This window comes from Lentzea sp. NPDC102401 (genome assembly GCF_044765805.1).
In the GTDB taxonomy this organism is placed as follows: domain Bacteria; phylum Actinomycetota; class Actinomycetes; order Mycobacteriales; family Pseudonocardiaceae; genus Lentzea; species Lentzea sokolovensis.
This window is the reverse complement of record NZ_JBIWKS010000003.1, coordinates 450338-506648: the sequence shown is the minus strand read 5'-3', so window position 1 is coordinate 506648 and position 56311 is coordinate 450338. Positions and strand designations below refer to the sequence as shown.

The window sequence follows — 56311 nt, the reverse complement described above, 5'->3', positions numbered from 1 at the left end:
AGCTTCGCGAGCTCGACCCACGCTTCCAACTGCTCGGTCGACGGGTCGTCCGGCAGTTCGACCCGCACGGAACGCATGTGCTGCTCGAACTGCGGGTCCAGCTCGTAGGGCCCGAACACCTCCTCGAAGAAGTCGTCGAGGATCCGCTGGCGCTCCTCGTCCGACATGCGTGCCAACTCGTTCATCAGTTCCATCTCCCCTCCCTTGGCGACGGCGCGCAGGACGGCACGGCGCAGCCGCAACGTCCTCATCTGCGCGTCGATCGCATCCGCATGGGTGCGCGCCACGTCGGTCATCGAGACCTCGCGGGCGAGAATCCGCCCGGCGGTCGGCAGATCCACACCCAGGTCACGAAGGGTGCGGACGAGCTTGAGCTTGGCGACCGCCTCACCGTCGTACGTCCGGTAGCCGCCGACCGTTCTGGAGGTGGGCGGGATGAGGCCCTGGTCGGAGTAGAACCGGATCGTCCTGACGGTGAGGCCGGTCAACCTGGCCAGCTCGCCGATCTGGTAGCGCGTCACGGGGACAACTGTGCAGTCTCCAGTGACTGGAGAGTCAAACGGCATTAACCGATCGAGTTCCAGAACGAGCAGTTGTGCCTGGTCAGACCGTTGACCTGGCCGATGTGGCCGAGCGAGTACTCCTGGACGTAGCCGGCGCGGTAGGTCGCCCAGCCCGGGTTGCCGGTACGGGCGAACGTCGTCCAGTCGCGGATCATCGTCGACGCCAGCCGCTGCTGGGCCGGGTCCAGGTCGAACATCGGGATGTCGAAGAAGTAGGCGAGGTCGAACGAGTGCGCGGCACCGGCCGGGAAGCCTGCGGGGAACATGTCCTTGAACCACCCCGTCGGCGCGGTGCGGTCGGCGAACTCGTAGGCGTAGGTCGGCGTGTAGCGCGAGAGCAGCTTGTCGTCGGTGAGTTGGTTGCAAGCCCACACGCCGTCGGTGAGCACAGCGCCGTAAGCAAGACGCGCGGAGTCACCGGCGGGGTACTCGGCAGCGATCGTGGTGGCTTTCGGGCCGTACGCCTGCTCCAGCAAACCGTTGTAGTCGAACGGTTCCGGCACCGTCGCGGACGTCAGCCTGCCCTCGTCCCGGTTGTTGCCCCAGATCACCGGCACGCGGTTGAAGCGACCGGCGCGCAACGCGTCGACGGGGTTCACCGGCAGCACCCGGTTGCCGGTCACAACGGGCGTCGCGCCGCGGTCGATGGCGGTGAAAGCACTGGCGGGCAACGAACGCAGGCACGCCACGTCCGAGCAACCGAGCTGCGCGGACAACGCCACCGCGTCGTTCTGCGCCGTGGACTTCGAGATCCAGGGAGCACTGGCCGGCTTGCCGTGAATCACGCCGTTGGCACCCCACGTCGTGGAGCAGCCGCCGCTCTGCGCGATGGCCTTCTGGAACAGCCCGCGCGACAGCGGTGACGTCACGTGCGCGCACACGTCGAACGCGCCGCCCGACTCACCGAAAACCGTGACGTTGCGCGGATCCCCGCCGAACGCGGCGGCGTTGCGCTGCACCCACTTCAGCGCGGCCTGCTGGTCCTCGATGCCGTACGCGCCCGAGTCGGGCAGGCTCGGGTGCCCGAAGAAACCGAAGAAACCCAGGCGGTAGTTGATGGTCACGACCACCACGTCGCCCTGCACGGCCAACCTGCTCGTGCCGAACCCCGCACCGGACAGGTAGCTGTTGCCGCCACCGTGGATCCACACCATGACCGGCTTGCGCCCGTGCCGCGAAGGCGTGGTGACGTTGAGGTAAAGGCAGTCCTCGTTGGTGCTCGGCGAACCGGCGCCGGCCGCCTGAGCACAGGCAGGGCCGGGTTGACTGGCGTCACGAGGAGTCGTCCACGGCGTCACCGGTTGCGGCGAACGCCATCGCAGCTCACCGACCGGCGGCGCCGCGTACGGAATTCCCTGGTACTGCTGGTGATCAGCGAGAACGGTGCCGCGCACCGGTCCGGAGTCGGTCCGCACCAGGCCGGTGTCGGCGGCCTGTGCCACCCCGGTCAGGCCCAGCAGCAGCCCCGCGCTGATCAGCAAAGACAGTCGCTTGCGCATTTCGCGTGTCCCCTCAGAAGAAGCTTTGACACACCTGCGTCGATCGAAGGGTCCGCCGATCGACATCCGCGGACCCTCCACATACCGAGCCGCCCATGAGGCACGATCACCTGCGTGGGGGCGATCACCTGGCAGTACCCGGCGGCGGGGGCGCTGGCCGTGGTGTGGCTGTTGTTGCTGGTCCGGCGCCTGGACCCACCGTTTCGCCAACGGCAGCGGACCAGCCAGAACGCCCAGGTCCCCGTCTGGGTGTCGATCATCGGCTGGCTCTTGATCGCGGCTCTCGTCGCCGCGGCAGCAGGCGGTGGACTGTTGTGGCTGCTGGGCTGGCCACAACTGCCGAAGCAGGCGGCGTTCAGCACTACCGAGATGCTCGACCTGTTGAAGATCGGGCTAGCGGTCGTCGCCGGATTCGGCGGTGTCGTCGCGCTCGCCGTGAATTACCGCAAGCAACGCGTTACGGAAGCCGCGCACGCGCACAGCCTGAACCAGGAGGAACGCGAGCGCACCAAGTTGTTCAACGAACGCTTCAAAGTCGCGGCCGAACTGCTCGGCAATGACGAGGTCCGTTTGCGGATCGCTGGAGTGTCTGCAATGGCAGGCCTCGCTGACGACTGGGAAACCCAGCGGCAAATGTGCGTGGACACGCTGATTGACACCTTGAAACTACCGAAGGACGACCACGACGCCGAGGTGGCCAACAAGATCTTTCGAGCCCTGCGCGACCGACTCGGAACGCCTCTGCGCGTAGGCCTGTGGTCACCACTGAACTTCGACTTCAGCGGCCTGAAGTTCGACGAGGCGGACTTCAGCGAACGCACGTTTGAAGGCGAAGTGATCTTCGACGGCGCCGAGTTCACCGGGCAGCACACGTCGTTCGAACGCACTGCGTTCCGCAATCTTCTGAGCTGCCACGGCACCAGGTTCACTGGCACCACCGCGAACTTTAGTGACGCACTCTTCACCAAGGACGCGCAGTTCGTCGGCTGCTCAGCGGACGACTCCACTCTCGATTTCCGGCGAGCTGAACTCAAAGGTCGCGCGCTGTACTTCTACCGAAGTGAACTCAAGCGAACTCAGTTGATCTGGCGCGACACCACCCTGAACACAGGAGCTGTCAGGATTGAACGCTGCGAGGTCACCGACTGCGTCCTCGACTTCGGGGACGTGCGAGGAGCCACCGCAGAACGACGATCACTCGGCTTTCTCTTCATTGACATGTCAAAACTGACACGATGTCTGGTGCTGCTGGAACCGCTTGATGCCGAGTACCAGCGGGTGTGGATCCGAGACAGCCCGCTGGAAGAAGTCGACCTCTTGACGGGCGAGGACGATGCACCGCCGCCCTGGTTGAAGATCCGTGGTGGGGAGCAGGAAGAGCTCCCCACCACGTGAACAACAACCTCAGTAGGTCATCGCGATGCCCGGCTCTGCCAGCAGAGCGCCGACGTCGGCCAGGAACTGCGAACCCTGCTGGCCGTCGACCACGCGGTGGTCGAACGACAGCGCGAGCTGGCAGATCTTGCGGATCTTGATCTCGCCGTCGACCACCCACGGCATGTCGCGGATCGCGCCGAGGGCGAGGATCGCGGACTCGCCGGGGTTGAGGATCGGCGTGCCGGTGTCGACGCCGAAGACGCCGACGTTGGTGATCGTGATGGTGCCGTTCATCATGTCGGCCGGCGACGTCTTGCCGTCACGGGCGACCGTGGCGAGCTCGTCGAGCGCCACCGCGAGTTCCTTCAACGACATGCGGTCGGCGTCGCGGACCTTCGGCACCACCAGGCCGCGCGGCGTGGCGGCCGCGATGCCCAGGTGGACGTAGTCCTTGTAGACGATCTCGTTCGCCGCCGCGTCCCACGTCGCGTTGACGTCCGGCGTGCGACGGGCCGCGAGGATGATCGCCTTGGCGCAGAACGCCAGCGGCGTCAGCTTCACGCCGCGGAACTCCGGCGCGTTCTTCAGGCGCGCGCGCAGTTCCATCATCGGCGTCACGTCGACCGTCAGGAACTCGGTGACGTGCGGCGCGGTGAACGCGCTGTCCACCATCGCCTGCGCGGTCGCCTTGCGGACGCCCTTGATCGGCACCCGGCGCTCGCGCGAGCCGTTGTCCACGTAGGACGTTGCCGGAGCGGCGGCGACCGGGGCTGCCACCGCGGTTTCGACGTCCTCCCGCGTGATCACGCCGTTCGGGCCGGAGCCCGTGAGCGCGTGCAGGTCGACGCCGAGGTCCTTGGCCAGCTTGCGCACCGGCGGCTTGGCCAGCGGCACGTACCCGCCCGGCGTCTGCACGGGAGCGGCGACCACGACCGGAGCCGGGGGCGCCACAACCGGAGCAGGAGCGGGAGCGGGCGGGGTCACGACCGCCGCGGCCGGAGCAGCGGCGGGCGCGTCCTTGCGGGCACGGCGCTTCGCGGCGCCGGACTTCGGGCCGTAGCCGACGAGCGTCGCGATGCGCCCGCCCGGCATCTCCTCGCCGATCTTGCCGGACGAGGTGCCGTTCGCCTCCGCCGCAACGGGAGCGGGAGCGGCCGCGCCACCGGGGTCGGTGTCGATCGTGATGATCGGGACGCCGACCTCGACGGTCTGACCGGGCTCCGCGAGGAGCTCGGTCACGACGCCCGCCCACGGGCAGGGCAGCTCGACGGCGGCCTTGGCCGTCTCGATCTCGACGATGATCTGGTTGACCGTGACGGTGTCACCCGGCTTCACGTGCCAGGTGAGGATGTCGGCCTCGGTCAGCCCCTCTGCCGTGTCGGGCAGGGGGAACTGCTTGAACTGCGGCATTTCCGGTTGTCCCCTTACCAGGCGAGAGAGCGGTCGACGGCGTGCAGCACCCGGTCGAGGTCGGGGAGGAACTCCTCCTCGAGCTTCGAGGGCGGGTACGGGGTGTCGAAACCGGTCACCCGCAGCACCGGTGCCTGCAAGGAGTAGAAGCACTCCTGCTGGACCTTGGCTGCAATCTCGCTGCTGATCGAGGACTCGGACGGCGCCTCGGACACGACGATCAGACGGCCGGTGCGGCGCACCGAGTCGTAGACCGGCGCGAGGTCCAGCGGCGACAGCGTGCGCAGGTCGATGACCTCCAGCGACGTGCCGTCCTCCGCTGCCGCGTTGGCCGCGTCGAGCGAGGTGCGGACCATCGGGCCGTACGCGACCAGCGTCGCGTCCGTGCCGGAGCGCAGCACCCGCGACTCGAACAGCTTGCCGGGCTGGGCCGTGGTGTCGACCTCGCCCTTCTCGTAGTAACGACGCTTGGGCTCGAAGAACAGCACCGGGTCGTCGCTGTCGATCGCCTGCTGGATCATCCAGTACGCGTCGGCCGGGTTCGAGCACGAGACGACCTTGAGGCCGGCGGTGTGCGCGAAGTACGACTCCGGCGACTCCGAGTGGTGCTCGACCGCACCGATGCCGCCGCCGAACGGCACGCGGATCACGATGGGCAGCTTGATCTTGCCCTGGGTGCGGTAGTGCAGCTTCGCGACCTGCGACACGATCTGGTCGAAGCCGGGGAAGATGAAGCCGTCGAACTGGATCTCGCACACCGGGCGGTAGCCGCGGATCGCGAGGCCGACGGCGGTGCCGATGATGCCGGACTCCGCGAGCGGCGTGTCGAGCACGCGCTGCTCACCGAAGTCCTTCTGCAGGCCGTCGGTGATTCGGAAGACACCGCCGAGCTTGCCGATGTCCTCGCCCATCATGATGACCTTGGGGTTGGCCTCCATGGCCGCCCGCAGGCCCATGTTCAGAGCTTTGGAGATGGTGAGCGTCTGCACCGGGGAAGCCGGGGCAGCGGCCGTGGAACGGTCCATGGTCGGAGCAGCCATCAGTGCTCACCTCCAGCAAAACCCGAGACGTAGTCGAGGAATTCGTCGCGCTGCGCGTCGAGGACGGGGCTGCCCTCCGCGTACACGTTGCTGAAGATCCGTTCAGCGGGCGGATCGGGCATGTTCGTGCAGAACTCCCGCAGTTCCTCGCCCAGCTTGTCGGCGTCGGCCTCGACGCTGTCGAAGAAGTCGTGGTCGGCCCACTGCTGGCGGACCAGGTAGACCTTCACGCGCTCGATCGGGTCCTTGAGCTTCCACATCTCCAGCTCGTCCGACAGGCGGTAGCGCGTCGGGTCGTCGGAGGTGGTGTGCGCGTCCATCCGGTAGGTGAACGCCTCGATCAGGATCGGGCCGTTGCCGTGACGGCACTCGTCCAGCGCCCACTTCGTCACGGCGAGCGTCGCGAGGACGTCGTTGCCGTCGACGCGGATGCCGGGGAAGCCGTAGCCGCGGGCGCGCTGGTACAGCGGCAGGCGCGACTGGCGCTCGGTGGGCTCGGAGATGGCCCACTGGTTGTTCTGGCAGAAGAAGACGAGCGGCGCGTCGTAGACCGCGGCCCACACGAAGCCCTCGTGCACGTCACCCTGGCTGGTCGCGCCGTCGCCGAAGAAGCACATGGTGGCTTCGCCCTCGTCGTCACCGACCTTGCCGTCGAACTTCTGGCCCATCGCGTACCCGGCCGCGTTGAGGACCTGGTTGCCGATGACGATCGTGTACGGGTGGAAGCGCTTCTCGACGGGGTCCCAGGTGCCCTGGTCCGTGCCGCGGAAGATACCGAGCAGCTCGGTCGGGTTGATCCCGCGCGTCCACGCGATGCCGTGCTCGCGGTAGCTCGGGAACGCCATGTCCGTCTGACGCATCGCGCGGCCGGCGCCGATCTGGGCCGCCTCCTGGCCGAGCAGCGGCACCCAGATGCCGAGCTGGCCCTTGCGCTGCAACGCGTTCGCTTCGCGGTCGACCCGGCGGATCAGGACCATGTCGCGGTACAGACCGCGCAGTTCCTCCGCCGAGATGTCGATGTCGAAGTCGGGGTGCTGGACCCGCTCACCCTCCGGGGTGAGGAGCTGCACCAGGTCGGCGCCGCCCTCGTCGGTCGCTCGCAAGCCTGCGATCACCTGCTCCGCTGTCGGTTTTGCGGCAGTGGCGGCCGGCGCTGCATCCGGCTCAGGGTGCGTCCATTGCTCAGGGGACGACATGCGCCTTCTCCTCTGTCTACTCCGACCGCCTGATCGCTCGTGACGACCTCGTGCGGCGACGTCGGCGGTCGCCGCCAACCCTGTGGGGCCGGAGGCAGCCGTCGACGGTGACGGTGGCTTACGACCACATCCTGACACGGCCTCACCCGAGTTGGTGAGACCCGTCCCACTTCGTAACACACGAGTCAACGTTCTGATCAGCGACAACAGTCGGAGGTTCGACCTTTTGTCCTCCGACTAGGCCGTCCGACTACCGGACGCCGCTGTCCCGGTTACCGATCGTTAACTTAGCTGCGGGCCTCAGGTGAAGAGCCTAAGCACGCGAGCAGAGGCGGAGTCGTGACAGGATCGAGAGGTGGACCGCTCAGTTGTGACCAGCACCGTCAGGACGCTCTGGGACGACGACATCGTCCCGAGCCTGTCTCAGCTCGTCGCCGTACCGGCGATCTCGCCCGCGTTCGATCCCGCCTGGGAAGAGCACGGCGAACTGGCCGCCGCGATCGAGCACGTGCGCCTCTGGATCGACTCCCGGAACCTTCCTGGAGCGACCCTCGAAGTCGTCCAACTGGCGGGACGCACGCCGCTTCTCGTGGTCGACGTGCCCGCGTCCGGTAACTCGGGCGACGACACGGTGTTGCTCTACGGACACCTCGACAAGCAGCCCCCGGTGGGCGGCTGGGGTGAAGGGCTCGGGCCGTGGACCCCGGTTCTGCGTGACGGACGTCTCTACGGACGCGGCGCGGCCGATGACGGCTATTCCGGATATGCCGCGATTGCCGCTATCGAGGCCGTGCGCGCCGCGGGTGGTTCGCACGCCCGTTGCGTCGTGCTGCTGGAGACCGGCGAGGAGTCGGGTTCGCCCGATCTGCCCGCCTACCTGGAGCACCTCTCCTCACAGCTGGGTCGCGTGTCGCTCGTCGTCTGCCTGGACTCCGGCGGCTCTGACTACGACCGCATGTGGCTGACCACGTCGCTGCGCGGGTTGGTGCAGGTCACGGCCACCGTGCGGGTGCTGGACGGTGGACTGCACTCGGGTATGGCGTCGGGCATCGTGCCGTCGTCGTTCCGCATCGCCCGCGCGTTGCTGGACCGGATCGAGAACTCGGAGACCGGTGAGATCCTCGTGCCGGAGATGCACGTCGAGATCCCGGCCGGGCGGCTGGCCGAGGTCCGCGAGGCCGTGGAGGCCGCGCCGGGTGCGCTGTGGGGTGCGGTGCCGCGCGTCGGCGACCTGGAGCCCGTGTCGTCCGACGAGGTCGAACTGGCCCTGAACTCGGGGTGGCGGCCGACCCTGTCCGTCACCGGTGCCGAGGGTCTGCCGTTGCCTGACGACGCCGGCAACGTGCTGCGGCCGTTCACCTCGCTGGTGCTGTCGTTCCGCCTGCCCCCGACGGCCTCGGCCGCCGCGGCGCTGGAGGCGGTGCGCGAGAAGCTCACCACCGACGTGCCGTACAACGCGACCGTGGAGCTCTCCCGGGTCGAGTCGGCCGACGGCTGGAACGCGCCCGAGCTGGCCCCCTGGCTGTCCGCGGTCCTGGACGAGGCGGGCAAGGAGATCTTCGGCGCGCCGTGGCGGACCGTGTCGCTGGGCGGCTCGATCCCGTTCATGGGGCTGCTGCACGAGGCGTACCCCGAGGCCCAGTTCGTGGTGACGGGCGTGATCGGTCCGGACTCGAACTGTCACGTGCCGGACGAGTGGCTGCACCTGGCGCACGCGGCTCGGGTCACCGAGGCGATCGCGCTGGTGCTCGACTCGCACTCAAAGCAGGCCTGACCCGTCTTTTAGTGAGGAATCACTCAGACAAGACCTGGACCCCACCAGCCGTCCTACCAGGTGTCCCACACTGGGGCGATGGGCGAACAAGCGGAACGGGCGCGTCTCGCGGAGTCGGACACACCGACTTCGCCGTGGCGGCTGTGGGGGCCGTACCTCTCGGGTCGCCAGTGGGGCACGGTCCGCGAGGACTACTCGCCCGAGGGTGACGCGTGGGCGTCGTTCCCGTTCGACCACGCCCGTGCGCGCGCCTACCGGTGGGGCGAGGACGGCATCGCCGGCATCTGCGACGTGCACGGGTTCATGAACTTCGCGATCGCCCTGTGGAACGGCAAGGACCCGATCCTCAAGGAGCGGTACTTCGGCCTCACCAACGACGAGGGCAACCACGGCGAGGACGTCAAGGAGCACTGGTGGGTGACCGACGGGACGCCCACCCACTCCTGGATGCAGGTGGTCTACCGGTATCCGCAGCGCGAGTTCCCCTACGGCCAGTTGCGGGAGATGGCGCGCAACGCCGGCCGGGAGAACCGCGAGCCTGAACTGAGCGACACCGGGGTGCTCGACGAGAACCGGTTCTTCGACGTCCAGGTCACCTACGCGAAGGCCGACACGGACGACATCTGCGTCGAGATCAGCGCCACCAACCACGGGCCGGAGGACGCGCCGCTGCACCTGTTGCCGCAGCTGTGGTTCCGCAACACGTGGGCGTGGGGGCGGGACCAACGGCCGTGTCAGCTCGTTGCGAGCACCACCACCGGACGCAAGGTCACGGCTGACCACGGCAACCTCGGCCGGTACACGCTGCACCTGGACGACTCGCCGTCGATGCTCATGACGGACAACGAGAGCAACGAGATGTCGCTCTTCGGGGCCGAGCGCAACCCGTCGCCGTGGGCCAAGGACGGCATCTGCAACTACGTGGTGCACGGCAGCACGTCCACGTGTCAGGTCGTGGGACCGGACGACCCTGGTGCGTCCGGCACGAAGTTCGCGGCCTGGTACTCGTTCGATCCGGTGGAGCCGGGCGAGACGGTGACGATCCGCGTCCGGCTCGTCGGCGGCGACGGGCACCTGGACCCGTTCGGACCGAGCTTCGAAGAGACCATGAGCGCCCGCAAGCTCGAAGCCGACGAGTTCCACGACGCCATCGCGCCGGACACGAGCCCCGAGGAGAAGCACGTGCTGCGGCGCGCGCTCGCGGGTCTCATGTGGACGAAGCAGCACTACCGGTTCCGCACGCGTGACTGGCTGGACGGCGACCCGACCAAGCCCGAGGCGCCGTCGAGCCGAAGAACGCCCGAGGCGCGCAACGTGCACTGGCGGCATCTCGACGTCGCCGACGTGATCTCGATGCCGGACGAGTGGGAGTACCCGTGGTTCGCGGCGTGGGACCTCGCGTTCCACACGATCCCGTTCACCCTGGTCGATCCCGCGTTCGCGAAGGAACAGCTGCTGCTGTTCTGCCGTGAGTGGATGATGCACCCGAACGGCCAGATTCCCGCCTACGAGTGGGAGTTCGGCGACGTCAACCCGCCGGTGCACGCGTGGGCGGCGTTGCAGGTCTACCGCGCGGACGGCAGCAGGGACCGCGGGTTCCTCGCCAAGATCTTCCACAAGCTGCTGCTCAACTTCTCCTGGTGGGTCAACCGCAAGGACGCCGACGGCAGCTACCTGTTCGAGGGCGGGTTCCTCGGCATGGACAACATCGGGCCGGTCAACAGGTCCGAGCCGATACTGGGCGCGTGGCGGCTGGAGCAGTCCGACGCCACGTCGTGGATGGCCGCGTACAGCCTGCACCTCATGCAGATCGCGCTGGAGCTGGCACGCGACGACGAGTCCTATGAGGACGTCGCGACGAAGTTCATCGAACACTTCCTGTCGATCGCGGAGGCGTTCACGCACTTCGGGTCGAACGGACGCGGAATCTGGCACGACGAGGACGGTTTCTGCTACGACCGCGTCTCGCGACGCCACCCGGACGGTCACGTCGAGTCCGAGCCGGTGCGCGTGCGGTCGATGGTCGGCCTGATCCCGTTGCTCGCGTCGGCCGTTCTCGAACCGTGGGTGCTCAGCGACCTGCACGGGTTCACCAGTCGACTGGAGCACCTGCTCAAGCGCCGGCCGGAGCTGCGGCAGTTCATCACGTTCCACTACGAGCGCGGCGCGTTCGTGTCGTTGCTGGACGAGAGCAAGCTCAAGCGCGTCCTGCACCGGATGCTCGACGAGCAGGAGTTCCTGTCGCCGCACGGCATCCGGAGTCTGAGTGCCGCCCACCGCGAGGGCCTCGAGGTCAACGTCGCCGGCCAGGACCACCGCATGGGGTACGAGCCCGGCGAGTCGCACACGCCGATGTTCGGCGGCAACTCGAACTGGCGCGGCCCGGTCTGGCTGCCCACCAACGCGCTGCTGGTGGAGGCGCTTCGCACCGTCTGCGCGTTCCACGACGGCATGTTCCAGGTCGAGATGCCGACGCACTCCGGCCGCTGGGTGACCGCGGGCCAGGTCGCGGACGAGCTCTCCGACCGGCTCGTCGGCCTGTTCCTGCCCGACCACGACGGGCGCAGACCCTCGGACGGCAAGCGGATCGAGGCCTCCGAGTCACCCCTTTGGCGCAGGCACGTCACCTTCAGCGAGTACTTCGACGGGGACACGGGTGAGGGCCTCGGGGCCACGCACCAGACCGGCTGGACCGCGCTGGTGGCGGGTCTGCTGACCGAAAGAACACGCTGACCAGCACCGTCGTGATCAAATCCTGATCAAGGACACGCTCGCGGATGGTTATCATTCGTGCGCAATACGTGAAGACGTTGTGTGATCTGGGCCAAATCGCGCAAGATTCTGTGCCCGACAGACTGATTTGACGCAAGAACATTGCAAGGCAGTGGCCTGTAACACCCACGTGCTGTCCACCGCGTCACCCGAGTGGCAGGATCCCGTTCACTCGTCCGCGACAGTTACGAGGAGTGACGCAGTGGCTCGTCGATCCAGGCACGTGCTCGCCCTGCTGCCCGCAGCGGCCCTAGCGCTGACCGCGCTCGCCGGTTGCGCGACGAGCACCAACAGCGGTGGTGGCACCACCGACGGTGGTATCAAGCTTGTCAAGGAAGGCAAGCTCGTCACCTGCACCCATCTGTCCTACAAGCCGTTCCAGTACACCGACGGCGACAAGACGGTCGGCTTCGACGTCGATCTGGTCGACCTGATCGCCGACGAACTGAAGGTCAAGCAGGAGATCTTCGACACCCAGTTCGAGACGATCACGTCCGGCGCGAGCTTCAACGCGAACCAGTGCGACGTCGCCGCGGCCGGCATGACGATCAAGGAAGAGCGCAAGCAGGCGATCGACTTCTCCGACCCGTACTTCGACGCCACGCAGGCGCTGCTGGTCAAGAAGGACTCGCCGATCAAGGCGCTGGCGGACCTCAAGGGCAAGAAGATCGGTGTCCAGCAGGACACGACCGGTGAGATCTACGCGAACGACAACAAGGCCGCCAACGGCTACGAGGTCATCCAGTTCGAGGACCTCCCGCTGATGGAGACCGCCGTGCGCACCGGCGCCGTCGATGCCGCGATCAACGACAACGGCGTGCTCTTCGACTACGCCAAGGAGTTCCCGGACACCACGGTCTCCGCCGAGTTCAACACGAACGAGCAGTACGGCATCGGCGTCAAGAAGGGCAACACCGCGCTGTTGACCAAGGTCAACGAGGTGCTGAAGAAGGCCAAGGAAAGCGGCAAGTACGACGAGATCTACGAGAAGTGGTTCGGCAAGAAGCCGGAGAAGAAGTAGCTCTCCAACGACGGGGCGGCGGATGACGCCGCCCCGTTCGTGTCCGAACCGAAGCCGCTAGGAGTCACACCATGGCGCTGTCCAAGCGCAAGCGGGCCGAATACTTCCGGTACTCGCAGTACACGCTGCTCGTCGTCGTCGCCCTGGTGATCGCGTTCCTCGCCGACTGGGAACAGATCCGCACGGCGTTCTTCAACTTCAAGACGATGGGGGAGATGTTCCCCAACGTCATCACCATCGCGTTGAAGAACACCCTCATCTACACGGCGCTCGGATTCGCGTTCGGTCTCGCGCTGGGCCTGGTGCTCGCGCTGATGAAGCTCTCGTCGATCGCGCCGTACCGCTGGATCGCGACCGTCTACATCGAGTTCTTCCGCGGCATCCCGGCACTGCTGGTGTTCATCGGTCTCGCGTTCGGTGTGCCGCTCGCGTTCCAGATCCAGTTCGACATCTACTCCACGGTCATGCTGGCGCTCGGCATCGTCGGTGCCGCCTACATGGCCGAGACCATCCGCGCCGGCATCCAGGCCGTGCCCAAGGGGCAGGTCGAGGCCGCGCGCTCGCTGGGCATGTCGCAGGGTCGCGCGATGATCACCATCGTGATCCCGCAGGCCTTCCGGATCATCCTGCCGCCGCTGACCAACGAGCTGATCCTGCTGACCAAGGACTCCTCGCTGATCTACATCATCGGACTGGCCCGCGACCAGTACGAGCTGACGAAGTTCGGGCGGGAGACGCTGAGCCGCAGCCCGTCGCTCACCCCGATCCTCGTCGTCGGTCTGTGCTACCTGATCATCACGTTGCCTCTCGGGTACCTGTCGAGGTACCTGGAGCGCCGCTCCGGCGGAAAGAAGGTGTCCGTCCTGTGAGCGACATTTCCGTTGAGATCACCGGGCTGAAGAAGTCGTTCGGCTCGTTGGACGTCCTCAAGGGCATCGACGTCACGGTCAACCGCGGTGACGTGGTCTGCATCATCGGCCCGTCCGGCTCCGGCAAGTCGACGTTGCTGCGCTGCGTGAACCTGCTGGAGGAGCCGAACGGCGGCAAGATCGTCGTCAACGGCGCCGAGCTGACCGACCAGGACGTCGACATCGACCTGGCACGCACGAAGATCGGCATGGTCTTCCAGTCGTTCAACCTGTTCGCGCACCTGAACGTCCTGGCCAACCTCACCGTCGCGCAGCGCAAGGTGCTCAAGCGCGGCGAGAAGGAGGCGCAGGAGATCGCCCTGCGCAACCTGGACCGGGTGGGTCTGAAGGAAAAGGCCAACGCGATGCCCGCGCAGCTCTCGGGTGGCCAGCAACAACGTGTGGCGATCGCCCGCGCGCTGTCGATGGACCCCGAGGTCATGCTGTTCGACGAGCCGACCTCGGCGCTCGACCCCGAGCTCGTCGGTGACGTGCTGGGCGTGATGCGCCAGCTCGCCGACGAGGGCATGACGATGCTGGTCGTGACGCATGAGATGCAGTTCGCCCGCGAGGTCGCCGACAAGGTGATCTTCATGGACGGCGGCTACATCGTCGAGGAGGGCCCGGCGGCCGAGGTGATCGGCAACCCGCAGGAGGCGCGCACTCAGGAGTTCCTGGCCCGCGTGCTCGACCCGACGCACCACGGCCCGCGCGACCCGGCCTAGCCTGGTCTGGTGGCGAGGGGGAAAGTCGCCGCGGCGGACGTGCTGCGGGGGCTGTTGGGGGAGAACGAGAACTCCGGTGGTGGCGGGTGGAGGTTGCCGCGGCGCAGGCCGAGCACCCCACCCGTCATCCACGTGGTGGACCGGGTGGTCACCGGCGTGCTCGACCTGCGCGCGGTCGACGTGCCCTACCTGCTGGAGTTCGAGCGCTGCCAGTTCGAGGCGGCGCCGGACCTGCGGCAGGCGAACCTGGCCGGCATCTCGTTCACCGACTGCGACCTGCCCGGTCTTGAGGCGCGCAACCTCCACAGCGGCAACGACGTCTCGTTGCTCGGCTGCCGCGTCACCGGGCTCACCGACCTGACCGATGCCGAGATCGCGGGCTCGGTCCTGTTGCGGGACACCAGGTTCAGCCTTCCCGGCGGACTGTGCCTGCACGGCGACCGGTTGACGATCGCCGGCGCGCTGCTCGGGTTCGGCATCCACACCGAGGGCGAGATCCGGCTGGCGGGTTCGCGCATCGGCGGCAACGTCAACCTCGGCAGCTCCGTGCTGGAGAACGCCGACGGCTTCACGTTGAACGGCAACGGCATGCAGGTCGGCGGCAACTTCCTCGGCGCGTTCACCTCGCACGGCGTGGTGTTCCTGTCCAACTCCCGGATCAGCTCCACGTTGTCGCTGAGCGGCGCGATGCTCTCGCGCGGTTCCGACTTCGCCGACAGCAGCGACCCGCACGACGACCCTTCGGCGACGCTGATCCTCGACCGCGTCGACGTCTCCGGCGACCTGGAGCTCGACCGCGGCTTCACCAGCCAGGGCACCATCCGCGCGGTGAACGCGAAGATCGGCGGCACGTTGTCGCTGGCAGACGCCGTCATCGACGCCGTCTCGCCGCCCGCCGTCGGCACCGACCCGACCGGCTCGGGCCGCGCACTGCACGTCGACGGCGCGGAGATCGGCGGCGACGTCGTCGGCCGTGGTGTGAAGATCAAGGGCCAGCTGCGCATGGTCGACACGCACGTGCGCGGCAGCATCACGATCGAACGGGCCACTGTGGACAATCCGGCCGCGGATGCCGTGCTGGCCAACCGTTGCCAGATCGGCAGCAACTTCGTCGTGCGCGAGTCGGAGGTCTCCGGCGGCCTGGAACTGCGCGGCATCACCGTCGGCGCGAACCTCGACCTGCGCGGCAGCCGGTTGATCAAGCCGGGCAAGTACCGGCACCAGCCGCGCGAGAAGCCGTCGCTCGACATCGGCGGCGCCACGATCGGCCGCGACCTCATCTGCGCGCGTGGCGACAAGGAGTTCGTCGCACATGGCGGCGTGCGCTGCCGTCGCGCGGTGATCGGGCGCATGGCGAACTTCAACGGCGGAGTGCTCGGTTACAAGCTCGACAGCCACGCGTTGAACGCCATGGGCATGCAGGTGCAGGAGCTGATGCTCAACGTCGTGTCACCGCCCAAGGGCCTGGTGACGCTGCGGCAGGCGCGTTGCACGTCGTTGGACGACAACGAGAACTTCTGGAACACCACCGGTTTCATCGACCTCGACGACTTCCGCTACGACTCTCTCGCGTACCCGATCGACCTGCGCGACGACGACCAGGTGCAGCAGCGGTTGCGCTGGCTGCGGCAGGCGATGCGGCGCAGCTACCACCCGCGCCCGTACGACCAGTTCGCCGAGATGCTGACCGCGGCCGGCAACGAGGAGCACGCCTCGACCGTGCTGATCGAGAAGCAACGCCTGCGGTACAAGGCCGTTGCCGAGGGCATGCGGTTCTTCGGCCCGTTGGTGCTGCTGTGGAGCTTCCTGCAGCGGTCGATGGTCGGCTACGGCTACCGCCCGGCGCGCGCCCTGGGGTGGCTGATCGCGGCATGGGTCGTCGGCAGCATCTGGTTCCAGGTCAAGGGACCGCTGATCGAGATCAACGACGACGACCACCTGCCGTGGAACGCGTGGCTCTACACGATCGACCTGGTGGTGCCGATCGTCGACTTCGGCAACAAGAACCGCTGGCAGACGCCGGGAGCGTCGCAGTGGATCGCGTCCGGGCTGATCGTGATGGGCTGGGTGCTGGCGACGACCGTGGCGGCCGGTCTGACCCGGATGCTGAAGCGGTAGAACTCCACCATCGGGGTATTTCGCCTCGTGGTGAACGGTGGTGCGATCTTGTGGTGATCGCCGCCGAGTCCACCGAGCTGTTCGTCGGGCCTCGGACCGCGCTGCTGCAGGTGGTGCGGCTGACCTCGCCCGCGGTGGCGGGGCCGGTGCACGCGCACGTGTCCGGGCCCGGCCTGCACTCGCCGCGGCACGGCGGATCGCTGGTGCTGGGACCGTTCGGCTACGAGCTCGGCGTCGACGTCTCGGCGCATCAGCCGGGCGCCGTGGTGCCCGCTCAAGCCGTGATGCGGTCCGCCGCCGGCGAGGAAACGTGCACGTTCTCGCTGGTCGTGGGCTCGCCGGGGTGGACAGTGCACCTCGTCGGGCACGTCGCGGGCGACGCGCCGTTCGCTGCTCTTCGCGCCCATCTGGACCTGGCGCTGACCGATCCCGCCTACCGGTTCGCCGTGACGTCGGTGGAGTTGCTGCAGCCGTACTGGGACACGTTCCCGCAGCACCGTTCGCTGCTGTTGCGGCTGATCTCCGAGGGGCGGGTCGAGGTCGTCGGGTCCGAGTCCAATGTGGTCGGTGTGGCGCCGGTGCTCTCGTCGCTGCCGTCCGGTCTGCCGCTGACGGCCTCGTCGCTGGGCGAGGCCGAGCGGTCGGTCTACTCGGCGTTCCTGGAACTGCGGTCCGGTGTTTCCGCTCCGCACGTGATGCTGCCGGTCGGTGGCGCTCGGGATGCGCCGAATCCGTGGGTTACTGCTGTCCACCACGACTGGAGCGCGCGCTACACGTGGCCGCGGATCGTATGCTCGTTGCCGCGTGACTACTACGTGCGCGGGTCTGCGCCCGTGCCACCTGCTTCGGCGGACGACTCTCCTGCTGCCGTGTTCGCCCGGCTGACCGGATTGCCCTTTCCGCACGCCGCACTGGAGCGTGCTGCCCTCGCACACCCTCGCGAGGCCTTCGACCTGCGGTCCGAGGTCGTGTCGCGTTCTCTGGCCGCGTTGACGTCCACTGTGGACTCCTTGGTCACCGTCTGGAATCCGTTGTCCTCTCCCTGCACCGACATCGTGTCCGTGCATCTGCCGTCTGCTTTGAACGTGCACGTGGAGCTCGACGGTGTGGTGCTGCCGACGTTGGTCGACGGTGTGACCGTGACGTTCTTGGCGCGCGATGTGCCCGCACGCGGGTGTTGCACGTACGAGTTGGTCGAGGACGACGTCGACCATGGCTGGAAGCGCGGCTACGGCAACGAGATCGCCTCCACTCACTACGTCCTGTCGTACGACCCGGTCGCTTCTCTCGTCGCCGTGGACGGATCTGCTCAGGAGACGCCCCGTCTGATCGGTCCTGTCAGCGTCTGGCACAGCGAGGTCGGCGAGAAGATGGTCGGGTCCACGACCTTCACGCTGTGGAACGACGTCGATCACCTGGGTCCTTCCTCGTTGTTCGGCGTGCTGGGGTCTCCTGGGACGCCGCCGTCGGTTGGGCCGCTGGGCCCTGTCTCACCTGCCGTGACGCCGGTGTTCGCGCGCTACTGGCTGCACGAGCCCGCGCCGTTGGGCGGCCTGCCCGCGAACGTCCGGCTCGAAGTGCTCGGCCCGACGCGGCTGCGGGTGGTGGCCGTGTCGGACGGCCCGGCGTTCTCGGGCGTCGTCCGCCTCTCGCTGCCCAACGGCTGGTCGGCGTCGTGGGACTCGCTGCCGGTGTCGCTTCCGGCAGGCGGTCACGTCTTGGCCGAAGTGGACCTGGTGCCGCCGCGCACGCCCGGCTGCCACCCGGTGCGCGTCACGCTGGAGGGGCTGCCGTTCGAGGTCTACGACATCGCGCTGCTGACGGTTCCCGAATGGGACGACGACCCCGTCGAGGTCCTGTGGGTGGCCTCGGCACCGTCGGTCGTGTCGGTCGGACCAGGGGAAACGTCGTCGCTTCAGGTGGTCGTGGCCTCCGGCGCGCTCGGCGACCTGCCGGTGCAGGCCCGTCTGCTGTCGCCGCGTGAGTCGTGGGACTTCGCCGGCCCGTTCTGCGTGGGCGGCCTGCTCCCCGCTCAAGGCCGTCTGCCGCTCGAGTTCACCGTCGCGGCGCCGCCCTGGGCCACGCCGGGCACCTGGTCCGCCGTGGTCCGCGTGACCGCCGGCGAGTTGGTCAGGACCACTGCGCCCATCCGCCTCGAAGTGGCTGGTTAAGCTGCGTCACCGTGACTGATCTGGTGCTGGCACTGGACTTCGGCGGCACCAAGATCGCCGCCGCCCTGGTGGACCCCCGCGGCTCGGTGGTGCGCTCCTCGCGCGTGCCGACGCCGTCCGAGAACCCTTGGGACGCCGTCGTTTCGGTGATCTCGTCGGTCGTTCAGGACGCGGCTGTCGCCAGCGTCGGCATCGCCTCGGCCGGCCCCTTGGACGCAGTCGCCGGCACCGTCTCGCCGATCAACGTGCCGTCGTGGCAGGAGTTCCCGCTGCGGTCGTCGGTGGCGTCGCTGTTCCCCGGCGTTCCGGTGGAACTCGCGGGCGACGGCGTGTGCATGGCGCTGGGCGAGCACTGGCGCGGTGCCGGCCAGGGCAGCACGTTCATGATCGGCCTGGTCGTGTCCACCGGCGTCGGCGGTGGGCTGGTGCTGGACGGACGGCCGTTCGGCGGCCGCACCGGCAACGCGGGACACATCGGCCACATCGTCGTGGAGCCCGACGGCGATCCCTGCACGTGCGGCGGCCGCGGCTGCGCGGAGACCGTCGCGGGCGGCCCGCGCATGGTCGACTGGGCGCGCCGCAAGGGCTGGCAGGCACCGGACGGCGCCGACGCCGCCCTGCTGGCCGCCGCCGCGATGTCCGGCGAGGAGATCCCGCTGGAGGCGTTCGAACGCGCCGGCCGGGCCGTCGGGATGGCGATCGCCGGTGCGGCCGCGGTGTGCGACCTGGAGCTGGCGGTCATCGGGGGCGGAGTGGCGCAGGCGGGGGAGCTGCTGTTCGAGCCGGTGCGACGGACGTTGAAGACGCATGCCGGGCTGTCGTACCTGGCCGGGCTCGAGGTGCGGCAGGCGGAGCTGGGCGGCGAGGCCGGACTGGTGGGCGCCGCCGCGCTGGTCCGTCAGACCGCCTGACGGGTGTGCCGCAGCGGCGACTCCACGCGGCCCACCGCGACGCCGGCCGCCTCCAGGGCCGCACGAACCGTGCGAGCGATCTCCACCGCGCCTGGCGTGTCTCCGTGCACGCAGAGGGAATCGGCCTGGATCCGCACCGGACGACCGGAGACGCTGCGAACCCACCCCTCCGTCGCCAGCTGCACGCACCGGGCCGCGATCTCGGCCGGATCGCGCAGCACGGCTCCCGGCTCGCCGCGCGGCACCAGGGTTCCGGACGCCGTGTAGGCGCGATCGGCGAACGCCTCGTGCCACACCCGTAGTCCGGCGACCGAGGCCCGCTTCAGCCAGACCGCGCCCGGTGGGCCGAGGACGGCGAGCGTCGGGTCGAACAGCCGGACCGCGTCGACCACCGCGTCGGCCTGGGCCTCGTGCCGGACAAGGGTGTTGTAGAGCGCGCCGTGTGGTTTCACGTACGAGACGCGGGTGCCAGCGGCTCGGGCGAACGTTGCCAGCGCGCCCAGTTGGGCCAGGACCTCGTTGGTCAGGGTGTCCGGGGCAACGTCGATGAACCGGCGGCCGAAGCCCGCCAGGTCGCGGTAGCCGACGTGGGCACCCACCGCGACGCCCGCAGCGGCGGCCAGCGCGCAGGTCTCACGCATCGTGTCGGCGTCGCCCGCGTGGTAGCCGCAGGCGATGTTCGCGCTGGTCACGACGTTCAGCAGTGCCTTGTCGTCGCCGAGGGTCCACTGGCCGAAGCCCTCGCCGAGATCCGCGTTCAGGTCCATGGACGTCCTCCCAGGCGCGCTCGTTTTGTTGGATCGTGGGATTGTTGAACGATTCTACGATAGTGCAATAGAACGATCCTGCAAATAGACTGCCGAGGTGACCGAGACGTGGGTGTCGACGCTGGCTCAGGGCAAGGCCGATCTGGAGCGCGCGAGCACCGCGCAGAAGGTCGCCGACATGCTGCGCGAACGGGTGCTCGACGGTGAGCTGGAGCCGGGGCTGCGCCTGAGCGAGGAAGCGATCGGCGGCGCGCTGGGCGTCAGCCGCAACACGCTCCGCGAGGCGTTCCGGCTGCTCACGCGCGACCGGATCCTGGTGCACGAACACAGCCGCGGCGTCTTCGTCCGCCGCCCGACCGGCGACGACGTGCGCGACCTCTATGCCGCACGCCGCGTGATCGAGTGCGGCGCCCTCCGCCGGTGGAACGACGTCAGCGAGAAGCAGCGGGAAGCCGTGCGGACGCCGGTCCGCCAGGCCGTGGCGCGTGCGGAGAAGAACGACTTCAGCAAGACCGGCACCGCGAACATCCAGTTCCACCGCGGCATCGTCGGCCTCGCGGGCAGCGTCCGCCTGAGCGACGAGTCCGACCGGCTCTTCGCCGAGCTCATGCTCGCGTTCCGCGTCGCGCACGAGGTGGAGGCCTTCCACCAGACCTACCTGCCGTGGAACCGCAAGATCGTCGAACTGCTGAACGACGGCACGGTCGAGCAGGCGGTCCAGCAGCTGGACGAGTACTTCGACGCAGCCGAACAGGACCTCGTCAGCCGCCTGACGGCGGATTAGTCCAAAGAGAACGTTAAGTCGAAGGCAACGATTGCGATCACGAGGCTGACGGCACTCTTCATCAGGCCTAACATCCGCGCAACACCGCGTACACGGAGGCCACCATGCCGTCGGAGCACAAGACCGGCTTGCGCTGGAGCAACTGGAACCTGCTGCTGATACTTCCGCTGTTCATGCTCATCACGCCGTGGTTCAACCAGGACGAACCCAGGATCCTCGGGCTGCCGTTCTTCTACTGGTACCAGTTCCTGTTCGTCCCGCTCGGCGTCGTGTGCGTCGGCCTGGTCTACGTGAAGACCAAGGACAAGGCCGTGGTCACCGGCAAGCCGGACAAGCTCGGCGTTGACGACCTGGACGAGGGAGCGAACTGATGCAGTGGACCGAGCTGATCGTTTTCAGCGCTCTCTTCCTGCTCGTCACGGTCATGGGCTTCGTGGCGGCCAAGTGGCAGAAGGGCGACACTCTCGAACATCTCGACGAGTGGGGTCTTGGCGGTAGAAAGTTCGGCAGCTGGATCACGTGGTTCCTGGTCGGCGGTGACCTCTACACCGCCTACACCTTCGTCGCGGTGCCGGCGCTGATGTTCGGTGCGGGCGCGCTCGGCTTCTACGCGCTGCCGTACACGATCATCCTGTACCCGCTGGTCTTCCTGCCGCTGGTGCGCATGTGGTCGGTCAGCCGCGTGCACGGCTACGTCACGCCCGCCGACTTCGTGAAGGGCCGCTACGGCTCGCACTGGCTGGCGCTGATCATCGCGGTCACCGGCATCGTCGCGACCATGCCGTACATCGCGCTGCAGCTAGTCGGCCTCGAAGCAGTGCTGCGCAGCATGGGCCTCAACGGCTCGGGCATCCTCGGCCACCTGCCGCTGTTCATCGCGTTCCTGATCCTCGCGCTCTACACCTATCAGTCAGGTCTGCGGGCGCCGGCATTGATCGCGTTCGTCAAGGACATCCTGATCTACCTGGTGATCCTGGTGGCGATCATCTACCTGCCCTCGAAGTTCGGCGGCTGGGGCGAGATCTTCAACGACGCGCAGGCCAAGTTCGACGCCACGCCGAGCAAGACCGACGGCATCCTGCTCACCGGCACCAACCAGCTGCAGTACGCCACGCTGGCACTGGGCAGCGCGCTCGCGCTGTTCCTCTACCCGCACTCGCTGACCGGCATCCTCGCGAGCCGCGGCCGCAACGTGATCAAGCGGAACATGGTCGCGCTGCCCGCGTACTCGCTGCTGCTGGGTCTGCTGGCGCTGCTGGGCTTCGTCGCGATCAGCGCGGGCACCAAGCCGATCGTCAACCAGGCGACCGGCCGTCCCGACACGAACACGATCGTCCCCGAGCTCTTCGGCGCGAACTTCCCGTCGTGGTTCGCGGGCATCGCGTTCGCGGCCATCGGCATCGGCGCGCTGGTGCCCGCGGCGATCATGTCGATCGCGGCGGCGAACCTGTGGACGCGCAACATCTACAAGGAGTACGTGAAGAAGAACGCCACCCCGGCGGAGGAGGCCAAGCAGGCCAAGCTCGCCAGCCTGGTGGTGAAGTTCGGCGCCGTCGCGTTCATCGTGTTCGTCGACCCGCAGTTCTCGATCGACCTGCAGCTCATCGGCGGCGTCATGATCCTGCAGACGCTGCCGGCGGTCGCGATCGCGCTCTACACGCGCTGGTTCCACGTGTACGGCCTGGTCGCGGGCTGGGTCGGCGGCATGGGCTACGGCATGTGGCTGCTCTACAACATCGGCAACCCGGCCGTCGGCAAGTCGCACTTCGCCGGTTCGGCACTGCCGCTGGGCAACATCTCGATCTTCGGCTGGCACCCGTTCGGCGCCTCGACGACGCAGATCTACGTCGGCATCGTCGCGCTGTTCGTCAACCTGCTGGTCGCGGTGATCGTCACGCTGATCGCCAAGAGGGCCAAGGTCTCCAACGGCGTCGACCACACCGACCCGTCGGACTACCACGTCGACGAGGACAACCCCAGGGTCAAGCCCATCGCCACCCACTGAGACGCAAGCGTCAACACCATGGGCCACCCGTCGGTTACGGCGGGTGGCCCTTTGCGTTGAGATTGACCCCGTGAAAACCATCGCCGGACTGGTCGGTCTGACCGCACTCGCCCTCACCCTGAGTCCTGCCGTCGCCCACGCACAGGACGCGAACTGCTACGACACCACCGTTCCGCTGACCGTCGAGGAACAACGGCTCGACGACACGCTGGTCGCGGGCGGCCCCGCCGTAGGTCCCGCGCTCGTGCAGCTGGCCGGGTTCGACGGCCGCGTCACGGACTTCACCTCCAGGCTCTGCCGCCAGATCGCGCCGAAGCAGGCGCAGCAGTTCGTGCAACGCGAGGGCAACGCGCTGTGGAAAGCCGCTGTCGCGCGCGCACAGAGCACAACACCCGTGACACACGACGCTTACGACGACCGTCCGCTCTACTGGGCACGGCTGCAGCTCAGCTCCGCGCTGCGCCAGTGGACGCCGCGGTTCGCCATGGCGCCCAACGACCGCGCGAAGCTGATCCAGCAGTTCGACTGGGCGTCCAGGGGTCTGAGCGACTCGGCGTTCCCCAGCAAGCCTGGCGTGCGCAAAATCGCGGTGACCGGCTTCGACCCGTTCCAGCTCAGCGGCGTGAACGTGCGGCGCGCCAACCCGGCCGGCGCGGCGGCGTTGCAGCTCGACGGCCGCGAGATCTCCACGCCCAGCGGCAAGGTCGTGCTGCAGGCCGCGGTGCTTCCGGTGCTGTGGGGCGGTTTCGACGAGGGCGTCGTCGAGCAGTTCTACGGATCGGCTCTCCAGCAGAAGCCCGACGCGTTCGTGACGATCAGCCAGGGCAGGCCGGGCCGCTTCGACGTCGAACGGTGGGCGGCGCGCTGGCGTGGTGGCTTCGCGGACAACAACGAAGTCGGCTCGTTCGGCAGCGTCCCGAACGCGGCGGGCTGGCCGCAGCCGGCGAACGAGTTCATCGAGACCTCGCTGCCGTTCCAGAAGATGATCGACGCGGGCACCGGCCCGTTCACCGTGAACTTCAACCGGGCCTTCTGCGAGTGGGTCGTCGTCGGTTCGCAGCAGTCGTGCCGCACGGACGAGCCGACGCCGGGCAGGGTCGCGGCGTCCGGCGGCGGCGGTGACTACCTCTCCAACGAGAGCATGTACCGCGCCAACCGGCTGCGAATCGGTTACGGCGCAACGAATGTCCTCGGCGGACACCTGCACACGCCGGTGCTCGGGCAGCCGGCCGACCCGGCCGCGTTGACCGATTCCGCCTTCGAAAAGCAGCGTCGGGACATCGCCGATCAGGTCAAGGCCCTAGTCTCTGTGGTGTGACTCGTGTGCGGCTGGCGGTGGCAATTGTCCTGAGCGCGTTGACGCTGTCCGCGTGCGCGATTCAGGTGGGTGGGCAAGCGGTCCCGGGCCCCTTGCCGTCCACGGCCTCCGCCTCCGCACCCACCCTGCCCAAGGCGGGGCAGTGCATGAACGCCTACGAGCTGAAGGTGCTGCAGTGCACCGAATCGCACGAGGCCGAGGTCATGAGCGTCGGTGAACTCACCGGCCTGTCCTCGACCTATCCGGACACGCAGGCGCTGCGCAAGGCCGCGCTCCCGCCGTGCCGCCAGACGCTCAGCGAGTACCTGGGCGGCGGCGACTCGGACTCGACGCGCCTGCGGGTCTGGGCGTTCTGGCCGAACGAGCAGGGCTGGAAGGACGGCCAGCGCTGGCGGCTGTGCACCGTCGTGGAGATCAGCCCCGACGAGAAGCCGCTGGCGCGCAAGGGTTCCGTGAAGGACGTGCTGAAGAACAACGGCTTCAGCACCTTCCAGACCTGCACCCAGGGTTCGCCGTCGAAGGACCAGGAGGTCAAGGTCGTCGCCTGCAACACCCCGCACCTGGCAGAGGCAGTGCCCGCCGGTGTCGTGTCGCTCGGCAAGTCGACCGACCCCGCTCCGTCCAAGGAGCAGATGAACACGCTCGCGAACGACAAGTGCACCAAGGCCGTGCACGACTACCTGGGCTCGACCAAGCGCACCGACGTGTTCCCCGCGTGGCGCAACCCCGGTTCCCAGGCCTGGTCAGAGGGCTGGACCAACGCCGTCTGCTACGCGGAGGCCACCAAGGTCTTCAACAGCACCCTCCTCGGCATTCGGGACAACCCGCTCCCGAACTGACCCGGCGACGACGACCATCAGCACGGCGGCCAGGGACAGCACCAGCATCGCGATTCCTGCGATCCCCACGGCACACCTCCCTACCGTCCGGTGACGATCTTTGTGATCGCCATCACACACCTAAGACGTTCCCGGCAGGGGCCAGGTTCATTCCTGGAGCAAGACTTTTTCAGGACGCGCGGAGAAGTCCCCAGGCTTGTCCACAGCTATCCACAACGTGTGCACAAGTCCGTCCACATCTGTGGACAACTTCGTCTCAAGTGGACGATGAGCTGCGCTGATTCAGAGAAAATTGCTGCACAGGACCACACCGGCGACCACGCCGATGGCTAAACCGAGGCCGAACACGAGCACGTAGCGCCATCGCGACGGACGGGCCGGCGGGGCGGGCGGCACCGGGTAGTAGCGCACGATGCCCGTCGTCGGGCCGACCTCCACATCGCGCTTCGAGCCGTCGAAGTTCAGGCCGCCGAGGAAGTCGTCTCGCGTCACACGATCAGTAGTACCTCAAAAAGATGACCCAGCGGTCGCCGTTGACCGCTGGGTCATCACGAACACCCGAGAACTAGCCCAGGCGCTGCTTCAGGTTCGCCAGCTCGTCGCGGAGCGTGGTCGGGACCTTCTCGCCGATCTTCGCGAACCACTCCTCGACCAGCGGGATCTCGGCGCGCCACTCGTCGGCGTCGAACGCGAGCGAGGCCTCGATGTCCTCACGCGACGCGTCCAGGCCTTCGAGGTCCAGGTCGGCCGCGGTCGGCACGTAGCCGATCGGGGTCTCCTGGGCGGCGGCCTTGCCTTCGAGGCGCTCGATGGCCCACTTCAGCACGCGCGAGTTCTCGCCGAATCCGGGCCACAGGAAGCGCTTGTCCTCGCCGCGGCGGAACCAGTTGACGTAGAAGATCTTCGGCAGCTTGTCGGCGTCGGCGCGCTTGCCGAGGTCGACCCAGTGCTGGAAGTAGTCGCCGGCGTTGTAGCCGATGAACGGCAGCATCGCCATCGGGTCGCGGCGGACGACGCCGGTCTTGCCGACCGCGGCGGCCGTGGTCTCCGACGACAGCGTGGCGCCCATGAAGGTGCCGTGCTGCCAGTCGCGCGACTCGGTGACCAGCGGGATCGTCGTGGCGCGACGGCCACCGAAGAAGATCGCCGAGATCGGGACGCCGTTCGGGTCCTCCCACTCCGGCGCCTTGATGTCGCACTGCTCGATCGGCGTGCAGTAACGGGAGTTCGGGTGCGAGCTGAGCTCCTCGCTGTCCGGCGTCCAGTCCTGGTGCTTCCACGAGGTGAGGTGGGCCGGGGGCTCGCCCATGCCCTCCCACCAGATGTCGCCGTCGTCGGTCAGCGCGACGTTCGTGAACAGCGAGTTGCCCTTGGCGATGGTGCGCATCGCGTTCGGGTTGGTGTGGTAGTCGGTGCCGGGCGCGACGCCGAAGAAGCCGTTCTCCGGGTTCACCGCGTACAGGCGGCCGTCCTCACCGAAACGCATCCAGGCGATGTCGTCGCCGAGCGTCTCGACCTTCCAGCCGGGGATGGACGGCTCCAGCATGGCGAGGTTCGTCTTGCCGCAGGCCGACGGGAACGCGGCGGCGATGTAGTACGCCTTGTTCTCCGGCGAGGTGAGCTTGAGGATCAGCATGTGCTCGGCGAGCCAGCCCTCGTCGCGCGCCATGGCCGAGGCGATGCGCAGCGAGTAGCACTTCTTGCCGAGCAGGGCGTTGCCGCCGTAGCCGGAGCCGAAGCTCCAGATCTCGCGGGTCTCCGGGAAGTGCGAGATGTACTTGGTGTCGTTGCACGGCCACTGCGCGTCTTCCTGGCCGGGCTCCAGCGGAGCGCCGAGCGAGTGCAGCGCGGGGACGAACGGAGCGTCCTCACCGAACAGCTTCAGCGCCTTGGTGCCCATGCGGGTCATGATGTGCATGGAGACGACGACGTACTCCGAGTCGGTGATCTCGACACCGAGCATCGGCTTCTCCGCGTCCAGCGGGCCCATGCAGAACGGGATGACGTACATCGTGCGGCCACGCATGCAGCCCCGGTAGAGCTCGGTCATGATGGCCTTCATCTCCGAAGGATCCATCCAGTTGTTCGTCGGGCCCGAGTCCTCCTCGCGCACGGAGCAGATGTAGGTCCGCTCTTCCACGCGCGCGACGTCCGTCGGGTCCGAGGCCGCCCAGAACGAGTTGGGCTTCTTCTTGAGCGGCACGAACGTGCCGGCGTCGACGAGCTTCTTCGTGAGACGGTCCCATTCGCCCTGAGACCCGTCAGCCCAAACAACCTCGTCGGGGCAGGTCAGCTCAGCGACTTCCTGAACCCATGCGAGCAGACGCGCGTGGTTGGTAGGTGCGTGTTCGAGACCGGGAATGGTCACTGCCGTCATCTCGTCTCGTCTCCTGACTGAACGCCTCGGCAACCCGAGCACGTGGTGGTCCGGTGCAGGACTTCGTCGTCCTCGGGAATAGCTCACGACGCCCGGTGGGGCCGGGCGTACGTGGAAGGGGATGGACCGAGGTTAGCCCGGTGAATGGCAGGTAAAGCACCCCCAGCCTGTCGCTTCCCTCACAAAACCGATTCTGGAATCGATTCAGCACTCGGACGGCGTTAAGGCCGGCTTGAGGTGGGAAAAACACAAGAGGCCCCGGTGCGGTTCTCACCACACCGGGGCCTGTGACCTGCGCTTCAGTTCTGGGGTCAGTTCGGACTGATCCACTGCCCCGTTGTGGAATCGATTCGGACGACGCCGTCGAACCGTTCTTCCTCCAGCCAGTCGTCCGAGTCGTCCAGAATGCCGCTCTTCGAGTCGGTCACGTACCGGCCGTCGGACTCGATGTGCCCGTGCTCGACCTCGACCCAGTCGTCACCGCGGTGTTCGGACATCGTGACCTCGCCGGATCGCGTGATCTCGGTCGCCACGTCGGCCTTGCCATCGCCGTTCGCGTCGGTGAACAGCCACGTGTCACCGTCGTCGTCCCGCACGATCGCGGTGTCGGCCTTGCCGTCTCCGTCGGTGTCCTCGGTGGCCTGCCCGACGTTTCGTTCACCTTCGTCGGTGTCCACGACAATCGCCTGTTTGGGGGACGAATTCGTCTTTTCCTGAGGAGAGTCGTTCGGGCCTACCGCAACCCACTCACCGGAATTCTCCTCGAACCGAGCCTGGCTCAGGAGATTGCCGTCCTTGTGGAACGTGCTCATCAGATCGGCGTCACCGTCGCCGTTCGTGTCGGTGAACGCGAGATGGCCACCGTCATCCGTCTCGACGACGGCGGAGTCGTTCACGCCGTCCTGGTCGAGGTCGAAGGTGACGTCGGCGGTGTACTCCTCATCCTCGACGGTGACCTTCAGCTCGGCGTCGGCCGCACCGTTCTCGTCGATGTACACCGGGACACACCTCCTACTTGCTCATGTACCGGTATGACCCACGTTATGCCGGTTTGGTTCCACGGCCAACCGCCTGGGCGGGTGTCGCCGCTGTTGTCGAAGCGTGAGCGGCTCGCACGTGGCGGTGGGACAGCGGTTGACCGGCACCGTTGTGCTCGTGCCTCGGCCAGGCACGATCGGTGTCTTCGTGGACCTCGGCCTTCCTGACACCGGTTTCGTCGACGTCCTCAGGCTGCCGCACGATCCGGACCGGTGGCCGCGCGTGGGCACGGTCTCGACGTTCGAGGTCGTCTGGATCACCGACCGGCGCCAGATCCGGCTGGCCCCGCTGGATCCCGCCTACCGCGGACCCGTGGATCTAGGCGCGGTCGCGGACCGAGCGGATCCGGCCCAGTAGTTCCTCCGCCTTCGACCGGCCCTGCTCCACCTCGGCCAGTTGCCGCGTGACGGACTGCAGCTCGCGACCGCGTTCGCCCGCCTCCATGCGCAACGCGCGGTCGACCTCGCGCAGTTCCGCCTCGATGGCCTCGATGCGCTTGGCCAGCGCCTCGTCCAGCGCCAGGGAGAGGGCCTGCTCCGCCTCGATCAGCTGTTCGGCGGCTAGTTGGTCCACTGTGGAGCGTGCGTCGGCGATGGCGTCGGAGAGCCACTGCTTGACGTGCTGTTTTTCCGCCGTGTGGGTGCGGGTGCGGGCCATCCACCAGCCCGCGCCGAGGCCCAGGGCGATGGTGACCGGCAGGACGACCGGGTTCAGCACGGCGATGCCCAGGCCGGCGAGCGGCATGACGGCCAGTTTGCCCGCGCCCAGGCCGCCGGAGACGCCCATGAACACCAGCAGCTTGTCCTCGGCTGTCGGTGGTCGCTTCTCTTTGGGGCGCAACACGACCGGTGGTCGCTCGCCGCGGGCGAACTGGCCGCGGATCAGGGTCAGTTCCTCGGTGCTGAACAGGGTTGCCAGCACTGCGTCGGTGACCTGGGAGAGGCGTACCGAGAGTGCCGTGGAGATGCGGCCGGACACGACCTGCAACGCCGTGTCGACCTGTTGCGGCAGGGACGCGAGGGCGGTGCGGTCGGCGGCGTCGATGGACTGGCGGTACCAGGTCTGCAGGTCGCGCATCTGGCGTGAGATCTCGTGGGAGTTCTCGATGCGGGCGCGCTGGACCTCGCCGCGCAGCCGGACCTGCCAGCCTCGGGTGGAGGAACGGCGCTCGGTCTGCAGTTCTTCGCGGCGGGCTCGCAGGACGACGGCCTCGTCCTCGCCCACGGACAGAGCGCGCTTCTCGTGTTCGAGGCGGATCTCCAGCTCCGCCAGCACGGTCGACAGCGCGCGGAGGGCGTTGGCCTCGGCCAGCATTCCGGCGCGGCCCGTGACCAGTTCCTGCAGGGCGGTCTGCAGGGCGGAGATGCCGGAGCGTTCGCGGAGCATGGCGGCCGCGTCGGGGTTCGGGGCCTGGGCGGCCATGCCGAACATGCGCGACGACACCGGGTGGAAGGTGGCGTCGGCGAAACGGGGGGCGTGCTCGGCGAGCAGGGCCTGGTTGGCGTCGAGGACCTGGCGCCAGCCTCGGTACTGGTCGGTCTTGGTCAGGGCGAAGACGACGGTTTCCACGCGGTCGCCGACGCGCTTGAGGAAGTCGAGCTCACCGCGCGTGAACGGTGACGAGGCGTCGACGACGAAGACCAGGGCGGTGGCCGAGGTGACGGCCTCCAGGGCCAGTTCGCCGTGCACCGACTCCAGGCCGCCGACGCCGGGAGTGTCCACAACGGACATCCGTTCCAGCAACGGGATCGGGGCGTCGACCTCGACGTAGCGCGGGGGCAGCTCGCCCTCTGGCAGGTCGTGGGCCGCGGAGACCCAGTTGATCAGCGCGGGCAGCGGGAAGCTGACCGGTGCGAGCAGGCCGGGGTAGCAGGCGCGGGCCGCCCAGGACGGGCCGTGCTGGAAGACGAGGTACGTCGAGGTGGCCACGTCGGCGTCGACCGGCGAGAGACCTGGGGCCGACAGCAGGGCGTTGACCAGCGACGACTTGCCGCGGTTCGTCTCGCCGACGATCACGACCGACGACACCTCCGGTACCGCGCGGCGAGCCACCCAGTCGGCCATGGACGGGTCGAGCTCCCGCACGACCGAGACGAGACGTTCGCGGGTCTGCCGGACGGTCTGCGAGAGGTTGCTCATCGGGACGTGTAGACCGTCACGACGGGAGCCCGCAGGACCCGGCCGCGGTCGCAGAAGCCGGGCACCTCGGTCTCGGCGACCAGGCCCTGCAACGACAGGTCGTCCGTCGGCACGGTGCCGCCGGCCTCGTGCTGCGACGGGTCGAAGCGCTCACCGTCCGCCCGCACCGCCACGACCCCGATGGACGAGAGGCCTTCCTCGATGCGTTGGACCACGCCCGCACTGGCGCGGTCCAGCGCGTACATGCACAGCTGGACCAGCGCACGGCGCTCGGCCAGCGCCTGGTCGAGCAGCTCGTCGGCAATGGTCTCCACACCGTTTTCCGACGTCAGATCCGCGGGTTCGGTTCCGTTCAGGCTCATCGGTGCCCCCCAGCACGTAGTTGCTGCCAGATGAGGAAATACGCCCTGTGGACGACGTGCGCCACTCGAGCCTGCGCCGGAGTCGCGCCGAACGACGCGAACGAACGCCACCACCCAGCCCGTTCCAGCGCGAACGCGGCCAGCTCCGAGCCGGGCCGACCGGCCATGCCCAGCTGAGCCGCGATGTCCGGGGTGCCGCCGACGCGCAGCACCTCTTCCGTCAGGTCAGGGGCCAGCGCGACCGCACCGGACGAGACCAGCGTCAACGCCTCCAGCAGCCGCAGCTGATGCGCCTCGGGCCGGGCCAGCAGGACCTCGATCGCGTCGTGCACGCGCTGCCGTTCGCCGGCGTCGCCCGCGGCCAGCGACGTGACGGAGGCCAGTGCGGCGGCGGCCTTGATCCCGTCGGCCCGTGCCCGGAAGACCGCGTCCAACCGGCCTCGGACGGCCGCGAACCCCGATGCGTCGAACAGCACCCGCCTGAGCGCTCCGGCGGTGAGCGCGGGTTCGGCGTCCAGAGCTTGGAGCGCCTGGCCGATGCCGTAGAGGTCGAGCTTCTCCAGCAACCGGGACCGCACGCCGGCCGCGACGTCGCAGTCCCACGACGTGAAGAGGTCGCCGGACATCAGCATCATCGTGCGGGTGTCCTGGTCCAGGGCCGCCAGCGCCCGCAACGCCTCCGCGTCCGCCGACGTGAACTCGCCGGTCTCCGCGGACTCGGCGAGCAGGCTGATCACCGGCAGCACGTCCGCGACCCGCGGCTTGAGCAGATCGGCCTGCTTCGACGCGAGGATCTGCGCGGCCCGCCAGACGTCACCCTCCGCGCCCTCGACGGTTTCCGGCGCGACCGCGTCGACCTTGTTCAACGCGGCGATGGCGTTGACCGGCCCGGCTTCGCGGGACGCGGTCGCCGCGGTGAAGGCGGCCAGCGTCGAATGGTCATCCGCGCGCACGCCCTGCGTCACGACGTAGAGAACGGCCTCGGCACCCGCGACCGCGTTGCGCGACACGGGATCCAGCAGTTCCTCGGTGCGCGCGACCGAGGCCGCGTCCAGCGAACCGAGCCCTGGCGTGTCGATGACGGTGAAGTCGCGCAGCACGGCGTTCGTCAGATACGCCTCGATGTGCGAGACGCCTTCCACGCCAAGAGAAGCGGGGATCATGCCGTTCGCGTCGAACGGCAGCACCTGCCGTCTGCCGTCCCGCAGCACGACTTCGATCCGGTCGACCGTGCCGTACTGATAGCGCGTGACGAGCCGGGTGCACTCGCCGATGTCGGTGGGCGCGACCCGGCGTCCGATCAGGGCGTTCACCAGAGTCGACTTGCCGGACTTGATCCGGCCGGCGACCGCGACCTGCAACGGCGCGTGCAGACGGCGCAGCACTTCCTGGAATCCGGCGGCGGTCCGCGGGGAGACCTGTGGTTGCAGGGCAACGCACAGGTTGGCCACCGCCGCGCACAGCGGTCCGGCCAGTTGTTGTCCCTGCAACGCCGTCACGGGCACTGATCGTGCCACGGTTTGTGCGCGTGCGTGCGCGGGTAGCCACAGCTCATGGGTGACAGCTACGTGACGTTCCTAGTGCTGGGGATCGTCCTGGTCGTGGTCGACGGCCAGCTGATCTACCACAGCGGCAAGGGATATCTGAGGCGCGCCGCGTACGACGACGAGCAGGCCAGCGGCATGATGAAGCTGACGGCCGTGCTGTTCCACCTCGTCGTGCTCGGCCTGCTGGCGATCGTGTCGATCATCGAGGTCGACACCGGCAGCGAAGTGAAGAACGTGGTCCTGAAGCTGGGCGTCGTGCTGTTGCTGCTGGCAGGGGCTCATGGTGCGACGATGGCGATCCTGGCCAGGATTCGGGATCGCCAGATGCAGCAGCAACTCGCGGACCAGATGGCGGAGGAACACCGCATCTACGAAGAGCGGCAAGAGGAACGTCAGGCACACGTAGGCGAACCGCGGCCCGCACCCAAGATCGAGTCGCCTTACTCACCCACGTAGTGGGCTCGCACGGCGTTCAGTGCCTCCCCCTCACTGGCGCCGAGTGACCGAGCGATGGCGACGAACTCCGCCGCAGCGGCGGAGAGCGGGTCCGGTGCATGCGAAGGCAGGGCAGCCACCACGGTGCCCTGCCTTCGTCCTGTGGTGAGCACGCCTTCGGTCTCCAGCTCCCGGTATGCCCGCGCGACGGTGCCGGCGGCGAGCCCGAGGTCGGCGGCGAGCTGGCGGATCGTCGGCAACCGCGACCCGACCGGCAGCACGCCACCGCTGATCAACCGGACGAGCTGGTCCCGGACCTGGCGCCAGGGCGCGACGCCGTTCTCGACGTCGACGACGATCCGGGGAGCGGTCACGGCGCCGTCTTCGCCGGCATCGGCTTCGTGTTGGCGATCGCGATCCACGCGAGGATGCCGACGAACCCCAGCAGACCATGGACCAGCACACCCGCCATGCCGGCGCCCAGCCCGGCGGAGACGTGCACGCTTCGGGTGCGCAGGGCCAGGTCGACGATCTCGTCACCGATCGCCGGCCGCGCCACGGCGGCCCAGACGATCACCGCGACCACGAGCACGGACAGCGCGAGCCAGCCGAGCCGCGCCCACTGTTCCCAGATGACGAGGGGGACCGCCATGGCGAGGACGACCACCGGATAGGAGATCAGCACGCCCTTGGCGGCTATGTCGGACAGCCCGCGCGGGGCGAGCGACGCCACCCGGCGCCCCTCCCGCGGCACCCGCAGGGCCAGCAGTTCGGCCAGCAACGTGCCCGCGAGCACGACGACGAGGAACTGCGTCGTCGAGTCGTCACCGTTCATGGGAACGAACCCGATCGTCACGTAGAGCCACGGGTAGAGCAACCGGCGCCGCTTGAGGTAGCGGATGGCGTCCTCGACCTGAGCGTCGGAGGGGTCCCGCACCTGCCACTTCCGCAGCAGCCGCCTGCCCGTCGACGCCGTCGGCCACAGCATGATCAGCAGGAAGACGCCTACCGCGGCCAGCACCACGAGCTGGATCCAGAAATCCCCGTCGAACACGGCCACCCCCGAAGTTTGTACCAACCCCTCGACACAATAACTCACACTGAAGTCGTACGCGGCGTCAACCCGTGGCGCGACGCGCGGAAGTTCGGCCCGCACCTAACCTTGTCCAGTGCGGCGGTTCAGTCTGTGGATGAAGGCTCATCCGGCGTTCGGGGACTCCCTGATCGCCGGAATTCTGCTGCTCTTCGACATGGGCTTCGCGGTCACAGCGGTCGACAACGGGGTGTCGTTCTCGGCCTACCTCGCGGTGACGTTGCTGATGCTCGGGCCGCTGCCGTTCCGGCGCTACCACCCGCTGGGCACCAGCTACCTGATCCTCGCGGGCGCGTTCCTGCAACTCTTCACGCACGGGGGCATCAACGGCCTCCCGGTCCGCATGTCCGACTTCGCGCTGGCCATAGCGCTGTACACGCTCGTCGCGAACACGAACCGCAAGACGGCGTTGATCTACCTGGGCTGGCTGCTCGCCGGCACGCTGCTCTGGGCGGTCTTCCAGGTCGGCGAGATCCAGGCCGTGTTCCTCGTGTTCCTGGTCTTCGTGATCTTCGGCTTCAGCTGGGCGATGGGCGAGTTCATCGGCGCCCGCCGCGCCTACCAGCGTGAGATGGAGCAACGATTGGCACTTCTCGAAACCGAACGCGACCAGCAGGCCAAGATCGCCGTGGGCGAGGAGCGTTCCCGGATCGCCCGCGAACTGCACGACGTCGTCGCCCACGCGGTGAGCGTGATGATCGTCCACGCCGACGGCGCCGCCTACACGATCAGGTCCCAGCCGGAGGTGGCCGAGAACGCGGTCCGCACGATCGCCGACACCGGCCGCCAGGCGTTGACCGAGATGCGCCGTCTGCTGGGCGTTCTCCGCAGCGATGACGCCGAGACGCAGTGGGCTCCCCAGCCGGACGCGCGAGGCGTGGTCGAACTGGCCGAGAACACCCGTGCCGCCGGGGTCCCGGTGCGACTGGAGATCACCGGCGACGTCGACGACCTGCCCGTGGGCGTGGGGCTGAGCGTCTACCGGATCGTGCAGGAAGCTCTGACGAACACCATCAAGCACGCGGGAGCCGGCACCACCGCCATGGTGCGACTGGCCCGCATGCCGGAGGAACTGCGGCTGGAAGTGACCGACAACGGCTTCGGCACCCCCCACGACGTGGTCAAGGTCTCCGGCGGAAACGGCCTGATCGGCATGAGGGAAAGGGCGGCGGTGCTCGGCGGCGAGTTCGAGGCAGGCCCCAACCCCGGCGGAGGCTGGCGCGTCCGCGCAACATTCCCGCTAGCCGCATAGGGTGATCGAGTGATTCGGGTGCTGTTGGTAGACGACCAGGAACTCATGCGAATGGGCTTTCGCATGGTGCTGGGCGCTCAGGAAGACATCGACGTGGTCGGCGAGGCGGCCGACGGCCTCGACGCCGTCCAGATGGCCGACAAGCTCCGGCCCGACGTCGTCCTGATGGACGTCCGCATGCCCGTGATGGACGGCGTGGAGGCGACCAAGCGCATCGCCGAGGCCGACACCGCGAAGGTGCTGGTCATGACCACCTTCGACATGGACGAGTACGCCCTGTCGGCCCTGCGCAACGGGGCCAGCGGCTTCCTGCTGAAGGACACCCCGCCGTCCGACCTGGTGTCGGCGCTGCGCGCGGTGGCCTCTGGTGACGCCGTGGTCTCGCCGTCGGTGACCAAGAGGCTGCTGGGCCGGTTCCTCGGCGACGGCGGCGGTGAGCTTCGGGACGCCTCGATGCTCGACGTGCTGACCGAACGCGAGCGCGAGGTGCTCGTGCTGATCGCGAAGGGCCTGTCGAACACCGAGCTCGCCCGCAAGCTGTTCCTGTCGGAGGCGACGGTGAAGACGCACGTCGGCCGGATCCTCGCCAAGCTGGAGCTGCGAGACCGGGTGCAGGCCGTGGTGCTGGCCTACGAGACCGGTCTCGTCCGCCCCGGCGACGCCTAGCGGTACTTCTCGGGATCAGCCTCGACGGCCTGACCCGCCATTCGCGGCTTCACGACGTCGTCCCACCAGCGGCCCCAGTCGGGCTGCGACCCGTCGAGGTCGGTGAACCCGTACTCGCGCTTGAGCCTCCACGACGACAGGCACTGTCCGGCGAACCTCTTGCGGTCCTGGTCCGCCGCGAGGTGAGCGATGCCGCGGCCGAGGTAGTGCGGCGTCTCGGACAACGCGTAGTCCGGCACCTTCTCGATGGCGTCGCGCCAGTTCTCCTCGGTGACGCCGAACGTCTCCAACATCTGCTCGGAGCGCAGGAACCCCGGCGTGGCCGCCAGCGCGGTCACGTTCGGGTAGTCCTTGAGGTCCTTCGCCAGCACCTCGCCGAACCGGCGCACCGAGTTCTTCACCGCGTCGTAGGTGAGGTTCACGAAGTACGCCTCGCCGTCCTCGCCGTCGGTCACCTCGACCACGAGACCGTTGTCCGACTTGATCACGAGCGGCATCAGCCGGTGCAGTGCCACGAGGTGTGTCTCGATGCCGTTGCGCCACATGTGCAACTGCCTGTCGAGATCGTGCTCCCAGAACTTGCCCCACTCGACGAGGTTCTCGCCGCCCCAGGCGTTGTTCACGAAGACGTCGAGCTTGTCAATGCGCGCCGCGAAAGCGTCCACATCGGACGGATCGGTGAAGTCGCACCGGACGGCGATGCCCCTGCCACCCGCCGCGGTGACGAGGTCCGCGGTGTCCTCGATCGTCTCCGACCGCCCGACCTCGGACTGCTGCGTGCGCGTGGTCCGGCCGCCGACGAACACCGTCGCCCCCGCCGCCCCGAGCTCCACGGCGATCGCCCGTCCCGCACCGCGCGTGGCGCCGGTGACGACCGCCACCTTCCCGCTCAGATCGGGATCACTTCTTGCCGACACGGCGAGTTCCCCTTCCCTCGTGCCAGGAGAGGACGACCATCTCGTCGCCCTCGACGGTGAGCTGCACGACCTCGGTGACGTCGAACCGGAACAGGTCGATCTCGTCCGGCTTCGGCTGCCATCCCGTGCGGTCGAACAGGTCCTTCAGGTAGATCTCCTTGTCCGCGTGGAACTCGGCGGTGCCGCTGATCTTCGCGTCGCCCGCCTCCGTCATGGACGCGGTCGTGGTCATGCAGTGCAGCGCGAACCTCGGGTCGCGCCGCAAGTCCTTGGACTTCAACGAGTCGGGCATCATGCCCGCCCACAGTTCGCCGTGGGCGAAGTCCGGTTCCACGCCGCTAATGCGCGGTGCGCCGTCCTTGCGCAGCGTCGCGATCAACGCGTGCCGGTCCGCTGCGAACCTGCCCTGCACGAACGCGGCCATGTCGGGCTGTTCGGCCGCGAACTCCGCCCAGGTAGCCATCAGCGCATCCCTTTCAACACCAGGTCGATGTCCTCCGCCGTGCGGGCCAGCAGGTCGCCGCGCGGTCGCACCGACCAGTCCATCGAGATCCCGTAGACCAGCGCGGCGAGGACTCTGGCCGCGTTGGACGGCAGCCCCTCGGCCGCGCAGAGGACTTCCAGCTCTTCTTCCAGCACCGCGTAGTGCCGGGCCAGCAGCGCGCGCAGTTCCGGGTCGATCAGGTCGACCCCGAGCTGCGCCAGGTTGTTCGCCGCGACCACAGGGTCGGCGAGCCGGTCGAACCAGGTCAGCAGCGCGTCGCGGACGGTGCCGGCCTCGCGCGTCCGCCGGACGACCTCTTCGGTGCCCGCCTTGGTGAGGGCCTGCAGCAGCCCGCTCTTGGACCCGAACCGCTTCGCCACCGCCCCGACCGACACCCCGGCCTCCGCCGCGACGTCCGCGACGGTGAACTCCGGTCCGCGCCGGTCGATGACGGCCGCGACGGCGTTCAGGATCCGTTCGTCGGTGATCGTGCGAGGTCGTGCCACGCCATTAGTGAACCACAATTCACTAACCTTCGCATAGGGTGACACCACGTGAGCTGGAGACCGCGTCTGATCGCGCTGGACATCGACGGAACCCTGACCCCTGTCGGCTCGAACGACATCTCGCCCGCCGTGAAAGCGGCTGTGGTGCGCGCGACGGAACACGGCGCTCTCGTCGTGCTCTGCACCGGCCGCAGCCTCATCGGCATCTCCGAGGTCGCCGCGCAACTGCCCGTGGCGTTCTGCGTGTGCTCCAACGGCGCCGTGTGGTGGGACCCGGCTCGCCGCGAGGTCACCAAGCGCGTGACCTTCGACCCCGGCCCGACGATCAAGACGCTGCAGGCACTGCTGCCGGGGTCGGTGTTCGCGGTGGAGCAGACCGGCGTCGGCAACCTGTCGCTGGGCGAGTTCCTGCCGGGCGACCTGTGGGGCGTGACGACGCAGGTGACGTTCGACGAGATGGCGGAGCCGACCTCCCGGTTGGTCATGCGCTGGCTGGACCACACGCCGGCCGAGCTGTCGTTCGCCGTCCGGGAGCTGGAGCTGCCGGGCATCGAGTGGTCCGTCGACCACACCGAGGCGTGGCTGACCGCCGTGCCTCTCGACGTGACCAAGGGCTCGGCGCTGGAAGAGATCAGTGCGTCGCACGGCATCCGCGCGGAGGACGCGCTCGCGATCGGTGACGGGACCAACGACGTCGAGATGCTGCGGTGGGCCGGTCTCGGGGTGGCCATGGGGCAGGCGCCGGCGAACGTGCACGCGGCGGCGGACGAGGTGGGACCGACCGTGCTGGAGGACGGCGCGGCGCAGGTGCTGAACCGCTACTTCCCCTAGACGCAGGCCTGGATCGTCTCGCGCAGCCAGCGTTGGGCCGGGTCGGCGTCGAGCCGGGCGTGCCAGCGCATCCGCACCTCGATCTCCGGGAGGTCCGCGCTGATCGGGAACCAGCGCAGGCCTCCCGGGTACTGCTCGGCGAGGCGTTGCGGGACCAGCCCGACGTAGTCGCTCGACGCCACGAGCTGGGCGGCGGCGGAGAAGAACGGGACGACGGCGGCGACGTGTCGTCGCAGGCCGGCGGCTTGCAGCGTCGCGTCGAGCGGACCGCTCGACCGGCCGCGGCGGGACACCGAGACGTGCGGATGACGGCAGAGCTGCTTGAGCGTCGGACGGTTCTTCAGCGGACTGTCCGCGCGCACGATGCCGACGAGCTTCTCCCGGAACAGCACGACGGACCGGATGTCGGTCTCGGTGTCGTTCCCCGCGCCGATGTCGAGGTCGACCGACCCGTTCCGCAACGCCTCGACGCTCTCGTCACCTTCGGGCACGAACCGCAGCACCACACCGGGCGCCTGGGCGGCGACGGCGTTGACCAGCGGAGTCACCACCCCGTCGCTCACGCGGATGGTGAACGTCCTGCGCAGCTCGGCGAGGTCGAGTTCCTTCGCGTTGATGAGCGCGGACGCCTCGTCCAGCAGCGAACGGACCCTCGGCGCGATGCGGAGCGCGAACGGCGTCGGCACCAGCCCCCGTCCCGCGCGGACCAGCACCGGGTCGCCCACTGCCCGCCGCAACCGGGCCAGCGCCCTGCTGGTCGCGGGGATGGACAGGTGCAGCCGCTCGGCGGCCGCGGTGACGCTGCCGTCCTGAAGCAGGGCGTCGAACACGCGCAACAGGTTCAGATCCAGCTGATCAGGCACCTTTGCATCGTATGCAACTCTGACTTGCCAAAGTTGCGTGGCGAGCAATGCCCGGCGGTTTCTAGTTTCGAGGCATGACATTCGAAGCAGGCATCACCGCGTTCATGCTCGTCAAGACCACCCCGAAGTGGCTCACCCTGACCGTCCCGCAGCGCTTGGAGGCGTTCGAGACCGAGATCCTGCCCGTGATCAAGGAGAAGGCGGAGGGCGTGCGGTCGCGCTTCTACGACACCGAGTTCTACTCGACGCGCGTCACCGACGTCTGGGTGTGGGAGGCGCGTGACCACGACGCCTGGCAGCTGCTCGTGGAGGCGCTGCGCGAGTCCCCGTTCTGGGACACCTACTTCGAGGTGGTCGACCTGCTGGTCGGGGTGGAGAACGGGTACGCGCGCAACTACGGCGTGGACCCGCTCGCCACCATCGAGGTCTAGGAATCGTCAGGCGGAGTGCGGAACGAACACGCTCAGCCGGTAGGTGGTCGGATGACGTTCGCGGCCGCAGAACGCGTCCGCCCTGGCCACTTCCAGGTCGGACCGCGTCAGACCGGCCTTCTCCGGCGCGGCGCGCAGGCGGTGCACGTAGTCGCGCCACTCCGCGTAGTTCTGCGTCTCGAAGTGCACGACCCACTCGCCCGTGCCCGGCGCGGTGCGCGCGGCAAGGCGACGGTCCGCCGCCGCCTGCCGGTTCTTGCGCTTCTTCTGTCCTGGCACCGGTTCAGCGTCGCCGAGCCGGCGCCAGGACGGCAACCCGATTCAGTCGGAGACGTTCTGCATGGCGACGACCTTGCCCACCTTGACCCGCACGACCATCTCGCCGGGCACGCCGTTGCGCTCGGCGTACTCGTCGGCGCGGTCGGCGCCCATGTAGCGCGCGGCCGTGCGGCCCGCCCAGTACTTGAGCTGTTCGGGGTCCTCGTCGATCACGGCCTGGCCGGTGATCGTCACGAAGTTGAACGGCGGCGTCTCGTCGTCGAAGCACAGGGCGACGCGGCCGTCGCGCAGGATCGACTTGCCCTTGACCGTGTCGCGTGCGGTGAGGAAGACGACGTCGGGGCCGTCGAGGTCCACCCAGACCGGGGCGACGTGCGGTGAGCCGTCCTTGCGGGTGACCGCGAGCTTGCCGGTGCGGGCGGGGGTGGCCAGGACGAACTCGCGCCACCAGCCGTCCGGGGCTTCCGTGTATCCCATGTGGCTCATTCAACTACGACGGAGGTAGCGGCACCCGACGACGGAAGTTGACGCACGCGCAGACCGCAGGCCGATGTGGCAGGACCCCTCGGAGGGACAGAGTGATCCCATCACCGAGAGGGGAAAGCCAATGATCGAGGCAGTCGGCCTCACCAAGAGATACGGCAGGACGGTCGCGGTCGACGACCTGTCGTTCACCGTCCAACCTGGACGAGTGACCGGGTTCCTCGGTCCCAACGGCGCGGGCAAGTCCACGACCATGCGGATGATCCTGGGGCTCGACCGTCCGACGGCAGGCCGCGTGCTGATCGACGGAAAGCCCTACGCGGAACTCGTCCGTCCACTGCAGACGGTCGGTGCGCTGCTCGACGCCAAGTGGGTTCACCCCAACCGGTCCGCTCGTGCCCACCTGCGCTGGCTCGCGAAGTCCAACGGGCTGCCGAACAAGCGGGTGGACGCGGTCCTGGAGGCCGTCGGTCTCACCCAGGTCGCGGGCAAGAACGCCGGCGGGTTCTCGCTCGGCATGGCGCAGCGGCTGGGGATCGCCGCGGCACTGCTCGGCGACCCGAAGGTGCTGCTGTTCGACGAGCCGGTCAACGGCCTCGACCCCGAGGGCATCCTCTGGATCCGCACGTTCATGCAGAACCTCGCCGCCGAGGGCCGCACGGTCCTGGTGTCGAGCCACCTGCTGTCGGAGATGGCCCTCACGGCCAGCGAGCTCATCGTGATCGGCCGGGGGAAGCTGATCACCCAGAGCAGCACGCAGGAGTTCATCGACGGCGCGACGGGTAACACAGTCCTCGTGCGCAGTCCTCAGCTCTTCAAGCTCGGCCCGCTGCTCGTCGACAAGGGCTTCACCGTTCGTGACGGTGCGGACGGCGCGTTGTCCGTATCGGGTGCCACCAGTGACCAGATCGGGGACATCGCCGCTGCTCACGGTGTTGTTCTGCACGAGCTCAGTCCTCAGCGCGGTTCGCTCGAAGAGGCGTTCATGCAGCTGACCGGCGATGCTGTCGAGTACCACGCAGAGATCGGGAAGTGAGTCTGATGACCCTGTTGGCTGTTGAGAGAATCAAGCTCTTCTCGACCCGCTCGCCGTACTGGTGCAGCGCGCTCGCCCTGGTCCTCGGTGTCGGCCTCACCGCGATCATCGCGGCCTCGACCGACAACGGCCAGCTGTCCCTCGGCGTCACGCAGTTCGGCAGCAGCCAGCTCGCGTTGTCCGTCGTGCTGGTGATGGCGGCTCTCGCGGTCACCACCGAGTACCGCTTCAGCACGATCCGCGCCACGTTCCTCGCGGTGCCGAACCGGACGTCCGCGCTGGTCGCGAAGACCGTCGTGGTGGCGTTCATCGCCGCTGTCCTCGGCGAGATCATCGCGTTCGGCTCGGTCGGCATGGCGAAGCTGCTGTCGCCGGCTTCCGATCTCGCGATCAACTCGGGCGACGAGTGGCGGCACGTCGCGGGCGTCGGGCTGCTCTACGGAATCGGCGCGATCATCGCGATCGCGGTCGGCATCCTGGTCCGCCAGACCGCCGGCGCCGTGGCGATCCTGCTCGTCTGGAACATGCTGCTCGAAGGCCTGATCGGGATCATCCCCAAGGCCGGCGTGAAGATCCAGGCGTGGCTGCCGTTCATGAACGCCAACCACTTCCTGCAGCTCGGCGGCGCGAACGCGGCCGAACAGGCGGGGGCGGGCGTCGACTTCAAGCTGAGCCAGTGGGGATCGCTGGCCTACTTCGCCGGTATCGCCGTCGCGATGCTGGTGGTCGCCCTGATCGTCGCGAAGCGGCGGGACGCGTGACCTGTTCCGAATAAAGGGGGAGAGGGACCTGGGTCATCCGTCGGGGGGTGACCCAGGTCCCTGTCAGTTCTTTCGAGCGAACCGGGAGAGGTCATGATCGAAGCAGTCAGTCTTCGCAAGCACTACGGCAAGACCAAGGCGGTCGACGACCTGTCGTTCGTCGTCAAGCCGGGCCGCGTGACCGGGTTCCTCGGCCCGAACGGCGCCGGCAAGTCCACGACCATGCGGATGATCCTCGGCCTCGACACCCCCACCGGTGGAGACGTCAAGATCGACGGGAAGCACTACGTCGAGCTCAAGCAGCCGCTGCGCAAGGTCGGCGCGCTGCTCGACGCGAAGTGGGTGCACCCCAACCGTTCGGCGCGCTCGCACCTGAAGTGGCTCGCGGTCTCGAACAGGATCCCGGTCAGCCGGGTGAAGGAAGTGCTGGAGATCGTCGGCCTCACCGAGGTCGCGCACAAGAACGCCGGCGGGTTCTCCCTCGGCATGTCGCAGCGGCTCGGCATCGCGGGGGCGCTGCTCGGCGACCCCGAGGTGCTGCTGTTCGACGAGCCGGTCAACGGCCTCGACCCCGAGGGCATCCTCTGGATCCGGCAGTTCATGCACCGGCTCGCGGGCGAGGGCCGCACGGTGTTCGTGTCGAGCCACCTGCTCTCCGAGATGGCGCAGACCGCCCAGGACCTGATCGTGATCGGCAAGGGCCAGCTGATCTCGCAGACCACCACCGAGCAGTTCATCGCCGACGCCACCCAGGACACCGTCCGGGTGCGGTCGCCACACGCCGCGAAGCTGCGGGAGATCCTCGCTGCGCACGCGACGGTCACCGACGACTCGGTGAGCGGAAGCCTGGTGGTGCACGGGATTCCGGCGCAGCAGATCGGTGAGCTCGCGGCGGAGAACCAGATCGTGCTGCACGAGCTCAGCCCTCAGCGCGGTTCGCTGGAGGAGGCCTTCATGCAGCTCACCAAGGAGTCGGTGGAGTATCACGCTCACTGACGACGGGCTTGGGACGCCGCGACCTGATGGCCGGTAGTGCGATCAACAGACCGGTCATCACCGCGGTGCCGCCCGCGACGGCGGCGACGAACGGCAGCCGGGCCTTCACGTCGACCGGCTGCTGGGCGGGACGTTGCGCCGCGAGCGTCGGAGTCGGTTGCGTCGTCGAGGGCGCCGGTGCCGGCAGCAGCGGATTGCGTTCCACCGCGGGGAGTTGCGCGGTGAGCGCACCCACCGGGTTGACCATGCCGAACCCGGTCGTCGCGTCCCTGCCGGGTTCCGCCAGGTCGGTCGCGGTCCTGATCAACGCGTTGACGACGTCCTTCGCCGGCATCTGCGGATGCCTGGCCCGCACCAGCGCGGCGACCCCGGTCACGATCGCCGACGCCGCGCTCGTGCCGTCCATCTCGGCATAACCGCTGGCGTAGACGCTTTCCGGTGCGATCGTCACGATGCCCTCCGCCGGAGCCGCGAGCACCGTGTCCGCGCCGACGTTGGACGACGCCCACGGCTTGCCCGCCTTGTTCGTGCCCGCGACCGCGATCACGCCGTTGATGTTGGCGGGCGCGGAGACCTCCTTGCCCTCGTTGCCGGTGGCGGCGACGAGGACAACGTCCTTCTCGATCGCGTAGTTCACGGCCTTGACCAGCGTCGGCGTCATCGAACTGGAGAAGCCCAGCGACATGTTGACGACCTTGGCGCCGTGGTCGGCGGCCCACCGGATGCTGTCGGCGACGACGTCGAGCCCGAACTGCTCCTTCTCGTCGGCGCTGGCGATCGGCAGGATCTTGGCGCTGGGCGCGATGCCGAGCGCGCCGCCGCCCCTGCCGGTCGCGGCGATGATCCCGGCCATCCCGGTGCCGTGACCGTCGGTGTCGGTCGTGCCGTCGGTGCCCTTGGACCGGCCGAAGCCCGCTCCGGGTAACACCTGCCCGGCGAGGTCGGGGTGCTGGGCGTCGACACCGGAGTCGATCACCGCGACGATCACGCCGTCCCCGCGCGCCTGGGCCTGCGCCGTGTACACGTCGAGCGCGTCGAGGTGCCACTCCTGCTCCTCGATCGACTGCGCGGCGAGCAGCAACGGCAGCGCGGCGGCGAGCGCGGAGAGCAGATGCACGTCAGCTACATCGTGTTTCCAGGTCATGGCGCAACGTGCCTGGCATCACACGTTTCGTAAGGGTGCTGTTAACAAACCGGGAAAACCGGCAATCTGGACATCGCTGGCGTTTGGATTCACGTTCAATTGGGTTATCCCGGAGCCGGAGGTGGCCTGTGGCGGTTCACGTCGAAGCAATGCTCAGCCTCGAGTGGTCTGATGCGCTCGAAGTCCCGAACTCACCTGACCTGGCCGAAGCACCCGCGCAGGTGCGCCGATCCTGGGTGAACCAGGCGGATGAGAAGCAAGTTCTCGCGACCTACCGCGCCGTGAACGCGGTCGACAACGCGCCCGCGCCGTGGTGGCTGCGTGCGCTGGATCGCGGAAAGCTGTCCTCACGTGCCGAAGGTCACGCCCTCGAGGACGCGGTGACCGAACTGCTGTCGTCACGGCCCGGATGGGTCTTCGTACCGTGGGTCGACCACGGCGAGATCGGGTACTGGGAGTTCGTCCCGTCCGAATCCGGTGTCTACGGTCCGGCAACCCCGACGACCGTGCAGTTCACCTCCACCCACCGCGGCTGGATCCACCTCGTTCCCGCTCACCACGGCCCCGGCCGCCCGCACCCCATCGACTTCACGCTCGACGACCTGCGTGCTCAGATCGAGGACATCGAACTGATTGCATAGAATGCCCGGTCGTGACCAGGCCTGAGTTCCCCCGTTCCATCGTCAGCTTCGTCCAGCGCGGCGAGCGCATGACCGTGGGGCAGGAGCGCGCCTGGGAGACGTACTGGGAGAAGATGGGCAACGACGTGAAGTCGTTGCCCGAGGGGCCGCTGGACTTCGACTCCTGGTTCGGCCGCTCCGCGCCCGTGTTGCTGGAGATCGGGTCCGGCATGGGCGAGACCACCTCGCAGCTCGTGGCCGCCGCGCCCGAGCTCAACTACGTGGCCGCCGAGGTCTACAAGCCGGGCCTGGCCCAGTTGCTGCTGCGCGCCGAGCACCTCGGCGGGCTCGACAACCTGCGCGTGCTGCGCGGTGACGCCGTCGACCTGCTGACCGACCACATCGCGCCCGCGTCGCTGCACGGCGTGCGGATCTTCTTCCCGGACCCGTGGCCGAAGAAGAAGCACCACAAGCGCCGGCTCGTGCAGCCGGAGTTCGTGGCGCTGGTGGCGTCCCGGCTGGAGCCGGGTGGCGTGCTGCACCTCGCGACGGACTGGGAGCAGTACGCGGACCAGATGCTGGAGGTCTGCTCCGGCGAGCGACTGCTGACCAACGTGTACGACGGCTGGGCGCCGCGGCCGGACTGGCGGCCCGTCACGAAGTTCGAGCAGCGGGCCGTCAACGAGGATCGGGGCTCGCACGACCTGATGTTCCGGCGGAACGACCTCACCTGATCGAGGTCTCAAGCCGATCGAGTGAACACCCTGGGTCTAGTCTTCACTCGTTGGAGTGGCGAGTGTTGATCACCCGAAATGCCCCGAGTGGCAGTGACGCGTGAGGCTCTTCCGGCCTTAGCGTCTCGCTCCGTGAACCCCGACGTCCTCCCCGTCGCGGAGGAGTTCGTCCGCATGTTCCACGCGGCGCACTCCGACGCAGGCTCCCTGACCGCCCGCATCGCCCAGGTGCGCGCCGAGATCACCGAGACCGGAACCTACCGCCACACCACCAACGAACTCGCGTACGGCGCGCGGATCGCGCTGCGGGATTCCGGTTGGTGCACCTCAGGTGTGCCGTGGCGCCGGCTGAAAGTCCGCGACCTGCGCGGCTATCGCAACGCCGCCGCGGTGGCCGGCGAATGCGTCGAACATCTTCGGCTGGCGACCAACGGCGGTGAGATTCGGCCGCTGGTAACGGTTTTCGCGCCGGACGCGCCCGGTTCGCCAGGGCCGGTGATCTGGAACGAGCAACTGATCCGGTACGCCGGGTACGCCGACGGGATGGGGGACCGCCGGTACGCCGGGTTCACCGAGACCATGCAGGGCATGGGCTGGCGGCCACCGGTGCGGCGGTCGCGCTTCGACCTGCTGCCGTTGGTGGTGGAGACGCAGCACGAGGGACCGCGGCTGTTCACGCTGCCGTCCGAGATCGTGCACGAAGTTCCTTTGGAGCACCCGACTCTGCCGTGGTTCGGTGAGATGGGCCTGCGCTGGCACGCGGTTCCGGTCATCTCGAACATGCGGCTGTCGATCGGTGGCGTGCACTACCCGGCCGCGCCGTTCAACTCGTGGTTCGTCGGCGCCGAGATCGGCACGCGGTCACTGGCTGAGGAAGGTGCTTACGGTGTGGCACGTGAGGTCGCCGAGGCGTTGGGTTTGGACACAACGTCTGAACGCACGCTGTGGCGGGACTTCGCCACCGTTCACCTGAACGCGGCAGTGCTGCACTCGTTCGACAAGGCGGCCGTCACCATCACGGACCACCACGCGGAAGCGTTGCACCGTCTCGCTTGGCTGCGCTCTCGCCAACGTCCGTCGGCCGCGCGTCCCGCGTTCCGGTTGGACACCGCAGCCGCGGCGCGCGCACGGAACGGTTCTCCGGCGCGCTTCACGGCCGCGTTGGACGAGACCCGGCCTCAGCCGACGAGCAGGCTGGCGGAACTGCTCCGCCAGCAACACTCCCTGACCAGCGTCTGACTTCCCCATCACACGCTGGCTGGCGGGAGGACCTAGTGCTTCGAGTCGATCATCACGCCCGAGAGAGCCATCAGCGCAAGGACCAACAGGCCGACCACAGCGGCGGCCCAAGTGAACACAACTGACAACATGGCGTCCTCCAATTCCCCGACTTTCGCTCCTCCAGAGTCCGTGACCACCGCGTAATCTGACATCCGCCGTGAGGGTATTTCCGCAGGTCGCCCAGTCAGCCTTATGGCTGATCCCCTGCCAGACCCCGGTCGGACGCGGGGTCGCACTTTCGGCCCTACTGTTGCTCGGGTGGAGAGCACGGACTTGAACTGGCGGCTGCTCGCCCAGCGTCAGTGGCCGCTGGCCCTCTCGCTCGCCGCGATCGCGGTTGCCGAACTGGGGGCGATCTCGACCGGTCTCGGCTGGTGGCAGGTACCGGGGATCGCGGTGATCTGCGTGATCGCGGTGCTCGCACCGCGATCACCCTTCGACGCCGCCCTCGCTCTGGCGTTCGCCGTCGCGTGCGTGGCCGTTTACATGCGGCTGCTCGGTGTGGCGATCGAGCCGCACATCTTCTGGAGCGGCGCGAGCATCTCGATGACCGGCGCCGCGATGGCCACCATCGCGACTCTCGTGCGGGACGAATCTCGCGGGAAAGCACTGCTGGGAACCGTGGTGGTGCTTGCGGGCATGGCGTTCGCGGAGGTCATGGGATGGCCGATCGTGGCACCACGCGAGTACGGCGAGTGGCGCCCAGACCCGTGGAACTTCGGGATCGCGGCGGGCGTGCTGCTCGTCCTCTCCCTGGGCACGGGCCTGTACTTCCGGGCGAGGGACAGCGAACGCGCGTCGCAGCTCGCGGCTTCCGTCGCGGCGGCCCAGAACTCCGAACGGATGGCGCTCGCCCGCGAACTGCACGACGTGGTGGCGCACTACGTGACCGCGATAGTCGTGCACGCGCAGGCAGGTCAGCTCAACCGCGAGGCCGCCGAACAGGTGCTGCCGACCATCGAGGCGTCCGGCTACGAGGCACTGACCGCGATGCGGCGGCTGGTCGGAACGTTGCGGGACGGTGAGTCCTCCGGACCGGCCGCGTCCTCGTCACTGGTGGACGACGTGCGCTCGCTGGCCGCGGAATCCGGTCTGCCGGTGCGACTCTCGTTCGACCTCGAGGACGCGGTGCCGCAGGAGCTGGCGCGCTCGGTGCTGCGGCTGGTGCAGGAATCGCTGACGAACACCCAGAAACACGCTTCCGCTGTGTCCTCAGTGGACGTCGCACTGTCCTCAAGCGACGGTGTGCTGCACCTGGCGATCCTGGACGACGGCGTTGCCTCCGGTGTGCCGGTCGGCGGGTCGGGAGGCTACGGGCTCGTCGGCATGCGCGAGCGCACGGAACTGCTGGGTGGCACGTTCTCCGCAGGCCGACGCGAACCAACCGGGTGGACGGTCCGCGCCGATCTGCCGATCAGCTAGCTAGCTCACATGTCGTCGCGGATGACTTCGAACTCCTGAGTCATCTCGACATCGCTTTGCTGGTCGTCGTTCTGAGGGTCGATGTCGGCCACTGATGCCTCCGCATGATCACGCCCGTACCGTGGAGTGTGATCATGCCAACTCAGCGCCGGGTCGGCGGCTTGGGGGTGGAGGGCTTCTGCGCGCGGCGGAACTGTCCACTGGACGTGCACGGCTTCTTCGACATGATCTTGAGACGCCCCTGTCCTACCCGTGGTTGCTCTGGATGCACAAAGGGCCCGTCGCAGCACGCGCAACGGGCCCCTTGGTTGGGGGAAAGTTTTAGGCCGGGGCGGACCCTGGGGGTCGGCCCGCGCCCGACAGGACGAGGATTCCCATCCCGTCCGGATGTATGCATGCTTGTGACCGGCATCACAATGGCAGGATTCTCCGCATGTCACTGCGTCTGCACGCCCCGGTGGTCCTGCCCTGCGACCCTTCCTGCGCCGTGTTGCGCGACGCCGTCGTGGACGTCGTCGACGGCCGGATCACCTACGTGGGTGCCATCGCCGATGCCCCCGCCTTCGACGGCGAGGTCCGCACGCTCTCGGGAATCCTGCTGCCCGGCCTGGTCAACACCCACGCGCACAGCCCGATGACGGTGCTGCGCGGCCTGGGTTCGGACCTGCCGCTGCTGCGGTGGCTGCAGGAGCAGATGTGGCCGAACGAGGCGCAGATGACCCCCGCCGACATCGGCACGGGCATGCTGCTCGGCGCCGTCGAGATGCTGCGGCACGGCGTCACGACCTCCACCGAGATGTACTTCCACGGCCGCGAGCTGACGGCCGCCGTTCTGGCCGCCGGGTCACGGGTGGTGTTCGGCGGGGCGATCCTCGACGTGCCGGGGATGGACTGGAAGTCGCAGACCGACGAGCTCTCGTCGTGGATCGACTCGGACGGGCTGCGGTTCGGGCCTGGTGAGCGGGTCGAGCTGGCCTACGGGCCGCACTCCGCCTACACGCTGTCGGCTCCGCAACTCACGGCGATCGCTCTGGAGGCACGGGCCCGTGGCGCGCTGTTCATGGTGCACGTGGCCGAGTCGCCGTTCGAGGACGAGGCCGCTCGCGCCGAGTTCGGGTCGGTGCCGGCGCTGATGAAGGCTTCGGACGTGCTGGGCGGGCGCGTGCTGTCCGCGCACTCCGTGCACCTGTCCGACGACGACATCGCGCTGTACGCGGCGTACGGCGTCGGCGTCGCGCACTGCCCCGGCTCCAACACGAAGCTCGCCTCGGGAATCGCGCGGGTGCCGGAACTGCTGGCCGCGGGCGTGGCGGTCGGGCTGGGCACCGACGGGCCCGCGTCCAACGACGACCTGGACCTGTTCGAGGAGGCCCGGCTGGCCGGGCTTCTGGCGCGCGTCTCGAAGATGGACGCGACCGTGCTCGGGGCGGCGCAGGCGTTGCTGATGGCCACTCGGGGCGGCGCCGACGCGCTGGGACGCGACGACATCGGCGCGCTGGAGACCGGTCGCTGGGCCGACGTCGTGCACGTGGCCGCCGACGACCCCGCCTTCGCCACCGGGTTGGACGCGCCGGACGCGCAGCTGCTGGCGAACCTCGTGTGGGGGTCCGGGTCGCGCCGGGTCACCGACGTGTGGGTCGCCGGTGACCACGTCGTCGCCGGTGGCGAGTCGACGAGGGTGGACCGGCACGAGGCGCAGGCCGGAGTCGCCGCGGTGGCGCGGCGACTGCGGAGCGTCAACCTCTAGCCACAGGCTGTTGACAAGCCTGTGGACAACTAGCGGGGTGGCCGGGACCGCACGTTGATCTCGGTGATGTGGGCGTCGGGCGTCGCCAGCACGGCCGACGCCACCGCCCGCCCCACCGAGGCCGGGTCGATGTACTTAGAGGGGTCGTAGTCGCCGCCCTCCTGGCGGCGCACGTCCTCCTGCATCGGCGTGGCGGTCCGGCCGGGATACACCGAGGTCACGCGCAACGCCGGCTCGTCCCCGCGCAGGGCGTCGGCGTAGGCGCGCAGGGCGAACTTCGAGGCCGCGTAGACGCCCCAGCCCGGGTTGGCGTTCAGGCCGGCGCCCGAGTTGATCAGGACGACGTGGCCGTTGGCGGTGCGCAGCTGCGGCAGGAGCAGGTTGGTCAGTTCGGCGACCGCGAAGACGTTGATGTCGAAGGTCTTCCGCCAGTCGTCCTGGGACGCGTCGGCCAACGGGCCGAGCAGGGCGATGCCGGCGCTGTGGACGAGCACGTCCAGGCGCGAGACGCTGCCCAGGTCCGACGAGGCCACGTTCGCCAGGTCGAACGGCCAGGCCTGCGATCCGGGGAGTTCCGCGGCGAGCACCGAGAGCGATGTTTCGTCTCGTCCGCCTAGCAGCAGATCGTGAGTGGGGGCCAGACTTCTGGCGATGGCCGAGCCGATTCCGCTGGATGCCCCGGTGACGAGGGCGACCGGACGATCAGTCATGGGGGGACCATAGTGCCCAGGAAGTTGATCCTGCCGTACCTCTGCGTGCTCTACTTCATCAACTACCTCGACCGGGTCAACATCGGGTTCGCCGGACCCAACGGGATGTCGGAGGAGCTCAAGCTCTCGGCCACCGTGTTCGGGTTCGCGTCCGGGGTGTTCTTCATCGGGTACCTGCTGCTCGAAGTGCCGAGCAACCTCGCGTTGCACAAGTTCGGCGCACGCAGGTGGATCGCCCGGATCATGATCACCTGGGGGATCGTCGCCACGGCGATGGCGTTCGTGCCCAACGGGACCGTGCTGGTCGTGCTGCGGTTCCTGCTGGGTGTGGCGGAGGCCGGGTTCTTTCCCGGGATCATCCTGTACCTGACCTACTGGTATCCGCAGAAGGACCGGGCGCGGATCGTCGCGTTGTTCATGGTGGCGATACCGATCTCGACGGCGCTCGGGGCCACGTTCAGCGGGTTGCTGATCCAGTGGACGGACTGGCGCACGATGTTCCTCATCGAGGGGCTGCCGGCGATCGGGCTGGCGTTCGTGACGTGGTTCTGGCTGCCGGACAAGCCCGAGGAGGCCGTCGAGCAGCCGGAGGAAGAGCACTGGCCGTTGAAGAAGGCCCTGACCCATCCCCGGATTCTGGCGTTGAGCTTCGTGTACTTCGGGATCGTGTACGGGCTGTACACGCTGGGGTTCTTCCTGCCGACGATCATCAAGGGACTGGCGCCGGGGGCGGGCGTGGTCGAGCGCGGGCTGATCAACGCGATTCCGTACGTCCTCGGTGCGGTCGCCATGATCCTGTGGGCCAGGCACGGCGACCGCACCGGAGAACGGAAGTGGCACGTCGCCGCGCCGATGTTGCTGGGTGGAGCGGCGATCCCCGTCGCGCTCTACCTGGAGAACCCCATCGCGGCGATGGTGGCGGTCTCGGTCTGCGCGATCGGTGTCTGCGCCGCGCTGCCCACGTTCTGGGCGCTTCCCACGAGCTTCCTGGGCGGCGCGGCGGCGGCGGGTGGAATCGCGTTGATCAACTCACTGGGCAATCTGAGCGGTTTCGTGGCGCCCTACGTCACCGGTTGGCTGCGTGACATCACCGGAACCCAGAAGACCGGACTCTGGGTCGTCGGCATCACGATGATCACGGCTGCGATGGTCGCGCTCGTTCAGAGGGCGGGCACGGAGAAGGTGTAGAGGGCTTCGTAGCGGACGGAGGTCTGGGCGCCTTCGGTGCAGCTTCCGGCGGGTGCGACGCCGCCCTTGGTGTTGAGCCGCTGCACGTAGCTGACGCCGGCGAACGTTCCTTCACCCCTGGTGGACTTGGCCTTCAGGAGCAGTTCCGGAACGGCTCCCGGAACCTCGTTGCGGGCTCCGTCGACCGGGGCGGCCTCGACCGCGCTGCCGTCGACGGTGGAGACCCAGATCGGACCGCGCGAGTGCAGCGCGACCGCCCTGCCGAGCCGGTCCGCCAGCGTCGCGGCGGGTTCCAGGCCCTTCCAGGCGCCGGCCGTGCAGGTGTAGGTCTGCACGCCCTTGGCGTAGAACTTCTCGACGATCTTGTTGCCGGACGGGACCTGAACAGCGGGTGCGACCCTCGCGTCAGATCCGCCGCTCATGGCATCCGGGGTCGGCGCCGCGGTGGAGCCGACACCTCCTGCGAGGATGCCCAGAAGAGTTGATGAGACCAGGACTAAGCCAGCACGTTTCATCACGCCTGGTCGTACGGCCCCATTACCGGACCGGTTCAGTACCGTCTCAGTTGGCAGGGGCGTAGAAGGTGTAGAGAGCCTTGTACGGAACGGAGATCTGCGCACCGGCCTTGCACCCACCGGCCGGCGCGACGCCGCCCTCGGTCGCGAGGCGCTGGACGTAGGAGACCTTGCCGAACAGACCCTCGCCGCGAACGGTCTTGGTCTTGAGCAGAAGCTCGGGCACAGCGCCCTTGACGTCGTTCTTGGCGCCGTCGACCGGGGTCGCCTCGACCGCGCTGCCGTCCACAGCGGAGATCCAGACGGGGCCGCGGGAGTGGATGATGATCGGCTTGTCGTTCTTGTCCACGAGCGTCGCGGCGGGCTCTAGACCCTTCCACGCGTTGCCCGTGCAGGAGTACGTCTGAACGCCCGTGGCCCGGTATTCGCCGACCAGCTTCTGGCCTGCCGGGACCTGGACGGCCGCGGCGACGGGCGTGTCCTGCGCCTGAGCGACGGGAGTGGGGGTAGCGGTGCCGGCGGTGGGGGTGCCACACGCAGCAAGACCCAGAAGAGCAGCAGCACCAACGAGAACACGAACATTCACAACTCACTCCAAAGTGGACGACCAAAGTGGACTTTCCCTTGGCTGTCCGCGGTGCAGCCACCCATCACACGGACGGGCGGCCGCACCGGTTCACAAGATCAAAGTGAGCCGGACCACACGATCAGTCGCAGATCTTCCTGCGGTCCTTGCGCCACACCACCGCGACGGACGGACGCGGCTGCGAGGTGCCACCATCCGGCCAGTGCGAGAGCGGGTTGTTCGCCGACGCGCCGTCGATCTCGCCGGGGTGCTGCACGGACACCAGCACGAAGTCCTCGGTGACGACGGGACCGCAGGTCTCCGCGCCCTTGGGCACCGTGAGGAACTGCTTCACGAACCCGCGGCGCTTGCCGGCGACGGGCAGCGCGAACAGGCCGTCGTTGGAGCCCAGGGCGTTGCCGTCCGTGGAGATCCACAGGTTGCCGTGCGTGTCGAACGCGACGTTGTCCGGGCACGAGATCGGGCTGACCTGCGACTTGTCGAAGCCGCCGAAGTACGTGCCGGGGTCCTTCGGGTCGCCGCAGAGCAGCAGCAGCTTCCACGAGAACGTGAGCGCCGTGTTGTCGCTGCGGCGCTCCTCGATCTCCAGGACGTGACCGTGCTTGTTGCCGTTGCGCGGGTTGATCTCGGTCGGGCCTTCCTTGCCCGCCTTGCCGCGGTCGGTGTTGTTGGTCAGCGCGGCGTAGATCCGGCGGTTGTGCGTCGAGGGCTCGACGTCCTCCGGGCGGTCCATCTTCGTGGCGCCCATCTTGTCCGCGGCCAGGCGCGTGAAGACGTAGACCTCTTCGGCGGTGAAGCCGGGCACGAACGACTTGTCGTTGTGCGCCAGCGCGATCCACTCGCCGGAGCCGTCGAACTCGCCGTCGGCGGGCAGCTTGCCGGTGCCGTCGATCTCGGCCGCGGGGCTGTCGCCGGTGAACTTGGCGACGTACAGCGTTCCCTTGTCCAGCAACTGCTTGTTGTGCTCGCGGGCGCGCTTCGAGTCGCCCTTCTGCATCTTCTCGTCCGTGACGAACTTGTACATGTAGTCGAAGCGCTCGTCGTCGCCCATGTACGCGACCACGCGGCCGTCCTTGGCGACGATGACGTTCGCGCCCTCGTGCTTGAAGCGGCCGAGCGCGGTGTGCTTGACCGGCGTCGACGTCTTGTCGAGCGGGTCGATCTCGACGATCCAGCCGAAGCGGTTGGCCTCGTTGGGTTCCTGGGCCAGGTCGAAGCGCTTGTCGAACTTCTCCCACTGGCGCAGCGACGCGCCGCCGCTGATGCCGTACCGCGCGAACTTGGCCTTCGTGTCCGGGTCGGTGACCTGGCTCGCGTTGGCGAAGTACTGGTTGAAGTTCTCCTCGCCCGACAGGATCGTGCCCCACGGCGTGACGCCGCCGGAGCAGTTGTTCTGCGTGCCCAGGACCTTCTTGCCCGTCGGGTCGGCCGAGGTCTTGAGGAACTTCGAACCGGCGGCCGGGCCCTTCACCTCGAACGGCGTGGTGAGCGTGATCCGGCGGTTGTACTTCTTCTTGTCGTCCGGGCAGACGAAGAGCTTGCCCGTGCGAGGGTCACGGTCGACCATCACGACCGACAGGCCGTGCGCGGCCCACGCGATCTTGGCGTGCTTCTCGGTGATGGTGGTCGGCGTCCAGTCCTTGAACATGTAGGTCTCGGACGTGTACTCGTGGTTGCTCACCATGAGCCAGCTGTCGTGGTAGCCGGGCACCGGGACGAGACCGCAGAAGTCGTTGTTGAAGCCGAACTGCTTGGCCTGCGCCTCAGGCGTCTGGTTGTCGAAGTCGAACTTCGGCGCGTCGTCCAGCACCCCGTCACCCCAGCGGATGACGACGTCCTGCTGGAAACCCTGGGGGATGCTGATCTGGTCGAGGGTGTTGGGCGCCACCGGCTCGAAGTTCAGACCGTCGTTGCCGCCGCGACCGAGGTCCAGATCGACGTCGACGTGCGCCGGGGCCGCCGTGGCCGCACCGGAGAACGCGAGCGCGCCGGCACCGGCGGCCGCGACGACCGCACCGGCCTTCAGCATGCCGCGCCGGCTCACGACCTCCTTGACGACGTCGCCGAAGTACGCGTTGGCGGACGAGTTGGGCGCCTCGTGCGCGCAGGCGTTGCCGCAACGGAACTCGCAGGTGACTGCCTGACGTCCGAGCGGGTGGTTCGTCGAGAGCAGGGGCAGCATGCGGCGGCCCCGATCGGTGGGTGAGGACACGCAGGCCTCCGAGATCGGTCAGTGTGGGAACTGGCCGAACCTAAGAGCCCAACGAGATCGCCTGCCGTCCAGAAGGTGAACGGCAGGCGAACTCGTACTACTCCCGAACGATCACAACACGCAGGGTGATCAACCGATTTCACCCAGCTGACGACGGCCCTTGCGCCACACCGCGACGACCGACGGACGCGGCCTGGCGGTACCCCGGTCCGGCCAGTTCGAGGCGGGCTTGTCGGCGCTCGCGCCGTCCACCTCGCCGGGGTGCTGCACGCACACCGTGATCACCCGCTCGCCGATCACCGGACCGCAGGTCTCACCACCGCGCGGCACCGTGAGGAACAGCTTGAGGTGGCCACGTTCCGGTCCCTCCAGCGGCACGCCGTACAGGCCGTCGTTGAGCCCGTCGAGCTTGCCGTCGGCGTCCGTGGAGATCCACAGGTTGCCGTGCCGGTCGAACG

General features: G+C 68.2%; 56 protein-coding genes (2 of these 56 cut by a window edge). 29 read left to right on the top strand and 27 right to left on the bottom strand.

Translation table 11 applies throughout. The annotated features are described in order from the left end of the window. Together ACIRG5_RS13075 and ACIRG5_RS13070 are read right to left on the bottom strand one after the other, a co-directional pair. Positions 1-521: the 5' portion of a MerR family transcriptional regulator gene (locus tag ACIRG5_RS13075; RefSeq protein WP_402904289.1), read on the bottom strand. The gene continues 400 nt to the left of window position 1, outside the view; the window shows 521 of its 921 coding nt (coding positions 1-521); its start codon is at positions 519-521; the stop codon falls past the left edge of the window. A 44-nt stretch (positions 522-565) separates the two neighbouring features. Continuing rightward, a complete protein-coding gene (locus ACIRG5_RS13070; RefSeq protein WP_402904286.1) occupies positions 566-2062 on the bottom strand; it encodes a carboxylesterase/lipase family protein in 1497 nt (498 codons plus the stop codon). Positions 2063-2176: 114 nt separating this feature from the next. On the opposite strand from ACIRG5_RS13070, the gene ACIRG5_RS13065 reads away from it, so the two are divergent. Continuing rightward, complete coding sequence (locus ACIRG5_RS13065) at positions 2177-3457, top strand: pentapeptide repeat-containing protein (protein WP_402904283.1); 1281 nt, start codon at positions 2177-2179, stop codon at positions 3455-3457. Positions 3458-3466: 9 nt separating this feature from the next. On the opposite strand, the gene ACIRG5_RS13060 is transcribed toward ACIRG5_RS13065, so the two are convergent. The 3 genes from ACIRG5_RS13060 to pdhA are packed head-to-tail and all read right to left on the bottom strand — an operon-like array spanning position 3467 to position 7085. Continuing rightward, positions 3467-4849: a dihydrolipoamide acetyltransferase family protein gene (locus ACIRG5_RS13060; protein ID WP_402904281.1), complete on the bottom strand. Its 1383-nt coding sequence runs from the start codon at positions 4847-4849 to the stop codon at positions 3467-3469. 14 nt (positions 4850-4863) lie between these two features. After that, the gene (locus ACIRG5_RS13055; RefSeq protein ID WP_189157420.1) at positions 4864-5889 is read right to left on the bottom strand and encodes an alpha-ketoacid dehydrogenase subunit beta; all 1026 of its coding nucleotides are present in this window, start codon (positions 5887-5889) and stop codon (positions 4864-4866) included. Next, the gene (gene pdhA, locus ACIRG5_RS13050) at positions 5889-7085 is read right to left on the bottom strand and encodes a pyruvate dehydrogenase (acetyl-transferring) E1 component subunit alpha (protein WP_319976474.1); all 1197 of its coding nucleotides are present in this window, start codon (positions 7083-7085) and stop codon (positions 5889-5891) included. Before pdhA ends, ACIRG5_RS13055 begins: the two co-directional genes overlap by 1 nt. A gap of 355 nt (positions 7086-7440) precedes the next feature. Here pdhA and ACIRG5_RS13045 point away from each other — a divergent pair, with 355 nt between their 5' ends. From ACIRG5_RS13045 to ACIRG5_RS13010, 8 genes are all read left to right on the top strand, one after another. Then, the gene (locus tag ACIRG5_RS13045) at positions 7441-8859 is read left to right on the top strand and encodes a M20/M25/M40 family metallo-hydrolase (protein ID WP_402904275.1); all 1419 of its coding nucleotides are present in this window, start codon (positions 7441-7443) and stop codon (positions 8857-8859) included. 78 nt (positions 8860-8937) lie between these two features. Next, complete coding sequence (locus ACIRG5_RS13040; protein WP_402904273.1) at positions 8938-11592, top strand: MGH1-like glycoside hydrolase domain-containing protein; 2655 nt, start codon at positions 8938-8940, stop codon at positions 11590-11592. 241 nt (positions 11593-11833) lie between these two features. After that, complete coding sequence (locus ACIRG5_RS13035) at positions 11834-12652, top strand: ABC transporter substrate-binding protein (RefSeq protein ID WP_402904270.1); 819 nt, start codon at positions 11834-11836, stop codon at positions 12650-12652. A gap of 71 nt (positions 12653-12723) precedes the next feature. After that, positions 12724-13521, top strand: a complete 798-nt coding sequence (locus ACIRG5_RS13030) for an amino acid ABC transporter permease (protein WP_402904267.1) — start codon at positions 12724-12726, stop codon at positions 13519-13521. Continuing rightward, a complete protein-coding gene (locus tag ACIRG5_RS13025) occupies positions 13518-14285 on the top strand; it encodes an amino acid ABC transporter ATP-binding protein (protein ID WP_402904264.1) in 768 nt (255 codons plus the stop codon). The genes ACIRG5_RS13030 and ACIRG5_RS13025 overlap by 4 nt, the downstream gene beginning before the upstream one ends. Before the next feature lie 9 nt (positions 14286-14294). Then, on the top strand, positions 14295-16403 hold the full coding sequence (locus ACIRG5_RS13020; protein ID WP_402904261.1) for a hypothetical protein: 2109 nt from the start codon (positions 14295-14297) through the stop codon (positions 16401-16403). A 53-nt stretch (positions 16404-16456) separates the two neighbouring features. Continuing rightward, positions 16457-18574: an NEW3 domain-containing protein gene (locus ACIRG5_RS13015; protein ID WP_402904258.1), complete on the top strand. Its 2118-nt coding sequence runs from the start codon at positions 16457-16459 to the stop codon at positions 18572-18574. An 11-nt stretch (positions 18575-18585) separates the two neighbouring features. Beyond that, positions 18586-19485 carry an ROK family protein gene (locus ACIRG5_RS13010; RefSeq protein WP_402904255.1) on the top strand — a complete coding sequence of 300 codons (900 nt, stop codon included), beginning with the start codon at positions 18586-18588 and terminating at the stop codon, positions 19483-19485. Here ACIRG5_RS13010 and ACIRG5_RS13005 read toward each other — a convergent pair. Beyond that, positions 19473-20252 carry a LamB/YcsF family protein gene (locus ACIRG5_RS13005; RefSeq protein WP_402904252.1) on the bottom strand — a complete coding sequence of 260 codons (780 nt, stop codon included), beginning with the start codon at positions 20250-20252 and terminating at the stop codon, positions 19473-19475. The genes ACIRG5_RS13010 and ACIRG5_RS13005 overlap by 13 nt on opposite strands. A gap of 97 nt (positions 20253-20349) precedes the next feature. Here ACIRG5_RS13005 and ACIRG5_RS13000 point away from each other — a divergent pair, with 97 nt between their 5' ends. The 5 genes from ACIRG5_RS13000 to ACIRG5_RS12980 all read left to right on the top strand — a co-directional run bounded on the left by ACIRG5_RS13000 (position 20350) and on the right by ACIRG5_RS12980 (position 25198). Continuing rightward, positions 20350-21036: a GntR family transcriptional regulator gene (locus ACIRG5_RS13000; protein WP_319976464.1), complete on the top strand. Its 687-nt coding sequence runs from the start codon at positions 20350-20352 to the stop codon at positions 21034-21036. A 104-nt stretch (positions 21037-21140) separates the two neighbouring features. Beyond that, on the top strand, positions 21141-21407 hold the full coding sequence (locus ACIRG5_RS12995) for a DUF3311 domain-containing protein (RefSeq protein ID WP_402904249.1): 267 nt from the start codon (positions 21141-21143) through the stop codon (positions 21405-21407). Beyond that, positions 21407-23041 carry a monocarboxylate uptake permease MctP gene (mctP, locus tag ACIRG5_RS12990; RefSeq protein WP_402904246.1) on the top strand — a complete coding sequence of 545 codons (1635 nt, stop codon included), beginning with the start codon at positions 21407-21409 and terminating at the stop codon, positions 23039-23041. Before ACIRG5_RS12995 ends, mctP begins: the two co-directional genes overlap by 1 nt. Before the next feature lie 70 nt (positions 23042-23111). Then, the gene (locus ACIRG5_RS12985) at positions 23112-24359 is read left to right on the top strand and encodes a hypothetical protein (protein WP_402904243.1); all 1248 of its coding nucleotides are present in this window, start codon (positions 23112-23114) and stop codon (positions 24357-24359) included. Further along, positions 24356-25198, top strand: a complete 843-nt coding sequence (locus ACIRG5_RS12980) for a septum formation family protein (protein WP_402904241.1) — start codon at positions 24356-24358, stop codon at positions 25196-25198. Before ACIRG5_RS12985 ends, ACIRG5_RS12980 begins: the two co-directional genes overlap by 4 nt. Positions 25199-25480: 282 nt before the next feature. Here ACIRG5_RS12980 and ACIRG5_RS12975 read toward each other — a convergent pair whose 3' ends face one another. The 3 genes from ACIRG5_RS12975 to ACIRG5_RS12965 form a co-directional block, all read right to left on the bottom strand. Next, positions 25481-25690: a hypothetical protein gene (locus ACIRG5_RS12975; protein ID WP_330271874.1), complete on the bottom strand. Its 210-nt coding sequence runs from the start codon at positions 25688-25690 to the stop codon at positions 25481-25483. Between the two features lie 73 nt (positions 25691-25763). Continuing rightward, the gene (locus tag ACIRG5_RS12970) at positions 25764-27575 is read right to left on the bottom strand and encodes a phosphoenolpyruvate carboxykinase (GTP) (RefSeq protein ID WP_402904238.1); all 1812 of its coding nucleotides are present in this window, start codon (positions 27573-27575) and stop codon (positions 25764-25766) included. 311 nt (positions 27576-27886) lie between these two features. Then, positions 27887-28573 (bottom strand): DUF6802 family protein, encoded by a 687-nt coding sequence (locus ACIRG5_RS12965; RefSeq protein WP_402904236.1) that lies wholly within the window; start codon positions 28571-28573, stop codon positions 27887-27889. A 103-nt stretch (positions 28574-28676) separates the two neighbouring features. On the opposite strand from ACIRG5_RS12965, the gene ACIRG5_RS12960 reads away from it, so the two are divergent. Further along, positions 28677-28970 carry a hypothetical protein gene (locus ACIRG5_RS12960; RefSeq protein WP_402904233.1) on the top strand — a complete coding sequence of 98 codons (294 nt, stop codon included), beginning with the start codon at positions 28677-28679 and terminating at the stop codon, positions 28968-28970. Here the strand turns inward: ACIRG5_RS12960 and ACIRG5_RS12955 are convergent. The 3 genes from ACIRG5_RS12955 to ACIRG5_RS12945 are packed head-to-tail and all read right to left on the bottom strand — an operon-like array spanning position 28932 to position 32613. Next, on the bottom strand, positions 28932-30752 hold the full coding sequence (locus tag ACIRG5_RS12955; protein ID WP_402904230.1) for a dynamin family protein: 1821 nt from the start codon (positions 30750-30752) through the stop codon (positions 28932-28934). The genes ACIRG5_RS12960 and ACIRG5_RS12955 overlap by 39 nt on opposite strands. Next, entirely contained in the window at positions 30749-31114 is a 366-nt protein-coding gene (gene grpE / locus ACIRG5_RS12950; protein ID WP_402904227.1) for a nucleotide exchange factor GrpE, read from the bottom strand. The genes ACIRG5_RS12955 and grpE overlap by 4 nt, the downstream gene beginning before the upstream one ends. Then, positions 31111-32613, bottom strand: coding sequence for a dynamin family protein (locus tag ACIRG5_RS12945; RefSeq protein ID WP_402904224.1), 1503 nt, complete (start codon positions 32611-32613; stop codon positions 31111-31113). The genes grpE and ACIRG5_RS12945 overlap by 4 nt, the downstream gene beginning before the upstream one ends. Positions 32614-32667: 54 nt before the next feature. Here ACIRG5_RS12945 and ACIRG5_RS12940 point away from each other — a divergent pair, with 54 nt between their 5' ends. Next, positions 32668-33117 (top strand): hypothetical protein, encoded by a 450-nt coding sequence (locus ACIRG5_RS12940; RefSeq protein WP_319976451.1) that lies wholly within the window; start codon positions 32668-32670, stop codon positions 33115-33117. Here ACIRG5_RS12940 and ACIRG5_RS12935 read toward each other — a convergent pair. Beyond that, the gene (locus ACIRG5_RS12935) at positions 33102-33470 is read right to left on the bottom strand and encodes a GntR family transcriptional regulator (protein WP_402904220.1); all 369 of its coding nucleotides are present in this window, start codon (positions 33468-33470) and stop codon (positions 33102-33104) included. The genes ACIRG5_RS12940 and ACIRG5_RS12935 overlap by 16 nt on opposite strands. Next, on the bottom strand, positions 33467-34156 hold the full coding sequence (locus ACIRG5_RS12930; RefSeq protein ID WP_402904217.1) for a hypothetical protein: 690 nt from the start codon (positions 34154-34156) through the stop codon (positions 33467-33469). Before ACIRG5_RS12930 ends, ACIRG5_RS12935 begins: the two co-directional genes overlap by 4 nt. Positions 34157-34265: 109 nt before the next feature. Here ACIRG5_RS12930 and ACIRG5_RS12925 point away from each other — a divergent pair, with 109 nt between their 5' ends. Next, a complete protein-coding gene (locus ACIRG5_RS12925) occupies positions 34266-35441 on the top strand; it encodes a sensor histidine kinase (protein WP_402904214.1) in 1176 nt (391 codons plus the stop codon). 9 nt (positions 35442-35450) lie between these two features. Continuing rightward, positions 35451-36107, top strand: a complete 657-nt coding sequence (locus ACIRG5_RS12920; protein ID WP_330271863.1) for a response regulator transcription factor — start codon at positions 35451-35453, stop codon at positions 36105-36107. Here ACIRG5_RS12920 and ACIRG5_RS12915 read toward each other — a convergent pair. From ACIRG5_RS12915 to ACIRG5_RS12905, 3 genes are read right to left on the bottom strand one after another with little or no spacing between them, the layout of a single operon-like run. Then, positions 36104-37000 (bottom strand): SDR family oxidoreductase, encoded by an 897-nt coding sequence (locus ACIRG5_RS12915; protein WP_402904915.1) that lies wholly within the window; start codon positions 36998-37000, stop codon positions 36104-36106. The genes ACIRG5_RS12920 and ACIRG5_RS12915 overlap by 4 nt on opposite strands. 7 nt (positions 37001-37007) lie before the next feature. Next, positions 37008-37487, bottom strand: coding sequence for a pyridoxamine 5'-phosphate oxidase family protein (locus ACIRG5_RS12910; RefSeq protein WP_402904210.1), 480 nt, complete (start codon positions 37485-37487; stop codon positions 37008-37010). Then, positions 37487-38014 (bottom strand): TetR/AcrR family transcriptional regulator, encoded by a 528-nt coding sequence (locus tag ACIRG5_RS12905; protein ID WP_402904207.1) that lies wholly within the window; start codon positions 38012-38014, stop codon positions 37487-37489. The genes ACIRG5_RS12910 and ACIRG5_RS12905 overlap by 1 nt, the downstream gene beginning before the upstream one ends. A 48-nt stretch (positions 38015-38062) precedes the next feature. Here ACIRG5_RS12905 and ACIRG5_RS12900 point away from each other — a divergent pair, with 48 nt between their 5' ends. After that, positions 38063-38845, top strand: a complete 783-nt coding sequence (locus ACIRG5_RS12900; RefSeq protein WP_402904204.1) for an HAD family hydrolase — start codon at positions 38063-38065, stop codon at positions 38843-38845. Here ACIRG5_RS12900 and ACIRG5_RS12895 read toward each other — a convergent pair. Continuing rightward, positions 38842-39708 (bottom strand): LysR family transcriptional regulator, encoded by an 867-nt coding sequence (locus ACIRG5_RS12895; protein WP_402904201.1) that lies wholly within the window; start codon positions 39706-39708, stop codon positions 38842-38844. The genes ACIRG5_RS12900 and ACIRG5_RS12895 overlap by 4 nt on opposite strands. A 74-nt stretch (positions 39709-39782) precedes the next feature. Here ACIRG5_RS12895 and ACIRG5_RS12890 point away from each other — a divergent pair, with 74 nt between their 5' ends. Further along, on the top strand, positions 39783-40139 hold the full coding sequence (locus ACIRG5_RS12890) for a darcynin family protein (RefSeq protein WP_402904198.1): 357 nt from the start codon (positions 39783-39785) through the stop codon (positions 40137-40139). A gap of 6 nt (positions 40140-40145) precedes the next feature. Here ACIRG5_RS12890 and ACIRG5_RS12885 read toward each other — a convergent pair whose 3' ends face one another. Next, on the bottom strand, positions 40146-40418 hold the full coding sequence (locus tag ACIRG5_RS12885) for a hypothetical protein (protein ID WP_402904195.1): 273 nt from the start codon (positions 40416-40418) through the stop codon (positions 40146-40148). A gap of 42 nt (positions 40419-40460) precedes the next feature. Continuing rightward, on the bottom strand, positions 40461-40895 hold the full coding sequence (locus tag ACIRG5_RS12880) for a PPOX class F420-dependent oxidoreductase (RefSeq protein ID WP_402904192.1): 435 nt from the start codon (positions 40893-40895) through the stop codon (positions 40461-40463). Between the two features lie 130 nt (positions 40896-41025). On the opposite strand from ACIRG5_RS12880, the gene ACIRG5_RS12875 reads away from it, so the two are divergent. The 3 genes from ACIRG5_RS12875 to ACIRG5_RS12865 all read left to right on the top strand — a co-directional run bounded on the left by ACIRG5_RS12875 (position 41026) and on the right by ACIRG5_RS12865 (position 43694). Further along, positions 41026-41937 carry an ABC transporter ATP-binding protein gene (locus ACIRG5_RS12875; protein ID WP_402904189.1) on the top strand — a complete coding sequence of 304 codons (912 nt, stop codon included), beginning with the start codon at positions 41026-41028 and terminating at the stop codon, positions 41935-41937. 5 nt (positions 41938-41942) lie between these two features. Further along, positions 41943-42698, top strand: coding sequence for a hypothetical protein (locus ACIRG5_RS12870; RefSeq protein ID WP_402904187.1), 756 nt, complete (start codon positions 41943-41945; stop codon positions 42696-42698). A gap of 93 nt (positions 42699-42791) precedes the next feature. Continuing rightward, a complete protein-coding gene (locus ACIRG5_RS12865) occupies positions 42792-43694 on the top strand; it encodes an ABC transporter ATP-binding protein (protein ID WP_402904184.1) in 903 nt (300 codons plus the stop codon). Here the strand turns inward: ACIRG5_RS12865 and ACIRG5_RS12860 are convergent. Continuing rightward, positions 43660-44838 (bottom strand): S8 family serine peptidase, encoded by a 1179-nt coding sequence (locus ACIRG5_RS12860; RefSeq protein WP_402904181.1) that lies wholly within the window; start codon positions 44836-44838, stop codon positions 43660-43662. The genes ACIRG5_RS12865 and ACIRG5_RS12860 overlap by 35 nt on opposite strands. 149 nt (positions 44839-44987) lie before the next feature. Between ACIRG5_RS12860 and ACIRG5_RS12855 the strand changes: the two genes are divergently transcribed. From ACIRG5_RS12855 to ACIRG5_RS12840, 4 genes are all read left to right on the top strand, one after another. Next, positions 44988-45479: a hypothetical protein gene (locus tag ACIRG5_RS12855; RefSeq protein WP_319976434.1), complete on the top strand. Its 492-nt coding sequence runs from the start codon at positions 44988-44990 to the stop codon at positions 45477-45479. A 68-nt stretch (positions 45480-45547) separates the two neighbouring features. Beyond that, positions 45548-46192, top strand: a complete 645-nt coding sequence (gene trmB / locus ACIRG5_RS12850; protein WP_402904913.1) for a tRNA (guanosine(46)-N7)-methyltransferase TrmB — start codon at positions 45548-45550, stop codon at positions 46190-46192. Between the two features lie 132 nt (positions 46193-46324). Next, positions 46325-47431: a nitric oxide synthase oxygenase gene (locus tag ACIRG5_RS12845; RefSeq protein ID WP_402904177.1), complete on the top strand. Its 1107-nt coding sequence runs from the start codon at positions 46325-46327 to the stop codon at positions 47429-47431. A 300-nt stretch (positions 47432-47731) separates the two neighbouring features. Continuing rightward, the gene (locus ACIRG5_RS12840) at positions 47732-48895 is read left to right on the top strand and encodes a sensor histidine kinase (protein ID WP_402904174.1); all 1164 of its coding nucleotides are present in this window, start codon (positions 47732-47734) and stop codon (positions 48893-48895) included. 5 nt (positions 48896-48900) lie between these two features. On the opposite strand, the gene ACIRG5_RS12835 is transcribed toward ACIRG5_RS12840, so the two are convergent. Further along, positions 48901-49107 carry a hypothetical protein gene (locus ACIRG5_RS12835; protein ID WP_402904171.1) on the bottom strand — a complete coding sequence of 69 codons (207 nt, stop codon included), beginning with the start codon at positions 49105-49107 and terminating at the stop codon, positions 48901-48903. Between the two features lie 221 nt (positions 49108-49328). Here ACIRG5_RS12835 and ACIRG5_RS12830 point away from each other — a divergent pair, with 221 nt between their 5' ends. Continuing rightward, positions 49329-50642, top strand: coding sequence for an amidohydrolase family protein (locus ACIRG5_RS12830; protein ID WP_402904168.1), 1314 nt, complete (start codon positions 49329-49331; stop codon positions 50640-50642). Positions 50643-50671: 29 nt separating this feature from the next. Here ACIRG5_RS12830 and ACIRG5_RS12825 read toward each other — a convergent pair whose 3' ends face one another. Beyond that, positions 50672-51352, bottom strand: coding sequence for an SDR family oxidoreductase (locus tag ACIRG5_RS12825; RefSeq protein ID WP_402904165.1), 681 nt, complete (start codon positions 51350-51352; stop codon positions 50672-50674). Between the two features lie 12 nt (positions 51353-51364). On the opposite strand from ACIRG5_RS12825, the gene ACIRG5_RS12820 reads away from it, so the two are divergent. After that, a complete protein-coding gene (locus tag ACIRG5_RS12820) occupies positions 51365-52540 on the top strand; it encodes an MFS transporter (RefSeq protein ID WP_402904162.1) in 1176 nt (391 codons plus the stop codon). On the opposite strand, the gene ACIRG5_RS12815 is transcribed toward ACIRG5_RS12820, so the two are convergent. The 4 genes from ACIRG5_RS12815 to ACIRG5_RS12800 all read right to left on the bottom strand — a co-directional run. Further along, positions 52513-52962, bottom strand: coding sequence for a DUF3455 domain-containing protein (locus tag ACIRG5_RS12815; RefSeq protein ID WP_402904160.1), 450 nt, complete (start codon positions 52960-52962; stop codon positions 52513-52515). The two genes, ACIRG5_RS12820 and ACIRG5_RS12815, sit on opposite strands and share 28 nt — an antisense overlap. Before the next feature lie 139 nt (positions 52963-53101). Then, a complete protein-coding gene (locus ACIRG5_RS12810) occupies positions 53102-53641 on the bottom strand; it encodes a DUF3455 domain-containing protein (protein ID WP_402904157.1) in 540 nt (179 codons plus the stop codon). A 121-nt stretch (positions 53642-53762) separates the two neighbouring features. After that, complete coding sequence (locus ACIRG5_RS12805) at positions 53763-55823, bottom strand: PhoX family protein (RefSeq protein WP_402904911.1); 2061 nt, start codon at positions 55821-55823, stop codon at positions 53763-53765. 159 nt (positions 55824-55982) lie between these two features. After that, on the bottom strand, positions 55983-56311 hold the end of the coding sequence (locus ACIRG5_RS12800) for a PhoX family protein (protein ID WP_402904155.1). 1687 nt of this gene lie beyond the right edge of the window; the window shows 329 of its 2016 coding nt (coding positions 1688-2016); its start codon lies beyond the right edge, outside the window; it ends in the stop codon at positions 55983-55985.

Excerpts from the sequence above, each read along its gene's own strand:
- ACIRG5_RS13030 (WP_402904267.1), top strand. The coding sequence starts at position 12,724 with ATGGCGCTGTCCAAGCGCAAGCGGGCCGAATACTTCCGGTACTCGCAG.
- ACIRG5_RS12875 (WP_402904189.1), top strand. The coding sequence starts at position 41,026 with ATGATCGAGGCAGTCGGCCTCACCAAGAGATACGGCAGGACGGTCGCG.
- ACIRG5_RS13070 (WP_402904286.1), bottom strand. The coding sequence starts at position 2,062 with ATGCGCAAGCGACTGTCTTTGCTGATCAGCGCGGGGCTGCTGCTGGGC.
- ACIRG5_RS12865 (WP_402904184.1), top strand. The coding sequence starts at position 42,792 with ATGATCGAAGCAGTCAGTCTTCGCAAGCACTACGGCAAGACCAAGGCG.
- ACIRG5_RS12825 (WP_402904165.1), bottom strand. The coding sequence starts at position 51,352 with ATGACTGATCGTCCGGTCGCCCTCGTCACCGGGGCATCCAGCGGAATC.
- ACIRG5_RS12940 (WP_319976451.1), top strand. The coding sequence starts at position 32,668 with ATGGGTGACAGCTACGTGACGTTCCTAGTGCTGGGGATCGTCCTGGTC.
- ACIRG5_RS12805 (WP_402904911.1), bottom strand. The coding sequence starts at position 55,823 with ATGCTGCCCCTGCTCTCGACGAACCACCCGCTCGGACGTCAGGCAGTC.
- pdhA (WP_319976474.1), bottom strand. The coding sequence starts at position 7,085 with ATGTCGTCCCCTGAGCAATGGACGCACCCTGAGCCGGATGCAGCGCCG.
- mctP (WP_402904246.1), top strand. The coding sequence starts at position 21,407 with ATGCAGTGGACCGAGCTGATCGTTTTCAGCGCTCTCTTCCTGCTCGTC.
- ACIRG5_RS12855 (WP_319976434.1), top strand. The coding sequence starts at position 44,988 with ATGCTCAGCCTCGAGTGGTCTGATGCGCTCGAAGTCCCGAACTCACCT.
- ACIRG5_RS13055 (WP_189157420.1), bottom strand. The coding sequence starts at position 5,889 with ATGGCTGCTCCGACCATGGACCGTTCCACGGCCGCTGCCCCGGCTTCC.
- ACIRG5_RS12860 (WP_402904181.1), bottom strand. The coding sequence starts at position 44,838 with ATGACCTGGAAACACGATGTAGCTGACGTGCATCTGCTCTCCGCGCTC.
- ACIRG5_RS12815 (WP_402904160.1), bottom strand. The coding sequence starts at position 52,962 with ATGAGCGGCGGATCTGACGCGAGGGTCGCACCCGCTGTTCAGGTCCCG.
- ACIRG5_RS13040 (WP_402904273.1), top strand. The coding sequence starts at position 8,938 with ATGGGCGAACAAGCGGAACGGGCGCGTCTCGCGGAGTCGGACACACCG.
- ACIRG5_RS12880 (WP_402904192.1), bottom strand. The coding sequence starts at position 40,895 with ATGGGATACACGGAAGCCCCGGACGGCTGGTGGCGCGAGTTCGTCCTG.
- ACIRG5_RS13060 (WP_402904281.1), bottom strand. The coding sequence starts at position 4,849 with ATGCCGCAGTTCAAGCAGTTCCCCCTGCCCGACACGGCAGAGGGGCTG.
- ACIRG5_RS12955 (WP_402904230.1), bottom strand. The coding sequence starts at position 30,752 with ATGAGCAACCTCTCGCAGACCGTCCGGCAGACCCGCGAACGTCTCGTC.
- ACIRG5_RS12830 (WP_402904168.1), top strand. The coding sequence starts at position 49,329 with ATGTCACTGCGTCTGCACGCCCCGGTGGTCCTGCCCTGCGACCCTTCC.
- trmB (WP_402904913.1), top strand. The coding sequence starts at position 45,548 with ATGACCGTGGGGCAGGAGCGCGCCTGGGAGACGTACTGGGAGAAGATG.
- ACIRG5_RS12970 (WP_402904238.1), bottom strand. The coding sequence starts at position 27,575 with ATGACGGCAGTGACCATTCCCGGTCTCGAACACGCACCTACCAACCAC.
- ACIRG5_RS12890 (WP_402904198.1), top strand. The coding sequence starts at position 39,783 with ATGACATTCGAAGCAGGCATCACCGCGTTCATGCTCGTCAAGACCACC.
- ACIRG5_RS12870 (WP_402904187.1), top strand. The coding sequence starts at position 41,943 with ATGACCCTGTTGGCTGTTGAGAGAATCAAGCTCTTCTCGACCCGCTCG.
- grpE (WP_402904227.1), bottom strand. The coding sequence starts at position 31,114 with ATGAGCCTGAACGGAACCGAACCCGCGGATCTGACGTCGGAAAACGGT.
- ACIRG5_RS12910 (WP_402904210.1), bottom strand. The coding sequence starts at position 37,487 with ATGGCTACCTGGGCGGAGTTCGCGGCCGAACAGCCCGACATGGCCGCG.
- ACIRG5_RS12995 (WP_402904249.1), top strand. The coding sequence starts at position 21,141 with ATGCCGTCGGAGCACAAGACCGGCTTGCGCTGGAGCAACTGGAACCTG.
- ACIRG5_RS13005 (WP_402904252.1), bottom strand. The coding sequence starts at position 20,252 with ATGGACCTGAACGCGGATCTCGGCGAGGGCTTCGGCCAGTGGACCCTC.